Origin of the sequence: Sporosarcina pasteurii (assembly GCF_041295575.1) — a bacterium.
GTDB classification, from domain to species: domain Bacteria; phylum Bacillota; class Bacilli; order Bacillales_A; family Planococcaceae; genus Sporosarcina; species Sporosarcina pasteurii.
Genome location: NZ_CP160452.1, coordinates 1,038,089 through 1,095,759, shown reverse-complemented (window position 1 = coordinate 1,095,759; position 57,671 = coordinate 1,038,089). Strand labels below are relative to the sequence as shown.

General features: G+C 38.1%; 46 protein-coding genes, 2 other RNA genes and 1 pseudogene (2 of these 49 running past the window's edge). 1 reads left to right on the top strand and 48 read right to left on the bottom strand.

All coding sequences use genetic code 11. From position 1 onward, the window contains the following. The 6 genes from AB1H92_RS04985 to AB1H92_RS04960 all read right to left on the bottom strand — a co-directional run. On the bottom strand, positions 1–878 hold the 5' portion of the coding sequence (locus AB1H92_RS04985) for a BCCT family transporter (protein ID WP_115361878.1). It extends 736 nt beyond the left edge of the window; the window shows 878 of its 1,614 coding nt (coding positions 1–878); its start codon is at positions 876–878; its stop codon lies off the left edge, out of view. A gap of 556 nt (positions 879–1,434) precedes the next feature. After that, positions 1,435–6,618, bottom strand: a complete 5,184-nt coding sequence (gene dptH / locus AB1H92_RS04980; protein WP_166739478.1) for a DNA phosphorothioation-dependent restriction protein DptH — start codon at positions 6,616–6,618, stop codon at positions 1,435–1,437. Then, on the bottom strand, positions 6,599–7,969 hold the full coding sequence (dptG, locus tag AB1H92_RS04975; RefSeq protein WP_115361882.1) for a DNA phosphorothioation-dependent restriction protein DptG: 1,371 nt from the start codon (positions 7,967–7,969) through the stop codon (positions 6,599–6,601). Before dptG ends, dptH begins: the two co-directional genes overlap by 20 nt. Beyond that, complete coding sequence (gene dptF / locus AB1H92_RS04970) at positions 7,966–10,173, bottom strand: DNA phosphorothioation-dependent restriction protein DptF (RefSeq protein ID WP_166739477.1); 2,208 nt, start codon at positions 10,171–10,173, stop codon at positions 7,966–7,968. The genes dptG and dptF overlap by 4 nt, the downstream gene beginning before the upstream one ends. Positions 10,174–11,042: 869 nt before the next feature. Then, positions 11,043–12,962: a hypothetical protein gene (locus AB1H92_RS04965; RefSeq protein ID WP_115361885.1), complete on the bottom strand. Its 1,920-nt coding sequence runs from the start codon at positions 12,960–12,962 to the stop codon at positions 11,043–11,045. A gap of 594 nt (positions 12,963–13,556) precedes the next feature. Next, a complete protein-coding gene (locus tag AB1H92_RS04960) occupies positions 13,557–16,280 on the bottom strand; it encodes a TrlF family AAA-like ATPase (RefSeq protein ID WP_115361889.1) in 2,724 nt (907 codons plus the stop codon). 422 nt (positions 16,281–16,702) lie between these two features. On the opposite strand from AB1H92_RS04960, the gene AB1H92_RS04950 reads away from it, so the two are divergent. Then, on the top strand, positions 16,703–17,467 hold the full coding sequence (locus AB1H92_RS04950; protein WP_115361891.1) for a site-specific integrase: 765 nt from the start codon (positions 16,703–16,705) through the stop codon (positions 17,465–17,467). Here the strand turns inward: AB1H92_RS04950 and AB1H92_RS04945 are convergent. The 42 genes and pseudogenes from AB1H92_RS04945 to AB1H92_RS04740 all read right to left on the bottom strand — a co-directional run. Further along, complete coding sequence (locus AB1H92_RS04945; RefSeq protein ID WP_115361893.1) at positions 17,464–17,937, bottom strand: IS3 family transposase; 474 nt, start codon at positions 17,935–17,937, stop codon at positions 17,464–17,466. The genes AB1H92_RS04950 and AB1H92_RS04945 overlap by 4 nt on opposite strands. A 250-nt stretch (positions 17,938–18,187) precedes the next feature. Beyond that, positions 18,188–20,119: pseudogene (locus AB1H92_RS04940) on the bottom strand (DNA/RNA helicase domain-containing protein). Positions 20,120–20,400: 281 nt separating this feature from the next. Continuing rightward, positions 20,401–20,586: a hypothetical protein gene (locus AB1H92_RS04935; RefSeq protein WP_208407981.1), complete on the bottom strand. Its 186-nt coding sequence runs from the start codon at positions 20,584–20,586 to the stop codon at positions 20,401–20,403. A gap of 297 nt (positions 20,587–20,883) precedes the next feature. Further along, positions 20,884–21,080, bottom strand: a non-coding RNA gene (gene ssrS / locus AB1H92_RS04930) — 6S RNA. 513 nt (positions 21,081–21,593) lie between these two features. Continuing rightward, positions 21,594–22,079, bottom strand: coding sequence for a hypothetical protein (locus tag AB1H92_RS04925; protein WP_115361895.1), 486 nt, complete (start codon positions 22,077–22,079; stop codon positions 21,594–21,596). After that, positions 22,067–23,353 carry a replicative DNA helicase gene (locus tag AB1H92_RS04920; RefSeq protein ID WP_115361897.1) on the bottom strand — a complete coding sequence of 429 codons (1,287 nt, stop codon included), beginning with the start codon at positions 23,351–23,353 and terminating at the stop codon, positions 22,067–22,069. The genes AB1H92_RS04925 and AB1H92_RS04920 overlap by 13 nt, the downstream gene beginning before the upstream one ends. Further along, positions 23,354–24,142, bottom strand: coding sequence for a conserved phage C-terminal domain-containing protein (locus tag AB1H92_RS04915; protein ID WP_115361899.1), 789 nt, complete (start codon positions 24,140–24,142; stop codon positions 23,354–23,356). Between the two features lie 629 nt (positions 24,143–24,771). After that, positions 24,772–25,110 (bottom strand): hypothetical protein, encoded by a 339-nt coding sequence (locus AB1H92_RS04910; RefSeq protein WP_134268481.1) that lies wholly within the window; start codon positions 25,108–25,110, stop codon positions 24,772–24,774. Positions 25,111–25,478: 368 nt separating this feature from the next. Next, entirely contained in the window at positions 25,479–28,328 is a 2,850-nt protein-coding gene (locus AB1H92_RS04905) for a DUF2254 family protein (RefSeq protein ID WP_115361903.1), read from the bottom strand. A 56-nt stretch (positions 28,329–28,384) separates the two neighbouring features. Continuing rightward, a complete protein-coding gene (locus tag AB1H92_RS04900; RefSeq protein ID WP_115361905.1) occupies positions 28,385–28,804 on the bottom strand; it encodes a hypothetical protein in 420 nt (139 codons plus the stop codon). Between the two features lie 181 nt (positions 28,805–28,985). After that, positions 28,986–29,552, bottom strand: a complete 567-nt coding sequence (locus tag AB1H92_RS04895; RefSeq protein WP_115361907.1) for a M15 family metallopeptidase — start codon at positions 29,550–29,552, stop codon at positions 28,986–28,988. A 184-nt stretch (positions 29,553–29,736) separates the two neighbouring features. Beyond that, positions 29,737–30,321, bottom strand: coding sequence for a hypothetical protein (locus tag AB1H92_RS04890; protein WP_115361909.1), 585 nt, complete (start codon positions 30,319–30,321; stop codon positions 29,737–29,739). A 149-nt stretch (positions 30,322–30,470) separates the two neighbouring features. Beyond that, a complete protein-coding gene (locus tag AB1H92_RS04885; protein WP_115361911.1) occupies positions 30,471–31,001 on the bottom strand; it encodes a hypothetical protein in 531 nt (176 codons plus the stop codon). Positions 31,002–31,285: 284 nt separating this feature from the next. Further along, a complete protein-coding gene (locus tag AB1H92_RS04880; RefSeq protein ID WP_134268480.1) occupies positions 31,286–31,612 on the bottom strand; it encodes a hypothetical protein in 327 nt (108 codons plus the stop codon). A gap of 23 nt (positions 31,613–31,635) precedes the next feature. Continuing rightward, positions 31,636–32,187, bottom strand: coding sequence for a GNAT family N-acetyltransferase (locus AB1H92_RS04875; RefSeq protein ID WP_115361915.1), 552 nt, complete (start codon positions 32,185–32,187; stop codon positions 31,636–31,638). Positions 32,188–32,738: 551 nt separating this feature from the next. Then, positions 32,739–34,043, bottom strand: a complete 1,305-nt coding sequence (locus tag AB1H92_RS04870; protein ID WP_115361917.1) for an MFS transporter — start codon at positions 34,041–34,043, stop codon at positions 32,739–32,741. A gap of 86 nt (positions 34,044–34,129) precedes the next feature. After that, positions 34,130–35,371, bottom strand: coding sequence for an HAD-IIA family hydrolase (locus AB1H92_RS04865; protein ID WP_115361920.1), 1,242 nt, complete (start codon positions 35,369–35,371; stop codon positions 34,130–34,132). Between the two features lie 200 nt (positions 35,372–35,571). Beyond that, positions 35,572–36,018, bottom strand: a complete 447-nt coding sequence (locus AB1H92_RS04860) for a hypothetical protein (RefSeq protein ID WP_115361921.1) — start codon at positions 36,016–36,018, stop codon at positions 35,572–35,574. Between the two features lie 3 nt (positions 36,019–36,021). Next, on the bottom strand, positions 36,022–36,219 hold the full coding sequence (locus AB1H92_RS04855; protein WP_115361923.1) for a helix-turn-helix transcriptional regulator: 198 nt from the start codon (positions 36,217–36,219) through the stop codon (positions 36,022–36,024). Positions 36,220–36,451: 232 nt separating this feature from the next. Next, entirely contained in the window at positions 36,452–37,888 is a 1,437-nt protein-coding gene (locus AB1H92_RS04850) for a DEAD/DEAH box helicase (protein WP_115361926.1), read from the bottom strand. 237 nt (positions 37,889–38,125) lie between these two features. After that, positions 38,126–38,914, bottom strand: coding sequence for an ectoine/hydroxyectoine ABC transporter ATP-binding protein EhuA (gene ehuA / locus AB1H92_RS04845; RefSeq protein WP_115361928.1), 789 nt, complete (start codon positions 38,912–38,914; stop codon positions 38,126–38,128). Positions 38,915–38,929: 15 nt separating this feature from the next. Beyond that, positions 38,930–39,619, bottom strand: coding sequence for an ectoine/hydroxyectoine ABC transporter permease subunit EhuD (ehuD, locus tag AB1H92_RS04840; RefSeq protein ID WP_115361930.1), 690 nt, complete (start codon positions 39,617–39,619; stop codon positions 38,930–38,932). Beyond that, complete coding sequence (locus AB1H92_RS04835) at positions 39,616–40,278, bottom strand: amino acid ABC transporter permease (protein WP_115361931.1); 663 nt, start codon at positions 40,276–40,278, stop codon at positions 39,616–39,618. The genes ehuD and AB1H92_RS04835 overlap by 4 nt, the downstream gene beginning before the upstream one ends. A gap of 73 nt (positions 40,279–40,351) precedes the next feature. Then, complete coding sequence (ehuB, locus tag AB1H92_RS04830) at positions 40,352–41,233, bottom strand: ectoine/hydroxyectoine ABC transporter substrate-binding protein EhuB (protein ID WP_115361933.1); 882 nt, start codon at positions 41,231–41,233, stop codon at positions 40,352–40,354. 653 nt (positions 41,234–41,886) lie between these two features. Beyond that, positions 41,887–42,082, bottom strand: a non-coding RNA gene (gene ssrS / locus AB1H92_RS04825) — 6S RNA. Between the two features lie 136 nt (positions 42,083–42,218). Beyond that, positions 42,219–43,874, bottom strand: coding sequence for a DASS family sodium-coupled anion symporter (locus tag AB1H92_RS04820; RefSeq protein ID WP_166739591.1), 1,656 nt, complete (start codon positions 43,872–43,874; stop codon positions 42,219–42,221). Between the two features lie 147 nt (positions 43,875–44,021). Then, on the bottom strand, positions 44,022–44,738 hold the full coding sequence (locus tag AB1H92_RS04815) for a response regulator (RefSeq protein WP_115361937.1): 717 nt from the start codon (positions 44,736–44,738) through the stop codon (positions 44,022–44,024). After that, a complete protein-coding gene (dcuS, locus tag AB1H92_RS04810) occupies positions 44,731–46,320 on the bottom strand; it encodes a DcuS/MalK family sensor histidine kinase (RefSeq protein WP_115361939.1) in 1,590 nt (529 codons plus the stop codon). Before dcuS ends, AB1H92_RS04815 begins: the two co-directional genes overlap by 8 nt. A gap of 192 nt (positions 46,321–46,512) precedes the next feature. Then, the gene (locus tag AB1H92_RS04805) at positions 46,513–47,163 is read right to left on the bottom strand and encodes a hypothetical protein (protein ID WP_166739476.1); all 651 of its coding nucleotides are present in this window, start codon (positions 47,161–47,163) and stop codon (positions 46,513–46,515) included. Between the two features lie 186 nt (positions 47,164–47,349). Continuing rightward, positions 47,350–48,540, bottom strand: a complete 1,191-nt coding sequence (locus AB1H92_RS04800) for an ABC transporter substrate-binding protein (RefSeq protein ID WP_115361943.1) — start codon at positions 48,538–48,540, stop codon at positions 47,350–47,352. 62 nt (positions 48,541–48,602) lie between these two features. Then, positions 48,603–49,310, bottom strand: coding sequence for an ABC transporter ATP-binding protein (locus AB1H92_RS04795; protein ID WP_115361945.1), 708 nt, complete (start codon positions 49,308–49,310; stop codon positions 48,603–48,605). Beyond that, positions 49,303–50,070, bottom strand: a complete 768-nt coding sequence (locus AB1H92_RS04790; RefSeq protein WP_115361947.1) for an ABC transporter ATP-binding protein — start codon at positions 50,068–50,070, stop codon at positions 49,303–49,305. The genes AB1H92_RS04795 and AB1H92_RS04790 overlap by 8 nt, the downstream gene beginning before the upstream one ends. After that, the gene (locus tag AB1H92_RS04785) at positions 50,070–51,098 is read right to left on the bottom strand and encodes a branched-chain amino acid ABC transporter permease (RefSeq protein WP_115361949.1); all 1,029 of its coding nucleotides are present in this window, start codon (positions 51,096–51,098) and stop codon (positions 50,070–50,072) included. The genes AB1H92_RS04790 and AB1H92_RS04785 overlap by 1 nt, the downstream gene beginning before the upstream one ends. Beyond that, positions 51,098–51,961 (bottom strand): branched-chain amino acid ABC transporter permease, encoded by an 864-nt coding sequence (locus tag AB1H92_RS04780; protein WP_115361951.1) that lies wholly within the window; start codon positions 51,959–51,961, stop codon positions 51,098–51,100. Before AB1H92_RS04780 ends, AB1H92_RS04785 begins: the two co-directional genes overlap by 1 nt. Positions 51,962–52,005: 44 nt before the next feature. Further along, positions 52,006–53,208, bottom strand: coding sequence for a thiolase family protein (locus AB1H92_RS04775; RefSeq protein ID WP_115361953.1), 1,203 nt, complete (start codon positions 53,206–53,208; stop codon positions 52,006–52,008). Positions 53,209–53,223: 15 nt separating this feature from the next. Then, a complete protein-coding gene (locus AB1H92_RS04770; RefSeq protein ID WP_115361955.1) occupies positions 53,224–54,372 on the bottom strand; it encodes an acyl-CoA dehydrogenase family protein in 1,149 nt (382 codons plus the stop codon). Continuing rightward, on the bottom strand, positions 54,369–54,782 hold the full coding sequence (locus AB1H92_RS04765; protein WP_115361957.1) for a thioesterase family protein: 414 nt from the start codon (positions 54,780–54,782) through the stop codon (positions 54,369–54,371). Before AB1H92_RS04765 ends, AB1H92_RS04770 begins: the two co-directional genes overlap by 4 nt. An 18-nt stretch (positions 54,783–54,800) precedes the next feature. After that, positions 54,801–55,973, bottom strand: coding sequence for a thiolase family protein (locus AB1H92_RS04760; protein WP_115361959.1), 1,173 nt, complete (start codon positions 55,971–55,973; stop codon positions 54,801–54,803). A 33-nt stretch (positions 55,974–56,006) separates the two neighbouring features. Then, the gene (locus AB1H92_RS04755; RefSeq protein WP_115361961.1) at positions 56,007–56,408 is read right to left on the bottom strand and encodes a MaoC/PaaZ C-terminal domain-containing protein; all 402 of its coding nucleotides are present in this window, start codon (positions 56,406–56,408) and stop codon (positions 56,007–56,009) included. After that, positions 56,405–56,854 carry a MaoC family dehydratase N-terminal domain-containing protein gene (locus AB1H92_RS04750; RefSeq protein WP_115361963.1) on the bottom strand — a complete coding sequence of 150 codons (450 nt, stop codon included), beginning with the start codon at positions 56,852–56,854 and terminating at the stop codon, positions 56,405–56,407. The genes AB1H92_RS04755 and AB1H92_RS04750 overlap by 4 nt, the downstream gene beginning before the upstream one ends. A 15-nt stretch (positions 56,855–56,869) precedes the next feature. Continuing rightward, positions 56,870–57,634, bottom strand: a complete 765-nt coding sequence (gene fabG, locus AB1H92_RS04745) for a 3-oxoacyl-ACP reductase FabG (protein ID WP_115361965.1) — start codon at positions 57,632–57,634, stop codon at positions 56,870–56,872. Positions 57,635–57,662: 28 nt separating this feature from the next. Further along, positions 57,663–57,671, bottom strand: partial view of an acyl-CoA dehydrogenase family protein gene (locus tag AB1H92_RS04740; RefSeq protein ID WP_115361967.1) — the end only. The gene runs 1,170 nt beyond the window's last position; only the last 9 of its 1,179 coding nucleotides appear in the window; the start codon falls outside the window, past its right edge; the stop codon is at positions 57,663–57,665.

The following is a 57,671-nucleotide window of genomic DNA, read 5'->3' as shown; positions in this document are numbered from 1 at the left end:
AAAGAATCTATAATGAACATGCCCGGACCAAAAATTAACAAAAATACCGCAATAACTACAATCATATTCACGTTTAGCTTACTTAACCACTGAATCCCTTTATTAATCCCAGTTAAGGTCGACACTAAAACAACCGCTGTCAGACCAACAATAATGAGGACCTGTGTGCTGAATACGTCGGGTATTCCAAATACCGAGCTGACTCCATAGCTCACTTGTAAACCAAGAAAACCGATTGGACCAATTGTTCCTGCCGCTGCACCAATAATACAAAATACATCCGCAGCCGTTCCCCACTTGCTTGTTAAAATCTTTTTTCCTAATATTGGATACAACAATGTTCTAGGCTTTAATGGCATTCCTTTATGATTATGTGCGTAAATTAATATTATTGCACTAATGGCCCCATACACAGACCATGCTGTAAACCCCCATGACATATAACTTTGTGCAAGTGCAGGGCCAATCGCCTCCTTCGTTCCAGCAAGGATACCCTTATGCATTGGCGGAACTTCCAAAAAATAGTACATTGGCTCTGCCGCAGCCCAGAATACACCACCTGCTCCGAGGCCAGTTGTAATGATGACCGCGACCCATTTAAAATAACTTATTTCATGCTTATTCGTATTTCCAAGCCGAACTTTCCCATATTTCGAAACGGCTAACACAGCACCTACTGCAAAAGTTGCAATCATTAATAGTTGCCAGTACGCACCGAAATAACGGATTGACAAGTCAAAACCGATATTGACGTATTTGCTTACCATATCGACATGTAAAAACGATAAAAGCACAAACGCTACGAGTGCCCCACCACTCAAAAGAAATACTGGCCAGTCTACTTTCTCCCTAATATGACGCCAATAATTTTTGGTCATCTTATTCCCCCTAATGGTTAGTCTTTGAACCACTACCAGAAACAATTTCATACTAAACGAAAACAGCCAATTTTCTGTATCAACTTAGCCCACTTAGCGGATCACCCCCTGACAATTGTAAACGCTTTCATTACAATGTTTTTATTAATACTAATCTTGCATGTACCATACAAGTTTTTTTCAGATTATACTGTCTCTTTATATTTGTCAATACTTTTTTCGTTTTGCACTTTAGCTTTTAGTAATTTTTATAGGTGAAAATCCCGAAGAGGATTGGGACGCAGTTCAACATATAAAGGAAATCTTTCAGAAAGTAATCGAAAAAAATCATTCCAAGCTAAATCATAAACATTTATAAAATCATCGTCAAACACAATAATCAAAAAACATCCCCCAATCGAAAAAACGATTCGGGGATGTTCTATTAGGATATTTGGTGACATTTTTTTAATGTAAAGTACCTGTGCTCAAACCCATCGTGGTAATTTAAACATTCACGTCTGTTCAAATAACCTTGAATGTCTTTAACATAGGTACTCTTTAAGGATACACTTCTTTAATTTCTTTGGTTCATAGGAGGTACGCTTACCACATAAACTTGTGATTGACTTAAAGTGCCGTCCTCCTCCATAAATTGGCCAGTTATTAAACATTGACCTTTGACTAATTTACGCAAAGCCTCTTGATAGTCTCCACCTAAATTGCGAGAGATACTGGAAACTTCACTTTCCGCAGGGTTGAAAAAGACTTTCGTTGCCGCACCTTGCAATGTTGATAATTCTTCAGATGAGAAGTTTGTGAAAGTCTGTGTAGCAAACCATGCGGACCAACCAAACTTTCTACCCTCACGTAAAATTAAATTTGCTGGAGTACCTTCACCGAATGCTAAGTTTTGTGCTTCATCTAAAACAATTGCCATAGGGTTTTCTTCAGTTTTACTCAAACGAAAATACCATAAGTCCCATAATATGAACTCCGTTAATATTTTCTTTATTTCTATTTGTGAATATCCATCTAATTGAACAATTGTTACTTGACCATCATCTTGGAAGTAATCGTCCCATTTATGTTCCGTCGAATAATTAAATGGATCTAAATGAATAAATTGAATGAGCCGTGATAATAATGAACCTACAACCGATTTGGATGCTCCTTCTAAGCTATACAATTCTTCTTCAAGCAAGCTCATCGTCATTTGGCTTCCATGATTTTCAATCCCACTTTTAATCGCACGATATAACACCATTTCTTGTTGAGGTCCCAATCTATAAACAGAAGCAAATACTTCCATTACGCGCCCAGCTGTCTCAACAATCGGTTCAAGTTCTTCTTTTCCTGAAACAATACGTGTTCTTCTTGCAAATGGATTGATTGGAATCTTGTCTCGGTACACACTATGCTCTACCAACCTATCTCCTAAATGTGCCACAAAGTCTTCTTCAAGTTGAGTCTTTGTATAGCTACTAGAATAATCGATTACTAGTGAAGGCTGATTTGCTGAACTTAACCCCATTAGGAGTGACTGTATAAAGTATGTCTTTCCTTGTCCGCTACGTCCACCGATTAAGAGATGGCGATTTGGTAATTCTTTATGACCAAATTCCCAGTGTCGCGCCAAATCATATTGTGTATATCCAATTAACGGTCGTGAAAAATTATCTTTACCTTTTTCTACTAGGGGTTGTGTAGTAGCTGTTTTTTCTTTCACTTGCTGAGTCTTAACATCTTCTTCCCTTTTGTCTATGTCTTGTTCATTCATGACAGAAGGTTTTGCTTGCTCAAATGATTCTTTTACTGGTTGTTCCGGTGAATATTCTTCACGTTTCTTAGTATTTTCTACTTCCAGCTCAATTTTCATATCGAACTTCATAACTTCATCCATCGACTTCGCTAACCATTCATAGCCCATTTGCTCTGGATAAGCAAGAACTAACACATTATCTATACGTGAACTATTCTCGCTAACTTCTTCTTTTTTAAATGAGAATATAGCACCTTCACCAAACGAAGGTAAACCATTAATAGCAACTGTAAAATCGCCATTTAATAATCGATGCGAAATCTGTTCCGTTATCCAAACTTGGTCAATCCAAAACTGTTGTTGTTCCATTTTTTGAGCGACCGTAATCATTCGCTGAGCGAAAAAGTGTCGCATAAATTTTGCATCAAATGTAGATTCATTTAATACTTCTTTCAGACGATGATTCAGTTCTTTTACTTGGCTAATCCCTTTATCAATGACACCTGATTGATTATGCCCGATTTTCACTTCAATCGGGTAAAGATATAGAATCAATTGATCTTGTTCATCCACTTTAAAGCCCATCATTAGTAAGTCGTCACTACAGTTTCCACTCCGACCAATTGTCTTCCCAGAGAATAGCCCATCTTTTTTATTTAATTGAATCGCATTAGAAACCCGTACAATTTCTTCCATAGAGATAGGAATCCAAGTAACCTCTGGTGCTTTTTCTTTAAAATACTTGAGCGAGAGCTTGACTGCAGACAAAACACTCATCTTTTCGCGCTGATCATGAGACTTATTTTGAATAGCACGTAGTAACCATTCACCATTAAACACATTAAATGCTTTGATTGTTTCTTCTATTTCCTTTTGTGTTGTTTTGATTTCGCGACTTTCTAAAAACTGCTTAATGACTTGCACGTACTGAGTTGATTTGTTTGTGACTGTAATCGCATCATACGCATGAGATGAGCTAAGTTGATCACTATAATGAACTATGATTAAATCATCGCGTCTTTCTGTGAAATAAAGTAAATCTACTTCAGGATTAATAAAGGTAACCCAATTTGTTTGTTTATATAAATCTTCCAGCAACTGCTCATTTAAGGCATGTACACGTGTTGATAATGCAATATCTTTATTGTAAGGATTTAAGCCGTTCGTCATCATATTTGCAACATATTCGTTCCATTTTAGGATACTTTTTTCAAGTAAGTTTTCTTTATTTACTCGATGTCCGCCTGTTCCAAATCCAATTCGATATCCACCTTCTTCTGTTAATTGCGAAGTAGGAGAAGTTAATAGACCATTTAAAGCTAGACTATCTGGTAAATCTTGTGTTTTTTGTTGTACGACTTCTGACTTTCCATCCATCTTATAAAATGATAAATGTGCATATTTAATCTGATCTTCTATTGAATGAACGGAATAACGAATTAGACGTTGTAACTGATAAAATACATCCCGAGGTATGTCATACTTATTGTTAAACGATAGTCCTTGGAAATAATGTTCAACTTCCTCATAGTTTTCCATTTGCTGGAATATCTCAAAATGACTTACATGATATCCCCTCGTATATGCTGAAATTTCAATTGGTCGGAGAGCGTGTAATTCTTTTCCTTTCTTAACTTCTTTCAAATACATATTGAGAAGTCCCTTAACAATCTCACGATCATCCGGAATATTTACAATGCTGATTCGTAACGGAGTATTACCACTTATTGTAAATAAGTAAGGGTAGTATTCATAGAACTGCTCAATTTTCTCTTGTACAAGTTGTGCTAAGTATAAATTAGACTCCCCAACATTCACTTCATCGCTAGGACGATAGATTGTCCATTCAGACATACGATCATGTACTACTGGTTTATACGTGATCCCTTCTTCGACAATCAGTGGTGCAAAATGTGAGTTTTGCATACGTTCAATTGTATTTCTATCAATATCTTCTCCGTTGATTGTCTTTTGTAGCTCTAGTTGATAAGCGACATTTAGCGGTGCATAACTTGTAAATATTAGTTCATCGTTAATATCAATACGACCTAACTTCATTAAATTACGCACTTCATCTTGTAAAATAGAGTCTACTTCAATATTTTCTATTTCTGTTAAAAATGCTTCTACATACATCTCTGCTTTCTCTCGTAAAGCTTCATCATAGAAAGTAAAAGAATGAATTGTACCTTGTTCTTCGACAGCTTCTAAATAAGCATGATAAGCTTCTTTTACGCTATCTGGTATCGCTAAGGTAATCGCTTCTAAATTTGAATCTTCATATTTACCATACGCCCACTTTTTCTTAGCCCAACGCTCTTCCAGCTTAAAATACTTACGCTCATTTAAATGTGTAGTGTATAGATAGTCTTGAATGATCGCTTTACTATCGTCCTCTATTAGTTCTATGGATTGTTGCTTTTCAAACTTCTCTACCCAAATTTGATGAGCTGTCTTCGGAAGGATACGTAGGGCTTCGTCTTTAACGACGATCGGCACTGTAAATGACGGTGTTTGAATAAAACATTTCACCGAATGATCATCGGTACTTGCGCTCGGTTCAATTTCCAATTTAAGTGTTTCGTCTAAGTCACTTACGATTACTTGTTCATTTTCTTTGATTGCAACTTCTCTTTCTGTTCCGGTACCTAGTTGGAAATGTTGGTGGTCTATTTGAAGTTCAATTGCATAATTTGCCCTCTGTCCGGTTTGAATTTTATAGTGATGACGGATGGATTCAAACGGTTCAGATGTTGACTTCAAGACCAGCAAGTTAAACGTATAGGGTGTTTTTCCTTCATGCCTATAAACGCTCCGATAAAAGTCCGCCCCTTCTTCCACTTTCGCAGTTATCACAAGATTCTTACCGGATGTATTCGTATAAGATTGAGCACGTGATAAAATATGTTCTTTTTTCAAACGTTGACTAAATGGGATACGGACCTCTATTTCTTGTGCTTCCTCTTCTGGAGATACAAAAGCGATAAGATGCCATGTTCGTAACCCTGCTGCTGTCGTTGCGTTCGGACGCTTCCACAACTCAATATGCTTATTCACACACTTAATATCATCATTTATTAATTCGATTTTCGTTGTATTTTTAATGTCTTCTTCCCAATTTAAAATTTTCGTTAAATCGGTCTCATACCACTTATCTTTATCGGGATTACTCTTAGGTTCCAGGTCTCTTCTTCCTGCACCAAAACGAGCTTCGAGTTCTTCACGCGCACTTCCTTGTTCACGTGTTTGTTCTATATCGTGATGGAGTTCCGTGTTTTTATTGAGCCTATGTTGAATTTCTTTCTCTTTCTGATTCCATGCTCTCGATTTTACTGGGAGCGTTTCTTGCTCACTTAATAGCTGACGTAATTCATCGTCAGGAAAGTAATGTAATTCACGATAATCTTCTGTCGTTATCTCTTCTTTATTCGCGATATTTAACACTTCTTCAAAATCTAGAAACGTCGTGTTCTCAAGTGCATATTCGCGTTCCCTGCTCTCTAAAAAGTGCTTGATAATTCTACGGCTCATTGGATTTTTCACTTGCAACTCAATCATTTTTTCTAAGCTACCTATAAACTGTTCAACATGTAAAGGCATACCCTCGTGAGTTAAGTTAATACTTCCATCCTTAATGGAATCTTGTAAGTTAGAAGTTAATAAAATAAGTGAAGCATTTTTCCATTCACCTTGTTGTAAACTCATTGCGTTACGTAACGTAACGAGAAATGAGCTTGTGATCGATTCATTTACGATAGCGATTACAAACTTATACCCTTGATAAGTTAAAGCGATTGTTTCATAACGTTCGTTCCCTTTTTCATGTTGGTAAAAGAATGCTGATGATGCTTCTTCAATTTTTAAAGCTTCATACAAAATTTCAGATGTTTCAATTGACGGCAATTGTAAATAATAACGCCCTATTTTTTGATTGCTAGATTGCTTCTTAAAGAAAACAACCAATTGTTCAGCAATATATTCATAAAATTGGTTTGACATATTGAGCATCTCCACTATCACTCTTCTTTTCGATATAATTTAATCCGTCTAATAACTCGACAAAAACTTCACGAGTTTTATGATCCAAGTATACACCACGGATTTCCAGTTCATCCCACAGTCTATTTAACTCTAAACGACTCTCTCCAACAGATATTGCAACAAGCAAGAGTACTTGGCTTTGGTTCAAACTATTTAACTTACCAAGCGATCCCCCGTGCTTATAGAAATATTTATTGAATAATTCATCTAGCCCTTTAGGATATCGACTGTTAATTTCATTAGAGATATTCGGTTTAATTTGTTCATACATCTCTTGAAATAAGCCTGAAAGCGTCGAAGATTCCTCATAATTACGTGACACTTCACGTAAAGGGATATAAACTTCTTTCATCCACTTATTTACAGATTCAATATATTGACCTTCTGCTTCTTCATCTTTTAAATGCTGTGCAATATCATGATAAAGAAGATTACGCTCATCTGAAAAACTGACTTCACTAACGATATTTAGTAGGTGTTCGTGGGCGAAGAAATTAGCCATCTCTGTTTGAACTCGACGATATCCCCACTTATAGCCATCTCTCCAACGTGCCGCTTTTTCTTCTTGATAGAAGAAATATAAATCAATCCAATTCTCCTCATTGAATTGTTCGAATCGGCTTACTTGTAAGACTAATTGTGTGATTACAATGTATGTATAATGCACAAATAACAAGTCAATATACTGCATGCAAAAACTTGGATGTTTTAACAACAGTAAAAAGTCTTCTCTAAATTGCTCTACGATACGTGGTAAGTGATTACCATATAGTTTATCTACACCTTTTGTCGGTTGTTCCGTTTCAGTAGAAAGTAAATTCAGCAAAATATTTTGTGGTTCTAATTCATTTAGTTTTTCTATAAATTCTTCAGCATAGGGAGCTAAAAACGTATCATGTACAAAATGAGCCAAATCGAGCTCCCCTTTTCTAGCCCTTTCTTCTGAAGATAATGGGATGAATTTTAATTGAGATAAATCCTGAATATGTCCACTAGAAATATTTTGCAATTCTTTCTCTAAGTAATTTTCAAACCTTCGTTCTGTTGTTTCTTCTCTAAATTGGATGCTTTGTAATACATCTTCTGTCCGAGTAGCATGTCCTTCAATCTCAATTTCTTCGCCAAATAACTTACGCATTGCACCTGCAACTACTGGCATAAAACCATTTTCAAATTCTGTACGATCATTTCTTGTTGGAAAAGGGAGTAAATGTACTCTTCCTCGACGCCCATTACTATATTTCTTCTGTTCTAGGTCTACTCCCATTAATCGATTTACGCGGTCGCTTTGGATAGTATAGCTTGTCATTTTACTGTCTCCACCTCATACGTTTTTCCTCCGCGAGCAAAACGCGGTTTCTTAATCCGCATTATATGATTTGTTTCGCGATGTACAATAATTAAATCATTCGTTTGGTCAGAATTACGAATCAAGTCCTTATAAAACTCCATAAATTGAATCGCTTCATTGTAGTCTTGCTGACCAGGTCTAAGTCCCTCAGCAACATGAATGATAAGTTCAAATAAAGTATAGTCTAATGATATTAATACAGGGGTACCTTCTACGTTATACCCTACTGTTAGTTCTGGCATAAACCTGTTGAGCGTTTCTTTATTATGAAACTGTCCATACTGGTCGCCTATATCTTGCTCTCCTTTAAAGGGTACTGCCACAGAATACTCATTTTTGGATATCGGTTGTATATATAAATAACCGTCGATTGGTGACCCAATCCAACTTTCAACGACTTGATCTAGGTAGTCGAAAAATTCTCCAATTACCCCACCCTCACCAATATAGTAATGATAGAGGTATTTTAAAAACTGATGGTAACGTTCGTTTAAATGACCGTGATTCAATAAATAGTAATGTCGGAGAAATAATTTTAAATAGCTTTCGTCCATATAATCTTCTGATTCCCAAAGCTTTAAATAGGATTCATCATCCGTTAAATATTGCTTGATCATCGCGATAGGTTCTGAAGTTAACATATACTCACTTAACCGTTCATCAAATCGCTCATCTCTTCGCTTTATCGGATCTAACTCATGCAACGCATGCAATAAGTCCGAACGATCAGGTCTTTCAAACAATAAATACGGCAACAGTTGCTCAGGTTGAACTGCATGCTTATTATCTAACGGCACTAACACGTCGTAAAGTAGATTGTACAATGCACGTGTTGATAAAAAGAGCTTTTTCTTTACCATTGCTTCAACTAATACTTTCACAAGCGCATGGCGCATTTCCTCATCTTTTAATAAGTGGTAGTTTATATGAGCAGCTGTTCGTTCACCCGCATTCCACTCTTTTTCCCATAAACGATAAAAAGGATTCTCATTGGATGGTCTTGAAACTCTTTCAACTATGTCATTGAAAAAACTAGAATGTATTCCTTCAACTGATAGCTCATAAGGTTGTACCCCAGCAAAGTTTAGTAAAGTAGCATGATCATGTTCTTCATAATAATAGTCTTGTTGTGTTGTAAATACTTCAGATTTCTCAATGACCCTAAGGACTTTTTCGAATTCTCCTGTATGTTCGTGTTTCATATAGAAATTGTGAAGTACACCAAGGTTAATTGCGATGACTGTAGTTTTAGGCACTAACGCTCCTTCTTCAAATGGAGCGAGTACTCTTTCAAGCGTTTCTAGCTCATCCTCTGAGTAGTTATAAGACTCGGTTGAGTCATTATGAATAAAACACGTTTCATTATTTAATAATTGCGGGAATGCTTCTTGGACATAGGAAATTAAATGACTTTTCCCATCCCCGACACTACCGCACAACATAACTAGATTCGCTACTGATGATCTTTTGGCAGTTTCTAATGCTGCAATAAACTGCTTCTGTATTGGCCGTTCAACATGCATATAATGTTGAAAATTTGTAAAGACATCTGCGTGTACGACAGACTCAATTGAAGAAGTCTGAAGTACTGTTAATTGTTCAATAAATGTTTTTGGCGACTGTAAACTTGATGATTCTTCAACTAGAACAGTAGTTTCCAATGAAGCAACGGTTTCTTTCTCCACTTCCTGCTTAAGTCGAATACTTTCTTCGGGTTCTTTTTTTTCCACTGATTCTCTTTGACTCTGCGATGTCTCCAGTTCAAATACTGCTTGTAAAAAACGTTCGTACGTTTCAACAAATTCTTCCTTACGTTGTTTTGTTAAAGGGAGTGTGAATATATCTTCAAAAAAACCATTTAATTTTAATGCATCACTTAACTCCTCTTTAGAACAATGATACATCTTATGTATATTTAACCATGTATGGTATAGATTATTATGTTGGAAGGAAGAGTCTGATATCCGTGGCTTTTGGTTTAACATCGCTAAATTCCTCATGCGATATTTAGATATTGCTAAAAATGCTCCTTGCAATTGAACCACTACATCCATTGTTAATAAATCCGTTTCTCCTGAATCTATCCACTCAGATACGCCTGATTCTTCACCTGCATCCAGTTCAAGAAAATCTAATAATGGATGCCAAACTTTCTTATTCATATTCGTTCTCCTCATTTATCAGTATTAAGCGCTATTTTCGATAGCACTAACCATTTTTAGATAGCTGTATCTCTATGATTCCAATAAGAGACGGTTGCTCCTCAGCTTTTATGTACTTATCTTCTTTTTCCTGTCTGTACCTCATTAAGGAGTCAAATAGGACTACTAAACAATTATTTTGCTTCAAACATAATTCTTGAAAACAGGCGCTTCCCTGTCTATTTATATACTATAAACACATATTTCATATGAATTTAATGATAGCAGCTTACCTAGCTTTTAACTTTTAGCCGCTACACCAACAATCAACCCAATCTGAAGTTTAGGAAGCTGTAGTCTAATGATAACATTTTATAAGTTACACATGTTTTCTTCGTATCATATCACATGATCCAAAAGGTGTTCCTCCAATACGTGATATAGTCCCACTTTAACATATTAACGACTATTTTTCTTTGCAGCCCCTCTAAGATTTAGTCCCAAATCTATTACAAATATTGGTGGATAAGTCACAAAGATAACTATATATAATGAAAAAATTTGCAAAGAATGGTACTCGTAATCTCCCGTCCTATATGTTCTGATATTTTGCATCTTTTAACTTGACTACTTTTCCGTCTTTTAATAACGTTCGATTTTAGAATTTGGAGTCGTAAAGCACAAAAAGGATTGGGCATCCCCAATCCTTTTGTTTAACCACTTTTAATTAAGAAGAACGCAAATGAGATAATATATAGATATATATGTTTTGTGGTCAAAATGTGATTAAAATAACTTACGCTGGTCCACCCAAAACCTTCCGAAAATCGTATAAAAAACAAAAAAATAAAATGCAAAACTTACAAAAACACTTATATCAGTAGTTAATACTAGAAACACTCTTTACACCATTTCCCAATTTGAACTATAGTCCTTGAACGTTCAAAAGTATGTCCAATTTTACATTGCCATTTCAAATTTGAAGTTGAAGAGACATACGTGTCTGATATTAATTTACCTCCTCTCTCTTCTGCTAATGACAAACACTTCTCAAAACCCTTACGACGGATATTCTCCAGCTTTATTTTTTGCTGACATTTAGGGCACCATTGACCTGCTTTTATTTTCTCTTGGTTCTTTTTAAACACATGTCCTTCTTTACATTTCCAAGTAAGGTGAGAACGTGAATTAATATATTCCTCGGAAAGACATTCTCCTCCATGTTCCCTTGCGATCTGCCGCATTTCTTCAATGGTATGTATAGTGATTTTCCTTTTCATCAACTCATACCCACACTTTTTGCACCATTGCCCCTTTTTGACTTCGATTGGAACTTTCCAAAATTTATGTCCCTCTTTGCATCTCCACAGCAATTTAACATTTGACGCAATATAGGTATCTGATAATAATTCTCCACCTTGTTCCATAGCACATATCTTTAATTCCTCAAGTTGTGGAGATATATTATAGAAATCTTTCATTTTCCGTTTCACATACGGAACAGAAACCTCCGTATCTATATTTAACCCTTTTATTTTCTCAAAAATAAAGTCAATTTTTTCTTCATCTGTTTCTAACCAATAAGGAACTTCAATCAAGTTAAGGCCTTGCTCCTTACATAGCTTTCTCTTTTCTTCATCTCTTGCCTTTTGAGCTAAAAAGCCCTCCTTTTCACGATGAAAAAGCTTTATAAAGTAGTAATGCTGCTCTCCTTCGTATTCAAATGCCAACCGAAGCTTCTTGTTATAACCGTCCAATTCCAGACCTGTACCTAACTCTTCTCTTGTTTTTGGAAATGGGGCACTAAAAATGTTCTCAAATATGAAACGGGTTTTTCTTTCATTCAATCCAAGGCCGCATGTAGAGCACCATTGTCCTCTTTGAAGATAACCATAAGCTTTTTCAAAGTAATGACCGTTGGCACATTTCCATTTCAACGGATGACTGGTTGATATAAACCTTTCAGAAAGACATTCACCATTATATTTTTTGGCTAACAACTTCATATCGACTATGGAGTATACCCTTCGGCTTTCGGCTACCTTTTCATAACCACATACTTTACACCAATGTCCATCTTTCACATGCCCAAATTTCATCGAGAATTGATGTCCTTTTTCACATTCCCACATCAGTTGTTCATTGTAATTCTTGTATTCTTTCGAGATAACCCTGCCGCCTTTTTCATCAGCTACTCTCATAATATCCTCAATACTGTACATTCTTCTTTTTTCTCCACGAACTTCTTCGTAGCATTCTGGACACCCACTACCCCTTTGTATAAGGTCTAACGTTTTATTGAATACGTGTCCTTTTATACATCGCCACTGCATTTTCTCTTTAACGCCTTGATATTCTGAAGGTATCCATTGTACATTAAACTTTTTCGCTATTTCCAAAATATATTCTTTGGTTTTTTTGTTGTTACCTGCACATTCACTACACCAATGTCCCTTTTTCACCGTTTCATAACTAGCATCCCATACATGACCCTTTTCACATTTCCATGTGAGTTTATAATTCGTGTTAGTGAATCCCTCGGATATACATTCACCATTACGAGTGTTAGCAAATTGCATCATATCCTTAATGGAGTATTTTCTTCTTTCTTTCGCTAACTCCTCCTTTCTACATTCCCAACACCAACTATTTTTATATTTAATCTTTTCGAAGGTCTTTTCAAAATAATGTTCATTAGCACATACCCATTTGAGCTTCGTTTTCATATTCCGATATTCGTCAGATAAGCACCAGCCACCTCTCTCCTCCGCATATTTCTTTATATCTTCAATTGTATACGTTGTCGCCATTATATATAAACTCATCACCTTACATCTAATTTACTTTATATCTTGACCAACCAGTTATATTTTTAAACAATCCTATTTTATTGCACAAGAGATCTATTGATCTATTCAATAATTTTCATCTCTTGCACCTGTTAATTTAATATGAAAACAAACAATAACACGCTAAACATAAAGAAGACTCCCAACAAAATGGTCGGGAGTTACTAGGAATATATTCTTTATGTTCTTAAAAAACCTCGATAAATCTTTAACAAATTACCTAATCCTTTGTTTGTCTTTAAGTATAGGACGAATCACTTTTATCATAAAATTTTATTCAAGAAATATATTAACTAATAGGAAAGGAGAATAAGATATGTATATTCATCTTAATAAACAAGTAATTCAAGAATTATCCAAGAATAATATTGTTCACTTCATCTCCCTATGGGATACAACTGAAAATGTACTCAACTTTTACTCAAAACAACCCAATTTGTATACAAGTTACAAAGAGGAGGATTGCCCGGTTCTTCCACAACATACGCCTGTTAAGGTGTTCGTAGTCAATGATATCGATGCGTTGAAGGAGGATTGTTCTATACAGCCCTCAAACTATTCTAGTGCTTTGAAAATTCTATAATACCTGTTGTTAAGTGCTTCGCTTCCCCCTTCCATCACATCACAAACTGCTTTACGAATAGCTACTTCCTGCAATGCACCTGCAGCTTTCACTCGAATTTGTCCTCTTGCAAAATTCAAGTGAATAATCATTTCTGCCGAACCATTAACAGGTATATTAGGATTATGCGTAACCACAATTATTTGTTGCTTATTTTTTAAATTTCGAAGTCCTTTAACAATCAAATCAGTTATCCTTCTAGTATCTAAATCATCTTCAGGCTGATCAATGATGAGCGGAGTATCATCGATTGATAATAAAAGAGATAACATGGCTGCGGTTCGTTGCCCAGCGGATCCCACGTCGATATTTTCTTCTCTACTATTTATTAATAGTTTTAACGTAACTAAGTCCTCAGGGAACCAAATTAATAACCTATCAATATCCTCCGGATTATTAGCATAAACATTTTTTATATGATCCTTAAACCTCTTGGTATAATTCCCTTCATCAAGACTAGCGGGATTGGCTAGTTCTTTCACAATACGATCCCTAGAGCTCCATACATCATCTTCAAATTGATAAAGAGAATAAATGACACCACTTTGTAATCTATCATTATCGTCTCTTTCGCAAATATCACGTGCAAAGGTGTTCCCTTCCCTTCTCAAAGCCTCCCTTAATGACTCCTCGGCATGATGGGAGTTTCCCAATTCGGACAAGGTAATTTTGAGATCGTCATTTTTGTTATTCCACATATGGATTATGTCCATTCGATGTTGCCTTAATTGTTTTTCATGGTCTAGGATTTTCTCCCAGATCTCGATTGCTTTTACCTTTTCACTTCGTAGTTCCGAATTCATTGATATAAAAGTTTTCTGTTCATTTAGAAGGTCTTGTTTTTGTTGCAATAATCTTTCATAAGAATGAGGATCTGATTCTCCTGCTTCAACTAATTTTTCAACCAGGCCTCTATAACGGTTTACCTTATCGGCTTTTTGTTCATTCCAAGGAAGATCGCCTATCGCTATTGTAAATGATTCTTTAAATTCCTCTAGTTTTTGGTTTAATGTTTGATATTCATTCACTATATTATTCCAACTACTAAACGAAGTAGATAGAACTGTCATGGATTCTACATCTATAAATTGTTTAGCTTCATCCGATAACTCTAGTTTCCCCAGTACAGTTAACGCACTCTGGACTGAATTGATTTGGCTATCGACCTTCTCAGTAATCGAAAGGAGTGTAGAATCAACAAGTTTTGTGTTTTGGAAGTCACTTAAAACGTCACTATGTCCCATTTCTTCAAACAACTTTATTTTTGCATTTATATCATTTATCTGTAGCTCAATGTCCTTTTGACGACCTAGCTTATTAGTTATATCTCTAATTTTCCTTCGTACCTCTAACCATTCAGATTCATATTGTAATTTATCTTGTTTCCACTTGTCTTTATCGAATTGATTATCAATTAGTTGTAGTAGTAGGCCCGGATCTTTTGTCAACTCGTATAGTTGCTTTTGACTATATAGACGAATGGGAAAACGCTTTGATATCCCCGATGTAACCCCAGAACTTACCCAGTTTCCAAATTCATCTTTTTCAAGTTCGGAAATATTATTATTATTCCATATAAGTGCAATATCCCTACCGTCCTTTACGAGTTCTAATCTAATTTCGGTATTAGCAAGTAGCATTCCGGTTTGTCCCCTACCAGTCACTACTTTTTTAAATTCAGCGAATTGTGATTGCAGTGTTTCAGGAAGCTCATCCTCCTTATTTAACACTATTCTCAAAAACTCTAAAATACTTGACTTTCCAGAACCACGTCCCCCAATGATGGTAGAGAACCAGGGGCTGAAATTGATTTGGAGTGGAATAGGCTCCCTTCCTGCTTTAGAGGAATTTTTAATTTCTAGGCTTTTTATATAATATCTCAGTTTCAGGTCGTTAGGATTGGGTGTAGTTATTCCAGAATGAATGACTCCATCTTCCCCATCATGTAATGCTAATTTCAGAGCATCTAAATTGGGTTGCTCCATTTTTACCCAAGTAAAATCTTTACCAATTTGATCTGGTCTGTGGCTATCCGAGCCTGCAACTTCTGTAAGGTTCAATTTGGATTCACGATATATTTGTGGCTTAGAGTAGTTTAAATCACATACCTGTATAGCCAGTAAACCTTCACAACTTAAATACTGTTTCAAAGTTATTCCCGACGATTCTTCGAATATACCTGCTTCCATATCTACATGGGCTGGAATAGCAATCCCATTGTTCTCTATTATTATTTGAACGACTTTGGAAAATGTACTCTCGGTAGTATTGTTAGTTTCACCAAATACACCATTGTATCTTGCTAAATGAAGAACCTTAGTAATATGTTCACTTGTAGTCCCTTTATCAAATATAGCGAGTAGGTGAATGCCACCATGTACACTTATCTCTACCCCGGGAAAGAGATGTAAAGGCCTGTATCCTTCAGCTTCCTCTTGAGCCATCGCCTGAAGAGTTTGATTTAATATATCAATCCATGTTCCCGAATTATGATCTGTAACAGCTACACAATCGATTTCCTTCTCCATGTGGTACAATAACCATTCTTTTGGTGTCATTTTTTTTAAGTCATCTTGATTCATCCCTTTCCCGTAGTCATGTGAGGCAGGTGTATGAGCATGAAAATCAAATTTCCACCACTTTGCTCCGTTCAACATAATAATCCCCCTTTTTTTATATGTAATCTATTATCATTCTACATTTAATAAACAAATATTACTATATATGGTGTTACTTTCCACCCCTTATACTTCTCATTTATAAATTAAGAAGGTTCTTTTGTTTCATTTAAACTAGAATAGTGATTAAAACCCATAAACGATACTTCCAGAAATGCTAGAAGTAAGTTGCAATTATGATCGCCTACATAATTAATAGAAATTTTTTGTAGAATTGCGAAGCATGGCCACGGTTCCCAAGCGGTTCCCAAGCGATTCCCTACGCAAAAAAGCACAATAAAAGGGCTCAAAAATGAGCCCCTTCTTCTATTCCACTCCAGCCTCGACCAATTTATTAATTGTCTCACTGTACGACATTAATGAAGCACAAGTTGCCGCCGCTAAGCTTGAACAAGAATTAGCTGAGCGGAATATCAATTAAGAACGACAGCCTGACTTTTCAAGACGTTTACGCCCAATGGTTTTCTAATCATTCAAAAACAATTAAATTAAGCACTAAGAAAGCCATTGAATCAAAATTCAATAAGCACAAATTGCCCCGCTTCGGCAAATTGAAAATAAAGGAGATCACTAGGCCCTATTGCCAAAAGATGATCAATAAAATCGCCCAAATGATCAAATCAGTTAATGACATTAAAATACAGGCTAATCAAGTTTTCAAATATGCTTTGAAAATGGATATTATCGATAGGAATCCATTGGAACATGTAACTATACCAAGACAACAAAACGAAACAATTATTAATGAGGAAAATGAGGCGGATGGACGCAATTATTGGAAAAAGGAAGAGATACGAGAATTCCTTACCATCACAAAACGGGAATTAGATTTTCGTGATCATATACTTTTTCACCTCTTAATTTATACTGGTGCACGTAAAGGAGAAGTCTTAGCTCTCACATGGGACGATATTGACTTTGAAACTGGCTCTATTCGGTTAAATAAAACCTTGTTTCATCATGAGGGTGAATTTATCTTCCAAACATCCAAGACAAGGGAATCAAGGCGGTTAATCAGTTTGGATACCAAGACCCTAGCTCTGCTTAACAAATGGCGTGTAAGACAAAATGTGGGATGCTGGATTTCCAATGCGGTTAGCTTATCCAAATGTGGTCAATTCCCCATAAAATGGACAGTTAAACAATTGTATCTAAATGGCAGCTAAATAAGACAATGGTGTCTGAAGGATCGATATACACTAACAATCTGTTTCATGTCAGCCAAACCTCTGGCTTGCATTGCTGTACGTATCGTTTTCTCGATAAAATCCATGTTCGGACTGTAGCTTATCACAATCGAAATTATCTCTCGGTTATGAAGATCCATAATTGCCGATATAAAGAGTTTCACGTTATTCACAACCAACTCTGATATATCAGTTACCCACTTTTGACTGGCTAAACTAGCGTCAAAATGTCGCTCCAAAAAGTTAGGGTAAACGTATCCAGCACCTTGCTCTTTCTCAATTTTTGTTCGTTTAGCAATACGGATTACCGACTTGATGTTTAGTTCTTTCATCAATCGTGCGACTCTCTTGTGGTTAATCACGTGACCTGAAACCTTTAGTTTACCAGCAATTCGCTTGGCACCATAGGTTCCACCACTTTTATCATATAGGCCCTGGATAACAGCGATATCCCTCTCATCACACTAATAGAAATCCAAGCATACAGCAGCGCTCCAGATTCATACAATTGTAGTGTATTGTCAGAATAGTGTTTTCGTCTATCTATTTAACATAATTGGTCGCGACACTCAATACCCAGGCACGTGACAATTAACTTCAGGATAGATGGGAATTGCTTGCCAATATATAAAATGGACAGTCTAAAAACTTGCAGTGCCTTCTTCAAAAGCTACTTGTCCAGACTAATTTGTGTAGAATTTAATAACCATATCCTTCACCTTCGTCTATCAAATACAACATTTCCTGTCTTTTTTTCCGATAAAAGGTAACCTTCTCAAGTCTCTCTTTAAAGTACTGTTGCAAAGCTGGGTCAGTACAATATAAAAAACATCCTTTTTGCCCCCGAGTCATTAGTGTCCTATAGGTGTTTCGTATAATGGGGTCTGCCAAAGATTCGGCTTTCTCAGGGTCTTCTTTTGCCATTTTCTTTATTCCTCTTAATGATTGATCTGTTCTGGCTCGTTTCGTGTAATCAGTGACAATCTGTCCATTTTCAAACCGCAAATCATCTCCAATAATGACTCCAACATAATCGAATTCTAACCCTTGTGCGGTATGAATACATCCCGCTTCCCTAACTGAGGAATCTTCAATCGCCCATGTATTTTCGATATTCCAACTAATACCGAAGTCATGTTCTGGAATAGTAATATCATGATGATTCACATCTTGCCGATTTTTCGTAGGCCAGTCCCAACAATACCCTGCCATAATACGAGACTTATTATTTTTCAAATTTAATTTTTCAATTTCAGAAAGCATTTCATTTGGATCATCGTAAAGTCGAATATCATAATCCATGCCTAGCTCATGCATATTTGCAGTATTTCTAATTTGCAGTACATCATCTAACCAAGCTATGTATCCATCCGAACCATCACAGCGAAATTGGGATGTAAGTTCATAGGAAACGATTTCAGCATTAAACTCATCTGCATAATGCCTAATTAAGTCAACGCTACCAATATCGTTTAAAGTTACTTTTTGATTCTCATCGATAAAGAAAATCGTAAAATTTGCACCTTTTATTAATTCTTTAACTTGATTTTCGCCTTAATTCCGAAATAGGCCAGATTTTTCATTTAAACGATGCGCTTCATCAATTATTAATACATCAAACTCATTTTCCTCCACCTCGGTAAAGCTACCCGACCCCTTAAAAAGATTGTCTATATGAGATTTCTTGAAATCTCCCCTTAATTTCGTAGAATAAATATTTCGAGGTGCAGAATTTCTCGTTACATACATCGTAACAAGTCCCTGGTCGATTAGATTAACCAATAAGTTAATTGCTAACACGGACTTGCCTGTTCCTGGACCGCCTTCTACAATCATAACTTGTTTTTTATTCTTATTAATAGCATCTAGCGCAAGATGAAAAGCTTCTTCATAGAATACTTTTTGATCATCTATCATAATAAATTCTTCATTACCTTTTAGCATGTTATTCAAAGCATCTTGCAACGATTTTGAAGGTCGAATTCTTCCATTTTCAATCTGGTAAATTAATTCGTTCTCATCGCCTTTTCGAATATACTTCTTTATGAATGAGCGTAGCTTTTGAATTTCACCTTTCGTGAAAACAGGTGCTTTTTCAAGATGATCTTTATAATGTGAATCCGTCAAAGGATCTTCTTTAACTTTTCTATAATTGTGTAAATATGCACAAGGCTTCAACTTAATTTCTTGCTCTTGTACATTTTCATTAAAATCCTCAATTAATGCAGCATATGACCATGCCTGATAAGAAGGATGCGTAGTTTTACGTATTCCTTTACCTAAATAGGTTTTCACTAGCCCTTCTCTTGATGAAACCTTTTCGACACTCTCCCACTGTTTCAACTCTACAATAACAACGTGATCTTGATTTCCATCGTTACCAGCAACCAAAAAATCTACACGTTTGGATGTATTGGGAATATTAAATTCAATTGCAACTGACGCATCATTGGGTATATCCTCATCTTGCATTACGTTTGACATCCTTTGCAAAGAATTTTCCCATGAACGGATTTCAGCTTTAGATGTACGTCCTATTTTCTCTTGATATGAATCATAAAGCCGGTCAACGAGAATCTCGTTAACTACATCCCCAATAAATTCTTCTTTTGTAGATTCATATATAATCATTAGATACACCAACTTTTGCTTTATAATTTTCTACTGGACTTATATTTCCCCATCAATGGATAAAGTATGATACTATGGACTCATTTTACCACAGTAATGGTTATTAATCTTGGCCCTTCCTAAGATTAAACAACAATTCTAATAAGTTAGCCAAAATAAAACGCATAAAAAAATAAAATGCTGCAATCCCCTATACAATTCAAGTTTTTGGGGTAACTGCAGCATATATGAATGAAAAACACATACAGATGTAGATCTTTAAACCTTCACCAACCATTCCTTTAAATACTAATCTTCTGCACAGTCGGCACATCACTCATCGCCGGATAAATAATCGTCGCCGTCTTATTCCCAACTCCACTTATCGCATAAATCGCCAATTGATATAGCATGTCGCTTGGTAAGTTCCGCTCCCACAAGTCACAGTATTTTGCATCTAATAGTTTGACGACTTTACCGCCTTTCATTAACGCGAAATCAGGTCTTGGTGTAGGTAATCTTCGTCGTTTTGGATTAAAGTTTGGGGCGTAAGTAAACAATTGATGTAACAGTCGATTTCGTTTTTTAAAAAAGTTTTTTTAATAACAAATAAAAGTCCAGTGCATTACGGGTAATCACTGAATAAGAGGCAGGCAAAGTTGAATTTTTGGGGATCTATTTTTCTCAGAGTCTGTTCATTTAATTCGAATAAAAAAACATCCTCTAGTCGAAATTTCCGAGTAGTAGGACGCTTATACATGTTTAATTAAATTGTTAATGAGTATGTAGGAGCCGCCTTTGCCGTACGTCGTTAGAAAGTTTTAAACCACCACTCCTCAAAGTGGGTGTTCGCAGAAACTTTCCTGTCTGTCCTCGTTGTTTATAAAAAGAACGAGGCTTGCCATTCCAGTTTCGATGATAAAACTCCCTTTTACAGCTTAAAGGTTAAAACTTAATGTTGGTACGAACAATGCAGCTTGTATTAGTATTTTATAATATAGAAGCGTCACTTTCAACGGCAATACTTTCCTACAATGCCAGTTCTATTATTAGGACTATATATAGAAGGATCTCGTTTATTCTAGAGCCAGGTCTGTTTGACACTTCATTTAAATTGAAAATGTATCTATACAAGATACATTTTCAATATATTCTTTGCATTATTTCGCGATAAAACATCTAAAAAAATTATAGAAACATCCCAGCAATCATCGCACTAAATAATCAGCCAAGGTCGCAGATAAAATCGCTCCTAGTGTTGGTTGCCTAAGTCAACTTCAATCGTCCATGATGCCGATACACGGTTAATTTATGACAATTCAATGTTAAGAATAAATCGTATCACGAAAGCCAATGAAATAAGGTTGGTTTATGACAATTTAACCTTTTGAAGAAATCGATTAAAGGAAGCCAATCGTATTCGGATATGTTCGGTATTCTCCTGATAGGTTATTCAACTTTGCGATATTGTCTGACTAGCTTCTTGCATAGGCACCTATTGTAAATCATCCCGCACCACTCCCCCCCGATACAACCACCGCTCCCCCGCTCGTGCATGCCCCAAATAATACGGATACGATACCACTTGCTTGCGCTGAAAATATAAAATTTGTGAATCACCAGTTTCATTAAAATGAAAGATCTTCGTCATTAAATGAGAAGCATTCGTTAAGCGTTTCGGTACTTCTCGAAACATTTCCTGATGGAGTGAATGAGCTTCCAAGGCGTTTTCACAGTAGTAAAATGCATAGATGTCTGGATGATGGGTTTCGATAATATATAGTTTAATTTTCCCGATTTGTAGAAAATTCCGCTCCACTATATCCCCAATGACTTTTTCGTCATAGTCAATCGTATCTAATCTTTCCGAAGGGTCGTTTAGAGTTACTAACCCTTTTGAAATTGCCCAGAAAACCCGGTGTGCGAGGCCAATTAATTCCACTTCAATCGCTAAATCGAGCACTTCTTTTACTGTCGCCATTTTACGCCATCCTTTCCGCATGCCAATTCATATTTCATGCCTGTTTCTTTTACATATCGCACGGTCACCGTTCCAGTCGGTCCGTTACGGTGTTTTGCAATATTAATTTCTAATAGATTCGGTTTTTCTGTGTCTTTGTCGTAGTAGTCATCTCGGTATAAAAACCCAATGACATCGGCATCTTGTTCTATATTTCCGGAGTCGCGTAAGTCGCTCATCATCGGCCTTTTATTATCTCGTGTTTCAACACCACGGTTTAGCTGTGAAAGACAAACAACGGGACAGTCAAATTCTTTTGCCATTTGCTTCAAGTCACTGCTAATTTGTCCGACGATTTCAGTCCGGTTGCCATATGGGAGATCACCTTGGATAATTTGTAAGTAATCTATGAAAATAATAGGTTTCAATTGTGGTTCAGTATTAATGATTTTTCTTGCTGCCGCTTTCATTTGTGATACTTTCAGCCCGGCCCGTTCATCGATATGGATATTGGCTTTGTCCAATCGAGCGAGTACCGGCATCCAGGTCGACTTTTGCTCCTTGGAGAAATGTTGATAGGGATCGCGCATACGAAGCCGGTTATACCCACCTGTCGTGGCGATAAGTCTGTCGATCATTGACTTCTTACTCATTTCTAGTGAAAAGATAATGGGCTTATAACCGTTTAACCCGGCATGCAGTGCGAAATGATTTAATGTGTCTGTCTTTCCCATCGAAGGTCTTGCGGCAATGATAATGAGTTCTGCTGGTTGGAATCCGTCGAGTATTTTATCTAAGTCACATAACCCCGTTGTCACACCTGGCACATGTTCCATCGGTTCGTAAGGCCTTTCAGCCATGCGCACTAAATCCGTTTTAATACTCGTTTCGAGACCTGCACTTCCTTCTTGTTCTAGATCCTCAAAAGCTTTTTGGATTGTCCCGATTTCCCAGTCTTCTTCTCTCGCCTGTACAAGGATTTTGTTTTTCTCACGATTTTTCCACGATTCTAGCATCACTTCAACATAGCTATCAAATTTCGTTGGATTCGTAAAACTTGTGAGATCTGCCAAGTAATTCGCACCACCAAGGGCTGAAGGCTCCATTATTGTTAGGATTGTTACATAGTCAACTGGACGTCGATTCGCGATTAATTCTTGCATGCACTGAAAAATGTGTTTGTGAATTTGACTGACGAAGAAATCCACCTTGATCCCACTGTCAGTAATTAAATAGTTCTCGTTCAACATTGTGCCTAATACGCTTTTCTCAATTTGTTCACTACGCTTCGTCATTTACACTTCCCCCTTACTGAAATCTAGTTCAAATGGTTGTGCTACAGTGTGTACCGGTGGATTTCTTTTTTCAGTTGCCCCTCTGTACTCCTCCAAGTAATTCTCAAAATTTGTTGCATTGAACAATGTGGACGGGCGTAAATATTTATTCCAATGCGCATTGTGCAGCCATTCTTTTACTTTGTAGTCAATGACATTTTTGAAATCATCAAGTTCGTACCCTTCACGTAACCGGGCATTTACGTATCGCTCTGTCGCTTTCGAAGAAGCTTTAAAATGCTTACCGGTTTTTTCATTCAAATAATTAATAATCGACACGACGTCGGGATGCTTCCCGACAGTATCTTTTTTAATTCTTTTATTCTCTTTGGTTATAGGTAGGTCCAACTTGGCCTCACTAGACGAGTCACATTGACCTTTCTTAAGGGTGCATTGTGGACCATGCGTTTGGTCATTTTGGTCTGCCAAAAGTTCAATTTTCGAATAGTCAATCCGATACCATTTCGTCCTATCATTCACCATGCGATTATACGAGGATGTCGAAATGATGTACCCTTCATTTTCTAGCTTGCGGATAATTCTTTTGATCGTGGTGGTCGACCAAAATGGAAATTCTTCTACATGCCATTCATCGTAAGTTTTATAATGCCAAATATGCCCATCCCGCACTTTCTTCGAGATGAGCAATCTAAAATGTAATTGTTGTAAAAATATCGCCTCATTTAACCCAATTTTGATTGACAATGATGGTAGCACCTGTAGTGGTGATTCATTCAATAATAATTTCATAGTGATCCCCTTCCTTTTTCAAAAACTTTTCTATCAAGCGTTTCTCGCCATGCATGACGTTTTTTTGCATAGACGAATCGTGCTTGTCATCTTTTATATAGACGGTTCATTTGAAAAAGGATACATTTTGGGGAAAATAAAAAAATCCGCCTCCAAAATGAATTAAATAATTTTGGGGACGGATACAGTTTTTTTTGAATTGTGTGAGTGATTAGTACTTTTATACGATAGGTTTAGAAGCGGTCGCGATTGTGGAATAAACTTCACTTTCATCTTCAACTAAAAAAGGACGCTAGATGAAGCAGAATAAGAAATGTTTAAAGTTAATTTTTATAACATTCCCCAAAACAAATTAATATGAGCTGTAAGGAAGAAGAGAGGAATTCCTACTGCTAGCACCTTCATGATTTGTCTTGGCGTTTCATATAAAACTAAAATCGTGGCAATCCATAGTAACAACTCCAAGTTATTAATAATATCAAGATACCAAAATCCAAAGGCAAAAGTCTATCTTGAAATCAACACGAATAAGATAGATGATATGAAAATAGCAACGTTATTTTTTCCTTTTGCATACCAAGATACAAAAGCTAGAAATGGCGATATTATCGTCATCGTTACCCAAATCATCATATATGATTTAGGAAAAAACCAGCCATCTCTACAGTGTAAATATAATAACTCCCAACAATTCCTATAAAAAACAAGAATACATTTATGGCGGACCTAAATGGGGAATTACTATACATAGCTATTAACATTGCAAGGAAAATCCAAATTCCCATATTGGAAAAGAAGTTTCTTAAATCTAACACTTCAAGAAAATACGGCAATAAATTACTGGCAGTCTCATTGAGTGCCTTGGGAGTGATACCTAAAATTAACCCTGCTATAAATATTAGGGTCGTATTGGCAATTTTTCTTGAAAGAGAGCTTTTACCTGGTGTTCTAATTTTATCTAAAAACATCCTCACTTATTCCCTCCTTCCAAAACCTATCTGACCATTAAAAGGTACCCGGTTCTAAAACAATTCTAATCGTGTTGAATCTTGGCACATAGTGAAAGATACCTGTGCAAAAAACTATTCAGACTATACGCTACAATTGTATACGTCTATGAAATGAAGTTGATTGTAACAATGTTAACAGACATTCCTTTCTAATACTTATACAGAACATTGAATTGTCATAATTGCACCGTGCACAGGTACTTATCAATTAGCATTAAAAAATCCTTTTCCCAGTGGATCTTAGGTAAAGGATTTCTTATTGCTTAATTTATTCAATCAATATCTTCGTAATGCGTGATTCAGTCTCAAGTTGATTAGTTATTATCCTAAGATAAATAATCACCTATATAACTATAATAACCATCTATTCCTTCATATGGATAATAATTATAATCAGTTTCAATCCTTACTAATACTTTTTGTTGAAGATAATTTTTGTGATGATTTCCACTTTTTCCAGCCGAATAATTTCCTTTCTTTTTTCTTTTCCTTATAATTGAATTCACAGTCGATTTGTCAAGGGATATTACTGATACATTTAATTTAGCTTTTTCTATAACTCCCTGAATCCAAGTGCCGATATTAGTACTATTTATTATGATAATATAATTACCAAGCTTCTCTGGTAACCATAAAATAGGACAGCCATTATACTGACCGTGTTCATAAACAGTTCTCGTGGAATTATAATAAAAAGTAAATTTATCGTTACCTTCAAATTCTCTATGCGTCATAGTTCCCCAAGGTACTAGAATAAGCTTAGGTATGTTTCCATCAATCTTCATTTTACTTATCATTTTGTCAATCGTTCCAGCTAGAGAATTATTAAAAGCAAAACCTTTACAATTTATCTGAATAGATTCAAATATACTTTTTTCTAATAATGGATAAAATTCTCGTAATACATTATCTACTCCTATAAAGGGGTGCTTTTTAATGAAAAGCGATTTATTCATAAATAAAGTTCTTGAGAATTTTTTCTGGTAATTTTTATTTTCAGTTTGGATGTACATTCCGAATCTCTCAAATAAATCTCTAGGAAACCTATAAATTACTTCATTTAATTTGTTATTAAAATCTATTACTGCTTCCTGTGATATTTGTGATTTAATAATTAAGTTTGCTTCTTGTTTCTCATATAATTCATTGACAGTATCATGAAACCGAATAAGCTCATTTATTAATATTTCTTTTTCCTGTTTGAACATTGGCTTTAAGTAATCACTCTCGACCATATCTTTTGCAAATTTCTCAACGTCTTTTAGCCTATAGATTAAGGGTTTGAATTGTGAGTCATCATTACTTGGTTGTCGACCGTTTTCAGTTATTAGACTTAATAAAGCATAAGAACGTGTCGGTAAATTCAAAGGATCACTTGAATATGTTCTTACTCCTAATTTAATTATATCATCAGCAGTTTCTTTTTCATTAGTTTCCCATTCATCCCAGAACTCTCTCCCACCATTATTGGAAACAACTTGATTTATATCCTGAAATAAAGTCCACTTATTATAATTACCTTTGACTAAAATTTGTAATAGTTGATTAAAATCTTCAATCGAAAGCTTCTTATTCTCTAATCGAAATACCAACCAAAACAGCCAACCATATTGAATATATTTAATATCAAAGTCTACTTTTTGTCTTTCATCAATTATATATTTTAATTCAAATAATGAATCAATAACACTTACATATAATTTTATATTGTTCATTGTAGATATATGGTAGAAAATATTATTGTAATATGATAATAACTCTTTATTAAAGTCAGCTAGATCCCCAGAAAAATCTTTATCAAACCATACAAGTTCATACGTAATCCGCAGACTTCTTTCCAATATGTACTTTGCCTGTTGTTGTTGATTTTTAGCATATAGAAACCAATATTGATAAAATTTTAATCCTTGCTTAAACATAGGGAGATTTCTTTCGCGAAAACTTTCTATTAATAAATTTGATAATAGCGAACTAACCTCTGAATTTAAGTCATTAGAATTTTGATAAGCAATTGACCTAATGTGTTTATACATATGTCTGATAACCGAATCCAGAGGGCTAATTTGAAATGGTATATTCTCGATATTAATATTTGCCTTTTTCTGAAATTCGAAAAACATATTGATAGCATTGATATATATGCTTAAACCGTGCCTAATACTAGCGATTGTTTGTTCTCTTATAGCACTAGAAAGTATAGCGTCAATGGAATCTAATGAGTTATCGAGTTGATTATCGGTAATAAATAACCTTTTATTCGAAATAGTAAGGCACTTATACAATCTTGATTTAATACCGGCATCTACAGTTTCTGAAACTGAAAAGAGTTTATCTCCCTTCATCACCTTATTCTTAAAAGAAATATGTAGTTCAATAAACTCATTATGTTCAAACTGTTGTAATATTTTTTCTAGCATATCGAAATTAACATCAATTATGTATCCACTTTTTTTTGAACTAATTACCTTTAATTTATTGTCCTTATTTATTCCTATTTCCGTCTTGATTTTTTTTGAATGATTGGTTTTAAATATAAGTAATGCTGCATTAATTACTTGCTCTATTGCATAATTCCTTGTGGCATTATTTATATTCTCCTCTAATGACTTTTCGTATAACTGACTGGTCCACTGTGAATCGTAAACATTTAAAATTGTTTTATACCACCTAATGAGTAGATATATAGTTACTACAGAATTAAATATAGAGACATTTAATAATCCAGAAGAAATATCGGAATAAATAGGATTCGTTGCATAAGCAGCAGTTACTCCCCAACTAATAACCCCAAGAAGTGCCCAATATAAAGTTGGGTATAACAAACTTTTTTTAGCAAATTCATTAAGAATAATAACTCTCTGGGAAGCATTAACCCCAGTGACTTGAACTAAAAATATTATTAATGTAATCGAAATAGCTAAAATTGATGAATGAACCGTCCAACCAGTATTCACAAATGATTGCCAATAACTAGGATTAACTGTAAAGAAGTGCAAATCAAAATATAATTGAACAAATATAATAATTGCTGATATTACTAGAAAAGATAATAGTGTTGAGTATAGACCTAGCGTAGGACTACTTAAACGGGTAATAGTTTTTTCTTTGGGCTCTAATTTACTTTTTTTCGGAAGATATAAATTTAATGTTTGTTGTAACGTCTCTTTTATTTCCATTTTTTATCACCAACTTTATAATATCAAATTAAGGTACTACAGAATACAAAAGAGCACTAATCATAGTGCTCTAACTTGTATTTATAATCATTTAGTAATTCGTCCATTATACAATCATTATTTAATGAAAAGAGTTCATTTTTCGACCTTTCTCCAGCTTCCTCCCTAATTAATTTATCGACTTCATCATGTCCAATTCGCTGGTATTCCTTATCTCCAACACCAGTAATTTTTATTATTTCTAATGCAACCTTCCAACCATTCTCTACCTCAATTTCTTGTTCCAATCTTTCCAATGCTATCGGAATTATGGACCTCATTTTTTCAATTGACGAACCGAATATATCCTTTCTCCTTATCAGATCCTTGTTTAGTTTAGACTTACCAAAGGATAGGTTGAAATCCCAATTACTGCTATCCTTTACCTTCTCAGGTGAGCGGTTAAGGAAGTCTTCCTTTATATCCTCTTGTGACAAACACTGATCTTCTTCCGCTATTTCCTTTTCTTCTACATGGTGCCAATTAGCTTAAGATATCCGAGCCTCTAAGATTAAAAAAACGACCAAAAATTCATATTTTAGAATTTTAAAGTCGACTATTTTTGGTATGGCTATTAATATTCTTTAAAAACCGAACGTTTTTCAGTTCCCTTTGTTATTAGCTCTGAGGTATTTTGGGACGTTTTCCTTCTTGAAGATTGTTAATGGTTAAGCCAAAATCCATCTGAAGATGAGGATAATCTTTAAAGCCGCGCCAGTCTCCTCCCCATTGAAAGCCCAGCTCCTTTGCAATTTCTGCTACCTCAAACCAGTCTGATTGACCATTTCCGTTCCCATCATATTCAATATCCCAAATCACATTACCATTCTCAAGCTGAAGAGCAAAATCGACTGCAAGGCCAAAGTTATGATAGGATTCGCCCCCCTCCGCATGAGTAACTACTTTTCCGGGAGTTCTTCTGCCCTTATCATAAAGCTTGTCCTGCTCTTCAAACGAACGGTAATCATCTGTAATCAGGATTGTAATCTCTTTTTCTGCTGCTTTTTCTTTTAAAATCTCCACCTTCTCAGCTACAATGGGGTGCAGTTCAGTTGGTAGAGTCTCTACATTTACTTCGTATTCAACTTGGCCCGATGATCCAAGATTGCCCTTTATGAATAAGAAAGATTGAAATGCGACAAATGCAAAAAGGGATAACAGCAATAAATTCAGTAGTTTCTTCATAAGTTGTTATCCGCTCCCTCTTAACGATTTTCGACAAAATCTCTATGATTAATTTAACATGAAAAGGACAAAAAATAAACTTTTAAAAAACATTTTGAAGCTTTTTCTTAGCATCGGGTGCTTGTGCAAGGTTGAATTATGACAATACACTGTTCCGAATAAAAAACTGAACAACAAAATCTCCTTACTTTTCGACGGTCCAAAGAACTTTTAATAATAGCGCTCTTTCATAGCTAGCAAGATTTTCAGGCAATTGACCATTTTCTCCTCGTAATGTTGGGATTACATCTTTCGTTGTCCCAGCCCATCCTGCTAGGTAAAGTGGCTGTTCTTTTTCTAACGTTACTTTATTGTCAATCAGCGCACCGTACACACTCGCCGTCATCCCCGTCTCATAAGTCGAGCTTCCTAATGAACCTCCCGGCGTACCTACTTCAAGCGTAAACTGCTGTTTTTCTTCCCCATTTTTCGTCTCAAACATGCCAAAGGAAATAAGTTCGTTTTTAAAACTAGCATCCAGCATACCGTACATCTTCAGCAGTTCTTCTTTCAACTTACCATCCTCATACACTACAACGGAGAATTGTAAATCGGCATCGTCTAAGTGCCCATTGATTTCGAAATAATCAATGGAGAATACACCCGTTCGTTGAATGAGCTGTCGCTCTTTCTCGCTCAATTTGTACGGCTCAATCGTTAACTTTTTCCCACCCGGCGAACACGCTGCCAATGTAACAAGCGCTAACATTACCATCATTAGTTTTTTCAATCTATTCAACTCCTGCCCCATCTTCCTTATTATACTACGGAGTTTTCCGAAAAGTGATACGCACTCATTTCTCTGATTGCAAACACTTTTTACAATTCTTTCGAACGCAAGCCCAGCACATAGGCACCCATTCTATTTCAAAATATGTATTAATAAGCCAAACTGATTACAAAATAAATACCAAGTAACTCCAAAATTGTAAGGTCATTCGTCTTCACGACAGCCTTTAACGACAGTGGAATTTTTTTCTCCACTCTAATCGTTGCACAGACTTCATCGTTTACACTAATTTTACAAGTGCGATTAAATAGATCTTTTCTAAAAACATATTCATTATTATTTTTGTGATAGACCATATGTGGATTCGTACTAATCTTCGTTTTATCTTCTAACAAAAACTGGCTTTCCGTAGCAGTATCTTCTAAAAATATATCCCATTTTAATTTCAAGAGATTTGATTTAAAAGACTGCTCTCTAATCTTTAATTGATGACCATTATTTTCACCATCAATATTTATCGTTTCCAAAAAGGAAATTGTTATAGGCAAGTAATGAAGGAGTTTATCCCAAAAACTTTTATACGTTCTCTTGATAAAACCGACGCGCACACTATTTGTATCAATAATTTCAATTTGTTTCCCCGAATAATTCCACATAGGTAAAACCGTAAAATACTCCATGACATTCACCTTTTTCTAGGTACTTGATTCAATTAAATGGCCAGATTATTGTCAGCTTATCATTTAATAATTTGGACGCTTTTCATAGGGGTGAAGCCTTCCAATGATGGACTCAGCTTTCTCATCTTGAACGCTCTTGATTACACCTTCCGATATTTCATTATTTGTTAACCACCTAGACTGATTTCCTTCTAAAATAAAACCTAAATAATACTACTATGCGTACAATTCGATGGTACATTTAAGATGTCATCAATAAAATATCTTCTACTTCCCTTTACCTGTTACAGCCTCCAATCATCAATATATTCAGAAACCAATTTATTTACGATATCTAATGATTGCATGGAAGGTATCCAGCTTATAACTAATGATATCGGGCCGTTTTGTTGAATGGCCGTTCTAACCTTGTCTTCTAACTGTGAATGGTTGTTGTAATCCAAACTCAAACTATTGATTAAAGTAGGGTCAGCCGCTTTCTTCACTAAATGGTGGTGTCTTTGTTTACTTCTTCCTATTACAGAAACCCGATAGCCTATTTCCGTTAGCCAAAGAGAAACAGCTGACAGCATACCTGTGCCACCTATGACGAGTGCATGCTTTTGAGTCAATGTAAACACCTCGTAACTAATTTTTATTTCCTTCCTATTCCTTTTTCACACATTTTAAGTAATGAATACACATATGTATCGTGTGCTTTCCCGTTTTGATACATATAGTCTTTCAAAACGCCTTCTCTTTGAAAACCTATTTTAGTTAACAACCTATTTGATGGTTCATTTTCAATAAATACTACAGCACCTATTCGCGTTAAACCCATTTCCTCAAAACCATGAGAAATAACCTTTAATACTGCTTCTGTTATATATCCTTTTCTCCACTCATTTGGATGGATTTCATAACCGATCTCAGCTCGCTTATGCTTAGGTAACCAAGCATTGAAGCCTATTGTTCCAATGATACCTTTAGTTCCTTTTCGCTCAATTCCCCATCGTACACCTCTCTTTTCACGATAGTTTTTCGAGAAAAAGTCTACGAACTCTTCTGCTTGTTCAATATTCTCTAATGTTTCTTGTCCATAGAAACGTGTGACGTCGTTATGAGAAAAACAAGCAAATATTCCCTTTGCATCTTCCTTCTTAATTTCTCGTAATAGTAGCCTCTCAGTTTCTAAAATCGGGAACACTTTATCCCATCCTTTTTTGTTTTTAATTGCGAGTTTATAAAGTCCGCAATGATTGCGGAACTACTAGGCATGAATAGGTGATGACATTACTACTAATTACGGTCCTTTTCTCTGATTGATTTTATAACTTTCGTTATTCCGCCAAAGACGATTAGACAAACGATCATTGTGATAATAATGACTGGATTTATGTATTTTACAAGAAGCACAAGGAGAATAAACAGCAGGAATATTAATAGATAAAAAATAGACTTTTTCAACTGTACACCTCCAGTTTTCTAATGCAATCTGGGCGATTTCATAGTCACCTTAATTCCCAATACTTATCTCTAATACGAATTATTCCGGAAAATGTTTCAAAAGACTTCAAAAATAGTGCACACACAAAAAAATGCCTGCTACTTAAACAGTTAAATGTAAGTAGCGGGCACGTACTAATTATTTATTTAATTAAAACCTTTAGGAATCCAACTCAACTCAAATCAAGTCAAGTCCAAAACAATCGGCTTGAGATAAACAAGCAACGGGATAACGGAACCCGCGACACTAATTTATTTAAAATTTCGTGCCCATAGTACAGCAGGAATGAGCACGAGTGAAAGAATCCCCCCGCCTATAGACAGAATCTCAAAGCTACCAGCAGCAACTATGACTCCGGACAATGCACCACCTATCGCCCCCGACAAAGCGATGAAGACATCGACAGATCCCTGCGTTTTGGCGCGTGTGGAAAGAACGGTCGAATCAACAATGAGCGCTGTTCCACTAATCAATCCAAAGTTCCAGCCAATTCCAAGTAAGATAAGCGCGATTGCAATGAATAGTAAAGAGTCACCAGGCGCGAATGCAGCCAAAAGACCAGTGATACATAATGTGATTCCCGCAACAACGGCCATCGTCATCCTTCCGAGTTTATCGACTAATATCCCTGTCAGCGGTGATGGAAGATACATTCCTGCAATGTGAAGACCGATCACCATGCCGATTTGTTGCATCGTGAAACCATATTCGCCCATGTGAACTGGCGTCATCGTCATGATTGCCACCATAACGATCTGTGAAATCACCATAACCGTTGCCCCAAGATAGACACCGCGCTTATTGGCAGTACCTTCGTCGGCAGTAGCCTCTTCAGTAGACATGCTGTGATTGTCTGTAGCACGTGCAGCAGCAACTGCTTTCGATACTACTAATGGGTCAGGGCGTAAAAAAATAAGCGGAACTAAACCAGCTAAGATATAAGCAACAGCAGCAAGAATAAATGGACCTGCTAGAGATGGAATACCAATCGATACAGCAAAATCTCCCATCACATCTACCAAGTTCGGACCAGCAACAGCCCCAAATGTAGTTGCCACCATGGCCAAACTGACGGCAGTGCCTCGCTGTTTCGCCGTGGCCAAATCTGTTCCAGCATAGCGCGCCTGCAGGTTTGTAGCCGTACCTGAGCCATAAATCAATAACGAAACAAACAATAGCAGTATGCTTTGGGTCATCGTTGCAAGAATGACACCGATTGCACCAATACCTCCTGTAATGAATCCGACAGCTAATCCCAATCGTCGGCTGTACCGTTGCGATAATCGGCCAATTACCATGGCTGCGCCGGCAGAACCGAGTGTGAACAATGCAATGGGCAGTCCGGCAAAACTATCCGTTCCCAATATATCAATAGCGATTAATGCGCCTACTGTAATACCGGCTGCCAGTCCTGCACCTCCCAAAACTTGTGCAAAAATGACAGTCCACAAAGTCCGGCGGTAAAGTTGTTGTTGTTTTTGTGGGGAATTTATATATTTTTTCACCGAGGCAGAATTAGTTTGCACGGCGTTTACGTCACTTTCAAACTTTGACAAATAAATGAATCCACCTTCCTGTTAAATAGTAAAAGGTACCTGTACGAAAAATTTATTTAGCTTCCAAAAGTCAGTGTTCACGTTTTTTAACGGATATAAGAAATTTGTTCTTTATCTAATGCATCTTTAAGCCATCTTGGATGCATACGTGAGAGATTTTCCGGTAAATGATTCAGATCAAAATAATTCACATCTACTATTTCTTCATTTTCCTTAATTAGAGTTCCTCCCACAACTTCACATTCGAAATAAGTTGTAATAAAGTGACTTACTTTCCCGTTTGGATACGAAAACACTTGGGAAACAGGATCAGAATAAACTCCGATTAACTGATTAACTATAACTTTTAAACCCGTTTTTTCACTAATTTCTCTGATGATTGCCTCTTCTACAGTTTCTCCCGGTTCTACACGGCCCGAAGGAATACCCCATAAGCCGTCTTCTGCACGCTTCATTAGGAGAACGCGCTGAGTCTTATCAAATATAATGCCTGCTACTCCCGCTTTAATATGATCAGGCCAAGAAAAGGCAGGAGAAATCCATTTTTTAATTTTAATAGTATTATCAAATAAACCTTTTAAATTCGGTATTGTAGCATCTGGATTACGAAAATCCCTAGCAGATGGAAATTTATTTGTCTTTTGATCTGATATTAAAATGGATGGTATTCCTGCTTGATGTGCCCCTAAAACATCTGTGTACGGATTGTCGCCCACCATTACGATTCTAGAGGACGGGGCGAAAGATTCAATGGCTTTATTAAACATATAAGGGTATGGTTTTCCTACAATAACAGGTCTCTTCCCTGTTGCTACTCGAACCGCCTCTACCATAGTTCCACTAGCAGGTAAGGGACCTTCTGGAGCCGGATATGTTCGATCATCATTTGTCGCAACAAATTTTGCGCCTTTATAAATTAATCTTGTTGCATGTTCGATGTCTCGAAAAGAAACATCACTGTCATACCCGACAACAACAGCTTCAACATCGTTTTGATCGTCAATGTTAATACCTACCTGTTGACATTCCCATTTTAAATTTTCATCACCTAAAACAAATGCGGTTCTAATCTTTTCATTCTGTAAATATTGAGCAGTGGCCCAACTTGATGTAATTACTTCTTCGCTGCTTGCTTCTATTCCAAGACTATTTAACCTTTTTGCCGTTTTTTCACGTGTTGTAATTGGATTATTTGTTAAAAACCGAATATCTTTCTTATCTTGCCGCAGACGTTTGAGCGATTCTACTGCACCTGGAAGTGGTTCAGGTCCTATATAAATCACTCCATCTAAATCAAACAAAAATACATCAAATTCATCAACTAGCATAATATTCTCTCCTTTAAATAGCGACAGCACCAAGCCCCTGGAAAACTATTTAGAATATCTAGGTTTTTTATCGTGTTTATTTTCTTCAATAGGTTCTCTAACAAAGGCGATTACTAAATGACCAATTGTTCTACCTATCAACAAAACAATCCATAAGTTCCAGTCAAACTCTCCCCTCATGCATCGCGCATAAGTACTCATTACGATTCTTCATTCGCAAAAACTCTCCTGTTTTTCATACTGCGCATAAGCAAAGCAACTGTCGTACTTCCGGCATATATTGTGAGCAATAGACTTCCGACTTGATTTGTCAGTTGTCCATCCTCGACGAGTTCTAAGATTCCACTCATTATACTCGAAATAACTGCTGCGCCACTGAGAATGGTAGCCATTCCCATCATCACAATAAAAACAATTGGATGATCTTTCTGTCGTAAGTAAGCATTCTTTGCAATGGACATGATCGTAAAATACATACCAGGTATAAGAACCGTTATCATCATTTCAAGCAAAGGATCAGCCCAATTCCCATAAATAAATTTTACATAGCCATTAATCATAATGACTACAAACGTAATAAATAGCGTCTGAAAAGCAATGCGATGTCTGTTGGCAAGCTGAAATTCATCGTAATCTTTATTTTTCATTCTTCATTCCTCCCAAAACAAATCATTCAATGTAACGCCTAACGTCTTACAAATCGCAATGCAAAGATTCAATGAAGGGTTATAGTCACCGTTCTCAATCGCATTCATTGTTTGACGCGTTACACCCACCGCATCAGCCAACTTCGCCTGCGACAAATCTTTCGCCGCGCGCGCAGATTTTAAGCGTAAATTCTTTGACATCACATCTCCTCCAATACTTTCAATGTATGATATACATTAACAAGTGTCAATTATACATGACAAATAGGTGTGTATTTTTGACAGTAGATCAAAATAAAAGAACAGCTTTTAATTACAGCTGTTCTTCAATTTCCAGTTGGATAATTATTTACTGTAGTCAGTTTAAAAGGTCTGCATTAATCTCGGTTCTACTATGCATGACTAAGTGGTGACACTGATGAGTATTTCCCAATCATTTCCTAGCCTTATGCACCTTCAACTGTTTCCCTTTTACCGTTTTCTCCTGCATTGCATCCAAAACAAGTTGCCCTTTGCCATTTAGTATATCAATATACGTCTCGGTATCTTGGATTTTGATAATACCGATGTCTTCACCGGAAATCCCAGGGATACTTGTAATTGTACCGACAAAGTCGAATGCGCGGAGTTTTTTCCTTTTGCCGCCGTTAAAATACAACTTTAAAATATCCTTGTTCACCCGTTCACTTTTGCTCTTTTTCAATTGCGGACGTTTTTCCAACTTTTCGGTGAATGCGTCCATCGCTGCTTTAACCGCTTGCGGTGTCGGTGCTTCCCGGCGCTCGATTTCAAAACCGATGTATGCTTCGATTTCCGCTAGCACGTGATCTTCGCGGGGTGTGACGAATGAAATAGCCGTCCCGTTTCTGCCTGCGCGTCCAGTTCTGCCGACACGGTGCACGTAACTTTCATTTTCAAGCGGAATATCGTAATTAATCACATGGGTTATATGATCGATGTCGATGCCCCGTGCCGCTACGTCCGTAGCAACGAGATAGCGGAACCCACCGCTTTTGAAGTCATCCATCACAGCAAACCGATCTTCCTGGGTCATCCCGCCGTGTAGTTGGTCGCATGGATAATGGTGCTTTTCCAGTTGTTCGGTCACTTCATCAACCCGATCTTTCGTCCGGCAGAAAATGATACAGCTGTCGGGGTTTTCAACGACGGTTACATCGCGTAATAAATCGGGCTTTTGTTGCTCTTTCACAACGATTACAGAATGGTCAATCTGGTCCGTTAACGTGACAGTTGACGCAATCTCGATACTCTCTGGTGCTTTCATATATTGACGGCACAATCTGTCGATATCTTCTGGAAGCGTCGCAGAAAACAGCATCGTTGTTCTCTCTTTTGGAAGTGCCTTCATAATTGCTTCAACTTGATCAATGAACCCCATATTGAGCATTTCATCTGCTTCATCCAGAACGAAAAAGTCGATTTCAGAAAGCACGAGCGTTCCGCGTTCGATATGATCCAATACACGCCCTGGGGTCCCAACTACGATGTGGCATTTTTGCCGTAGCTCTTCTTGTTGATAGCGAAATGGATGTTTTCCGTATACGGCCGCCGCCTTAATCCGCTTGAAACGACCGATATTCGTCACGTCTTCCTTCACCTGATCCGCAAGTTCCCGCGTCGGTGTCAAAATCAGCGCTTGCGGTTTGTTCTCTTCCCACGCCACCTTTTCACAAATTGGAATGGCAAAAGCCGCCGTCTTCCCGCTTCCTGTTTGCGATTTAACAATCAAATCAGTCCGCTCGAGCGCGGTTGGAATCACCTTCGCTTGAACTTCTGTCGGTTCCGTATAGCCAAGCTGATCCAGCGCTCTCCTAATTTCTTTACTTAAACGATAATCTCGAAATGTCATGTATTTTAACCTCTCATTCTTTGTCCATTATCGCATGAAATTGATGGAAATAACCACCTTATCGTAAAAGGAATTCGTTATTATGTATATTCTACGCTGTTGTCGCATGGTGATACCTCTTTTCTTTTCCTCTCACTACGATCATGAATATTAGGACTTATATGGAAGAAACTTATTTCCCCAAAAACAAAACAGCCTTAATTTAATAAAAAACATCAAATCAAGGCTGTCATTTTTTTAAGATTGATTCCCATTACTGGACGTAAAGCGACTGAGGAAATCCTGTAAACGTTCACTCTCTGGATTTTCAATAATTTCCGATGGCGGACCATCTGCTTCAATGACTCCATCGTTTAAAAAGAGGACACGGTCTGCGATATCGAGCGCAAAGTCCATTTCATGTGTCACGAGGACCATCGCCATTTCCCCTTCTTTCGCAATGTCCCGGATCACTTCCAACACTTCACCGACTAATTCGGGGTCCAATGCAGATGTCACTTCGTCAAACAGCATAATTTTCGGCTTCATAACTAAAGCTCTTGCCATCGCCACGCGTTGTTTTTGACCGCCTGATAATTGGTTCGGATAAAGGTCTACTTTATCCCCAAGCCCCACTTTTTCCAACATCTCAAGTGAACGCTTTTTTGCTGTTTCTTTCCTTTCTTTCTTCACATGAATCGGCGCAGTCATACAATTTTCCAAGATTGTCATATGAGGAAATAAATTAAAGTGCTGAAATACCATCCCGATATCCCCACGAACTTCCCTCAAGTATTTCTCATTTGCTGGAACAAGCCCGTTTTTACTTTCCATATGCCATAAGTTTTTGCCATTGACTTCAATTGTGCCTGAAGTTGGGTCTTCCAACGTCATTAATAAACGAATGATGGTTGTTTTACCTGATCCACTTGGCCCAATGAGCGCAACTTTCTCTGAAGGCCCAATGTCTAGGTCGATTCCTTTTAATACTTCGACTTCGCCAAAAGATTTGTGTACATCGCGATACTTTGCAATTGGTGCTCCCATATAAACTCAAACTCCTTATGATTCGGTCACATATTTTTTATCAAAACGTCGATTAAATTTAATTTCCAATTTCTTAATAAGTAAAGCCGATGGATAACTTAATAATAAGAAGAACAGCGCCACGACTGTTAATGGCTCTACATATTTGTAATACTGCGCGCCATAATCATTTGCTAAATGCAGCATGGCAACAACGCCAATAGTCGAAGCTAACGGAACTTCTTTGAACATGATTATTAAATAGTTTCCGAGCATTGGAATTGTCGGTGGAATGGCTTGCGGTAAAATCACCTTTAACCATTTTTGACTTGTTGATAAATTAAGTGCTGTCGCCGCTTCCCATTGTCCTTTTTCAACGGATTCAATTCCGGACCGGTACACTTCAGATAAATACGTACTAAAATGAATACCAAGCCCTAAAATTGCGGCTGCGAAAGGATTCAGTGAAACGCCGACAACGGGCACCATTGGCCATGCATAGTAAATAAAAAATAATTGTACAAGTGGAGGTGTTGACCTGATGAATTCTGCAATCCATCTGACAGTCCATCTAAACACTTTTGAAGGAACTTGGTCCATAAGCAACCAGAAGAATCCGAAGATGACAGCAAAGAGGTAACAAGCGATTGTCAAACCAAGTGTTATCCACATGCCCTTAAATATAATAGGAATCACATCAAAAAATACTTCCCAACTCCAAATCACCCTTGAGCAACTCCTTTCTTAGACACAACTTCCATCTTGCGTGTAAATGCGATTAACGGGAGTGCCAAGATGAAATAGAATACGAGAACAACCAAATAGACAGCAGGCGCCTCAGACAAATGCGTGCTCCGGTAAATATTACCGTAATATAAAATGTCCGTTAAGCCTATCAGTGACACTAATGAGGTTGCTTTTAAAATTTGAATTAAGTAGTTTCCGTATTCCGGAAGCATCATACGGACAGCTTGCGGTAAAATAACGATACGCATCCGTTGGAATTTTGACATATTCAGTGCAATCGATGCTTCTGTTTGCCCTGGTGCTACTGCGGCGATTGATCCCCGCACGATTTCGGACATATAGGCACCATAGTTTAAAGAGATTGCAAGAATTCCTGCCCAAATGTCACTGCCCAAATGGATATTAAACAAACCAGGCAACGCATAAGAAAACCAAAATAACTGAACGATTAAGGAGGTGCCGCGGAATACTTCTACGTAAAACCCAGTAAATTTATTGATGAGCAAATTGCTAGACGACCTGGAAAGACCAGCAATCAGCGCAATCAATGTTGAAAATAGAATTGAAAAAACTAACACAATCAGTGTAACTTTTATCCCCTTCAGTAAAACGAGTGAAATTTCATTTATCGTGCTCATAAACACATCCCCATTTTCCCTTATCAATGCAAGAAAGGGTCAGACCTAAACTGGCATGACCCTTTAAAAGCAATTAGTATTTTTCACCACTACAAATACTTGCAGTTGTTAGGTCATTGTCCACTACATTCATTTCTGCACTAAAACCAGAAGGCTCAATTAGTTCTGCAATTTTACCTGCTTCCTTCAATTTAGCTAATTCTTCGTTATACGCTTTTCTCAGGTCTTCATTATCTGTACGGAATGCAGCAGCACCGTAACTTGGAACCCCCTCGATTTCCGGTTGTTCGAAGCCTTCGACAAATTCAAGTTTGTCAGCGTTTGCCGATTCTAAAGCCATTTTAATGGTCATCTCAGTACCAGTTGTCGCATGGGCTCTCCCCGATTCAACAGCGGAGAACGATGCTGGTATATCTGGAACTCTAACAATTTGACGATCTTCCACTCCTTCACGAAGTAAAAAATCTATTTCTGTTGCACCACTCATGACTGCAACTTTAATATCTGGATTAGCAGCAATATCTTTATAACTAAAAAGATTTTCCGGATTGCCAGCGCTTACAATTAACCCTTCCCCGTACTGAATTTCAGGTTCTCCAAAAGCCACATTTTCGCAACGATCTGGTGTAATCGCCATTCCAGCAGTAACTAGATCGAATTTTCCGGCATTTAAACCGGGAATAAGGTTCCCAAATTCAGATAGTTGACCTTCCACTTCTTCAATCCCTAAATTTCCTAATACTTCCTTTGCAATTTCAACAGCTGCACCTTTTAATTCCCCATCTTCTTCATATGCATACGGTTTTTCATTTGCAAAACCGACTGTGACTTTTCCTTTTTCTTGAAGCTCTTCTAAGACATTCTTTTCCCCTGACGCATTTCCATCACCATTGCCACACGCTGCTACGAATAACAGTAGCGTGAACATCATAATTCCCAAAGAAATCTTCTTCATGTTTCTCCCCCTGTTTGTATTCGACACAAGCAATTTGTGTATGTTTAAAAACTTAACATAGCTATTTTTAAACTTCAAATCGTTTTCGTTTAAAAACAGACGTTTCTGAAAAAGTCAAGCTTCTTTAAACCTACGTAGCTAAGGCACTCATCACGATTATAAAAATAAATAAAAAACTTTTATTTTTATCTAGAAATACTGGAAATTCGGATTAAAAGCAAATCTTTTACTGGAAAATTAGATAAATTTACAACCCAATCACTTATCATGTTTATATCATTTATCAATAAAAAGAATGTTTATTTGTTAATTTAGCAACACACTTTATGCATACTGGAATTAAATGGGTTATATGTCTATCAATTCTATTTCCAGTTAATTAATTCCATATATAGAATAAATAGGATTATGTCTAATCAATGAATTTTATTATGATTGAAGGTATTCCACTATAAATTTGTTACATACCTACATGATTCCTTCATTAATGCATCAAAGTAAAGCGCTAGTGATTAGAAGATTTCTCTTCGATCACTAGCGCTTTAATGTTTTTACAAAATAATAATTGGACTAAAATAAAAAACATCCTACGATCAAAGTCTGATACGAAAGATGTTTACGTCTATGATTGCTTTATTAAATTTCTCACTTATGTAGAAGCCGCCTTTGCCGTAAGTCATTAGAAAGTTTTAAACCACCACTCCTCAAAGTGGGTGTTCGCAGAAACCTTCCTGTCTGTCCTCGTTGTTCGCGAAAAGAACGAGGCTTGCCATTTCAGTTTCAATTTAAAACTCCCTTTTACAGCATAAAGGTTAAAACTTAATCGTATTACGAACAATGCAGCTTGGATTTAGTATTTTACAGGACAAGTCTCCCTGTTTCAACGGTAATATATTCCTACGTGGAAACATGCTTCTACTCCTCATCAGTTTGACTAAAAAAATGCCCATCACCCTAATCAATTCAGGTGATGGGCACAGTCATTTTATTTAATAAAATGAGCAGGTACACTATTTAAGTCAATTCCCCAAACAACTGGCATTAAATACGCAATGACCAATATAATTAAGCATAAAGCAAAGAAATTCACAAGGAACCCAACCCGTACCATTTCCACAATTCTTATTTTCCCAGTACCAAAGATAATCGCATTTGGTGGTGTGCCGACCGGTAACATGAATGCACAGTTTGCGGCCATTGCGGCAGGAATCATTAACGCAAATGGATGAATGTTTAAAGCTAGGGCAAGTGCCGCTAGCACTGGTAAAATCATCGTTGCGGTTGCTGTATTTGATGTAATTTCGGTTAATCCAAGAACGAGTAACGTCGAAAGTGTAATAATTAACAGCATATTAAAGCCGTCTAATAATGTTAATTGTCCACCAATCCATTCGGATAACCCCGTTTGACGGAACCCTGCTGCGATTGCTAGTCCACCGCCGAACAGTAACAGAATGCCCCATGGAATTTCTTTCGAGTCTTTCCACTCGAGAATGCGACTGCCATGTTTCTTAGATGTCGGAATCGCGAATAAGAGTGCTGTTGCGAGAATGGCGATTTGCCCATCTTTTAAATCAGGTAAAAGGTCAAGCCAGATAAACTCTCTTGTAATCCACATAAAAGCCGCAAAGATGAATACGCCAGCGACGACTTTTTCCTCGTGGATGACTTTTCCGAGCGCTTTACGTTCTTCCTGAATGACTTCTTGTCCGCCAGGAAGTCCTTTAATGTTCATTCTAAAAACAAATCTGCCTAAATAAATCCAAGTTGTGATAATTAGTAAAAGAACAATCGGTATTGCAATTAACATCCAGTTTGCGAAAGAAATTTCCACATCGAAAAGTTCTTTTACTTGTGCGGCAAGAATAATATTGGGCGGTGTCCCGATCAGTGTTCCGAGTCCCCCAATTGTTCCTGCGTACCCGATTCCGAAAATCAATGCTTTCTCGAACTTCGGAATCTCTTTCTCTTCAGGTCTTCCTTTTAGCGCTTCGGCAACTTGCGCAGTAATCGCAAGGCCCATCGGAATCATCATCATAACGGCTGCCGTATTGGATACCCACATCGATAAAAAAGCGGTCGCCGTCATGAAGCCAAGTAAAATGCGCTGTGTACTCGTTCCAATGAAGGAAATGATCGCCAACGCCATACGCTTATGTAAATTCCATTTTTCCATTGCCGTTGCGATAAAGAAACCGCCTAGGAATAGGTAGATAATATCGTTCCCGTAAGCTGCCGTAACTGTTCCACTCTCAAGTGCCCCCGTAGCTGGTAACAAGAAGATTGGCAGTAGCGAGGTAACTGGAATCGGAATCGCTTCCGTAATCCACCACGTTGCAACCCATAACGTCACCGCAAGCACTGCTTTTGCTTCTGTTGATAAACCTTCTGGTGAGAAGAACATAAACGTTAATAAAAATAAGAGCGGTCCAAGGAGCAGTCCTACTATTTGTGCAGTCGAATAAGATTTCTTATTGTATGGATTATCCGGTTCTTGTGGCGGTTCATTCTTCTCCGTCCCTTTTAACTTGTCATCATTCTTTTTTACTTTATCTACTTCTTTTGTATATGAAAAAAAGTTAAGTAATTTTTTAGTCTGGTTATGCGAGTGCCAAAGCCCTTGCCAGACAGTTGAAACCATTGTCTTCAAAATATAACCCCCTTATGTAAGCGTTTGCTTAGATATTAACAATAATGACATATGTGGTGAAAGCATAGATTGTGTAAGTAAGTAAAACCTTTTGTAAATAAAAAAAGCAAGACGCAATGATGAAATTGCGTCTTGTTTTTAATTTAACAAGGACTTTAAAATCGAGACTTTACCAGGTTGTAAGTAAAATCGATGTAACGGCCGGCCTGTTTCTTGATAAATCACTTCAACTTGTAAGAGGTTCATTTCTGCTAAATGGTTTATGTACTTCCTCACAGAAACGCGCGATATGCCTGTCTCCATCGCTAAATCAGCAGCTGAAAATGAGGTTGGTTCTCGCTTTAAAATCTGGTTGACGATCACCGACAATGTTCTAGTCGTCAATCCTTTAGGCAATTCCAATGGACGTGCGAATGGTTCTTTACCTGATTTCAGAAAAAATGAATCGACTTCTTCCTGACTTACATTTGCAATGTCTTTCATCTTACTTCGCTGTTGTGCGTAATTCGTGAGCGCCTCTTGAAATCGTTCAAAACTGAATGGTTTGATTAAATAATCGACCGCTCCGTAATGCAGGGCTGTTTGAACAGATTGCTTATCATTTGCGGCCGTGATAATCATAACATCCACGGATATGTCTTCTCGCCGTAGGTCTTGCAACAGTTCAAGACCCGTTTTATCGCCCATATAGACATCTAATAAAATCAGGTCAACTTTCACAGATTGGCAAAATGCCCAGCCTTCTTCAGCATTTTCAGCAATTCCCGCCAATGAAAAGCCTGGAATGCTTTCCAAATAAATGGCGTTAAACTTCGCAACCATGGGATCATCTTCAATTATTAATACGTTAATCATGTATGTCCCCCTCGTACGGAATTTTCACGTTAAATTCTGTTCCTGTGTCTTTTGAAGTCGTTACTTTTATTGTACCACCTAATTCGTTTAATGCTTTATTGATTAAATAAAGTCCGTACCCGCGATTTTCTCCTTTTGTTGAAATACCTATTTGGGATGCTTCATTTTCATTTAAACCAGGGCCGTTGTCGCGAATATCAAAGTAGAAAAAGTTATTTTCATAATGAACGGTCATTTCTATATGCGCAAATGTCTGGTCCCGTACGGCTTCACTCGCATTATCAAAAAGGTTTCCGACAATCGTGATGATTTTATCCATATGTACGATATTTTTTAGTGCCGGAAGCGGACGCTCTCCCGTTAAGTCGATTTCAATATCAAACTTCCGTGCTTCACTTAATTTATTAACCAAAAAGCCTGACAGAACTGGGTCTTTAACTAACCTAGACACTGCCCCTACTTCCTGTTGATAGGCACTGGAAATATAGGTCGTATACGCTTGTAATTCCTCATACGATTTTGTATGAACCATTGCTGAAATGACGTGCAGTTTATTCATAAATTCATGGGTTTGCACGCGAAGGATTTCCGCGAAGCTTTTCGCACTCGATAGCTGCTCCACTAAAGAAGTGAGTTCCGTTTTATCCCGGAAAGTGGCGAGTGCGCCCACAATTTTACCGTTTAATACGACAGGTACGCGATTGACGACGATTTCGATGCCGTTTAAATTTTGTTGTTCATCCAGGGAAGTATTTCCAGTTTGAAGGACTTCTTTTAACGCTGACATTTGCGGAAATGCGTCTGCTTGTTGACCGATTAAGCTTTCAGTAATGCCAGCTTTTTGAAAGATCTGGTTTGCCGCTTGATTGGCGACAATAATTTCTCCTTCGTCATTCATCGCAAGAATGCCTTCTTTAACGGATTCAAGCATCGCATCCCGCTCACCTAATCGTTTTGCAATGTCTTTGGGTTCCAGACCATATAAAGTTTTCTTCACTTGTCTCGCCAATAAAAAAGCTCCGATGATCCCGACGAGTAATCCAACACCAATTGCTATGTAAATTGTTTTTAAGCTTTCAAAAACAGCCGCCTGAATATTTTCGGATAAAACACCCACTGACACAACGCCGACTAACTCATGTTCATGATAAATGGGCACAAATGCACGCAATGACTCGCCGAGCGTCCCGTGCGCGGTGGATGTGTAACTCTCACCCTCATAGGCACGATCTTCATCGCCACCAACGAAGTACTCCCCAATCCGCTCTCCCACTGGATGTGACAAGCGGATGTGTTCTTTGTTCAACACGACGATATACTCAACACCTGTTTCTTCTTGTACACTTTTCGTGAATGTTTGAATCTTATCTGGGGATTCCTTTCCAATTAATCCATCTTGAATCAGCTGTGTGTGACTAATTGTCTTCGCAAGATCCATCACTTTATTCGCATGGAACTCTTTTGAATTTGCAATGGCTTTATTGCCAATTAAATAAGCCGTCACCGCAATCGCAATGAGAACAACCGTACAAACTAAAACGGTTAACTTCGTTTGAAGGCTGACATTTTTATTTTTAGACATGTTTGTATAAGCTCCTATTCAATCAAGTAAAAATGAAAACCCGGGATTTCCTATTTTGGAAAACCCGAGATTGGTCAGAGGAAGCGACTGGATTAAGTAAAGAAAAAATCATGATTATCAGTCGGTAATTAGCAGACTTTTAAAAAGTGTCAGGTGCCCAAATGCAAGAGCTCCTGACACTTTCTTATTATTCTATTTCGTTGCCATTTCTGGAAATGTAATTGCTAATTGTCGATTGACGTTAATCACTTCCATCATTTCATGATCAAAGAGGTATGGCGTATCTTGGCTGTCTTGCGGATTGATTTCTTCATATATATTTTTCACCGACAATACCGGAAATGTAATCGGCATCGTTCGTCCTTGGTTTTTAATGGTCATATTGCCCATCAAAAATAACTCTTTACTAGACGCTGCAAAACTGAGATGACCTACCTTTTTATTGCCAGAAAGTATTTTGATCCCTTGTAAAAGTGAAATGATACAAATTAAAAAGTCATTCATAATTTCCACCGGTAATCTTTCAAGCCCTAACTCTTGAAACAACCTATTAAATCCATTTCGTATATCTTTAAATGAAAACAGATGCTCAATTTTTCTACGCACTTTTGTTTTCCCAAGATTATTAATGATTTCCTTACATTCATCTAAATACGCTTTCGCATAGCCCGTACTATTCTCTCTATGTACAATGAAATCTGTCAGATCTCGAATCACTTGTTGATCGCGGCTGTGCTCGCGAACCACCATCAAAAAACCGTACAAATCTTTTTCATCAAAACTTCTCTCCGAAAATTTTCCGTAATAATAGTCGACTAACTGTTTTTCTTTTTTGTCCATCATATTCTCCCCTACTTTTGCATGTAAAAATATCTTCTTTCAACTATATCATTTTTTATATGGTTAAACCTACTGAAAGGGCGCGTATAGAATCAATTACCCTAAGTATCTAGCATAGAAAATCATTCTATTAAAAAAATTAATCTCGTTGAAAAAGGAACCTAGGAGGCTCCTTTTCACAATCATTATTCATTGGGTACTAAATTGATGTAACTCCCCATCTTCAATATAAGCCATTCGCAGTCGCTGCTCAAATCCACCATTTTCATCGACACCTTTAATCACGTACACTTGTTTTGCTTCGGGAAGGTTTTTCGCACCTTCATCCAATGCAGCCATAATTTTTTTCGTATCATCAACAGTTCCAGCAGCTTTCATTGCCTCTGTCAAAATATAAAGAGACAAATAATGGAAACCGGCTTCAGACCCTGGATTTTTTCCGTGTTGTTCATGATATTTTTCTACAAATTCAGCCGTTCCTGGAAAATCCGAATCCACAAGCGGGGTGACAGCGACTACACCTTCCATCAAATCATAATTCCCGTCTAGAACTGCTGCCATTTGGTCTACTTTTGCCTGGTCCATCACGATGAATCCGCCTTCAAATCCGAGGTCGCGTGCTTGTTTTAAGACGAGTGCCGTTGGTTCAGACGCGCCTCCAATAAAGAGGACATCTGGATCTTTGCTTAATGCATTCGATAAAATCGTTTGAAAATCCGTGTCTTTACTAAAATCAATCGATTCATCAAATACAATTTCTCCCCCGTGTTCTTCCCAAACCGGTCGAAGCGCGTCTGCCCAATCTTTCCCGTACTGGGTAGCTGTAGGAAGAAATGCAATTCTCTTGCCGAATCTTTCTATTTCATACTTTGTAAAAGGTTCAATATAATTATCGTAACGCGGCGGAATGCGAACGTTAAGCGTATTTCCTTGTTCCGTTACGCCCGGCTCACTTGTATACCCCATGATGATAAAATCCTCTAACTCGTTAAAAACTTGCATGGCATAAATTCCGCCACTATGCGGGCTATAAATAATTTTTGCATCGTTCTCCTGAACTAATCGTTTCGCGTTTGCGGCTGTTTCATTCGGCGAGTACATATCATCAAGTGTTTCTAGCTTAATTTTGTACGTTTGCCCATCGACTTCAAAACCGCCTTCCGCATTTATATCTTCCGCTGCCATTTTAAGCCCATTTAACGTGTCCTCTCCGTAATAAGCTGCTGGACCACTTAACGGACCGGAATAACCGATAATTAACTCTTTAGAACCTCCAGAAACTCCGCTTTCCGCATTAGTTGAATCCTCATTACACGCCGTTAATGCAAACGTTAAAAGAAGTAGCACACTAATCAAAAGCCAACCCTTAAGCCTCTTCATCTATTTTTCCCCCTTTACAAACTTTTAATAACCGGTAGTTTAGAGCAAGTTCCCGCCTTTAGCTAAGCGCCAATATACGCCTTTCGGATTGCATCATTATTAAACAATGCTCGGCTCTCACCTTGCAGAACGATTGTGCCATTCTCAATGACATAGCCTCTGTCCGCAATTTTCAGTGCTGCATTCGCATTTTGTTCCGCAAGCAAAACGGTTGTCCCACTTTTATTAATTTCTTGGATAATCGAAAACATCTGTTCAACGATCAGTGGCGCAAGTCCAATGGAAGGCTCATCCATCATGATGAGTTTCGGTTTCGCCATTAACGCTCGCCCGATTGCGAGCATTTGCTGTTGTCCGCCGCTTAATGAACCAGCAGGATCCTCTTTTTTATCATATAGAATTGGAAATAGTTCATAAGCTTCCGCTAAAGATTGCTTCAGTTGCGCCTTCTTACTACGATGTACAAATCCACCCATCATCAGGTTTTCCTGTACAGACATATCTGCAAAAAGCTTTTTCCCTTCAGCACATTGGACAACTCCTGCTTTCACCATTTTATCCGGTGAAAATCCGCGAACGCTTTGACCAATAAAATGAATCTCTCCTGAACTCGGTTTATTTAAGCCGCTAATCGTATTAAAGATGGTACTTTTCCCTGCCCCGTTCGCACCGAGTAAAACGACTAACTCTCCTTCTGTCACATGGAGGTTAATCCGATTGAGCGCTTCGAACGGTCCAAATTTTACAGTCACATCCGTTAATTTAAGCACTGACTCCGCCTCCTAAATACGCTTCAATGACAACCGGATTGTTTTGTATTTCCTCAGGCGAGCCTTCTGCAATTTTCGAACCATGATTCAGTACCATAATGCTATCTGCAAGTCCCATAATCATTTGCATTTTATGTTCAATCGTGCAAACAGTAATGCCACTTTCAGCGATTTTTTTAATTAACATTGCTAAATCATCGGTTTCTTCTGGGTTAATGCCCGCAGCGGGTTCATCTAAAAATAAAACTAACGGATCTGTCGCCAGAGCAAGTGCAATGGCGACGCGTTTTTTAGCTTCTTGCGAGATGCCTGCGACTGGGCGTTCCGCGATCTCCTCAAGTCCAACAAACGCCAATGTTTCCATCGCTTTATCATAAGCTGCTCGTGCCTCACGCCGTTCTCTTTTCGTCCGGAAAATGGCATCATAAAGTTTTGACTGGGTCCGCAACCGATGACCGACAATAACATTATCCAGGACTGTTGCACGCTCGAATAAATGTGTTGTCTGGAATGTACGTGCAATTCCAAGTCTTGCGCAAAGATGGGCGGGCAATCTTGTGATATCTTTTCCTTCAAACAGAATTGATCCAGCACTCGGCGGATAAAAGCCGCTAATTAAATTGAAAAATGTTGATTTACCGGCACCATTAGGGCCAATAATTGCAGTGATTTTTCCTTTTTCAATTTCAAAATCAACTTCATTGACCGCTGTTAATCCCCCAAATTGTTTCGTCAAGCCTTTTAGTTCGATAAATGCCATTAAGATACCTCCCGGCTTTGAATTTTGGACGATTCTAAAGAATTCTTCTGCTCTTGCTTAGTGGCTCTTTTTTTTCTCGCTTCGTCAAATTTAATTTTCAACGAAAAATAAGCGCCAGCGAGTCCCGCCGGATAAAAGATGACAATCATGACCAATATCGGACCGAAGATTAACATGCGATACTCTTGGAAGCTTTGTAGAAATTGCGTCAACCAAACAAAGATCATCGTCCCGACAATCGGTCCAGTTAATGTTCCAAGACCACCAACGATGAGGTAAATCAGAAAGTTAAACACCATTTCCAAACCTGCAATTTCCGGGCCTATAAATCGCGTCAGTGAAGCATACAATCCGCCAGCAAGTCCTGCATAAGCTATGGAGACAACAAATGAGACAAGTTTATTTGTCCTTGTGTTAATGCCAAGTGTTTGTGCCAACTCTTCACTGTTGCGAATTGCAATATAGGTTCTTCCGGTGAGTGAATGAACAATCCGCACACCAATGAAAATCGAGATGACAAGAAAAAATAGTACTAAATAATACATCGAAGTCGCCGAAGTAAATTCGATTGGGCCAATTGCATCTGGAACAGGAATCCCGATTAAGCCGCGCACCCCGCCTGTTAAGCTATCCCATTTATCAATTAATAAATAAATGAGATACCCAACAATCAATGTGTAAATTGCAAAAAAATGTTCTCGCGTCCGTAGGGCAATCACCCCAAGTAGAAGACCTGCAACACATGTAATGACCATAGCAACTAACAGTGCAAGCCAAAAATTTAGTTCATACCTCGTCGTTAAAATCCCGACACTGTACGCACCTATCGCAAAAAAACCTGCATGTGCGAGGGATAATTGACCCGTAAATCCGGCTAATAAATTCATTCCATAAACGGCAATGATAAAAATAAAACAAGTTGTCATGATGTATAATACATAGCGGTTATCTGCAAAAACGAGTGGAAATGCAATCGCCAACAGGAGAATGAACATGATACCGGTGCGATTGTTGAACAACTTCCCCATTAATAAGCCTCCTTTGCAAACAACCCTTTAGGACGCGCCGTCATAATCAAAATTAATAGCAAAAATGCAATCATATCTTTGTAATCATTTGATAAGTATGTTGCGCCTAAACTTTCAGAGATGCCAAGAATGAGTCCACCTATAATGGCCCCTGGAATACTTCCCATTCCGCCGATAATGACGACAACAAATGCTTTTAAAATGACGAGATGCCCCATGCCAGGAAACACAAGATTAATGGGTGAAGCGAGTGATGCTGCAATTGCGGCAAGAACGCCGGATATTGCAAATGTCATCATGGCCACAATGTTTGTGTTAATGCCCACAAGGAATGCCCCGTCTCTATTTTGAGCCATCGCCATAATCGAAGCGCCAATCATCGTCTTTTTCAAGAATAGATAGAGCAAAACAACAACAATCACAGCAACTGCAATGACTAGTAATCTTTGAGGAGACGTTGAGATTCCTGCAATCTTCACTGCATCACCAAATGGCGTAATCATTCGATGGTAGTCGTTCCCCCATACGAGCGAAACGAATGCTTGGAAAAATAAAACTAAACCGATTGCCGCGATTTTATCGTGAATAGGTGGCGCATTTCTGAGTGGATTAAATACGAGTCGCTCCATCAAAACAGCAAGGAGTGCTACGACGATTATGGAGAGTAAAATCGCGATAAAGTAATGAACGCCTGCCGATTTCATAATCATTAACGTTACGTATCCACCAATTAAATAGAGAGAACCATGTGCAAAGTTTGGCACATGTAAAATCCCAAATACGAGCGTTAATCCGATACCGACAAGAAAATAAACACTGCCAAGGGTCAATCCGTTTAATAACTGTTGAAAAAGTAACTCCATCAAATTCCCCCCTTATTCAAGTAGGATTGGTGAAGATGTCATGCTCAATCATTTTGAAGATTTTCAATCAGTATCGCCATGCCTTGACCACCGCCGACACATAGGGACGCAATGCCGAATCGTTCATGTCTTCGTTTCAACTCATGCATCAAAGTCACAACAATTCTCGCTCCCGTTGCACCAACTGGATGTCCTAATGCAATAGCACCGCCATTTACATTTAATTTATGAGTATCGATGCCAAGCTCTTGTTGAACAGCAAGTGCTTGGGCCGCAAAGGCTTCGTTGATTTCAAACAGATCAATTTCTTCTAATGTTTTGTTCGTTCGCGCTAGCAACTTTTTTATTGCCGGAACTGGGCCAATGCCCATAATTTCTGGATCCACCCCGACCGTCACCCAGTCGATTACCGCCGCCATCGGATTCAAGTTGAGGTCTTTCGCTTTCCCCTCTGTCATGAGCAGAACTGCCGCCGCGCCATCATTTCTTCCACAAGTATTACCAGCTGTGACCGTTCCGTCTCTTTTGAATACCGTTTTTAACTGCTGAAGCTTTTCGAATGTCGTTTCAGGGCGTGGATGCTCGTCTTGATCGAAAAAATAAGACCCTTTTTTCGTTTTAATTTCAATTGGGACAATTTCATTATTAAATCTTCCATTCTCAATTGCTACGGCAGCACGTCTTTGACTTTCAATCGAAAATGCATCCTGCGCTTCCCTAGATACATCAAATTGCTCGGCGACATTTTCAGCTGTCATGCCCATTCCCAGTTCAGTGCCATACATTTCACTCGGCTGCTGTCCGGCTTCCGTATTCGAATCTACAAGCCTTGCCTTGTCCCCGCCAAATCTAGAATTACGTAAGTAAATGGGGGAGTTGCTCATACTCTCCGTACCACCTGCGATGACAACTTCCGCCTGGCGAGATTGAATTTGCTGAACGCCAGAAGCGATTGCCTGCATCCCGGAAGCACATAAGCGATTAATCGTGAATGCTGGCTTTTCTACTGGAATTTTCGCACGAAGCGCTGCGACTCGTGCAACGTTCGAAGACTCTGTCGTCTGCCTGACTTCGCCTAGAATCACTTCATCGACCACTTCCGGAGATACGTAGGATTTCTTCAACACTTCTTCGATCACATGAGCTGCTAAATTGCCCGAATTTAATTCCTTTAATGTTCCCCCATATCTTCCAATCGGCGTTCGCACACCTTGTACAATCACCACTCTTTCTACTCTTTCACCCAAAACAATCCCTCACTTTTACGTGTATTCTTTATTTAATTGACTTGCAATAATATTTTTCTGAATTTCGGACGTTCCTTCATAAATACGCGTAATGCGCGCATCCCGGTAAAAACGTTCAATCGGATAATCCGCGATATACCCAATGCCTCCGTGGATTTGCAGCGCTTTATCCGCAACTCGGTTATACACTTCAGAGCCAAACAACTTCACCATTGCCGCTTCTTTAATGACCTTTTCACCTTCATCAACCATGTTCGCTACGCGGTATGTCAACGCCCTAAGCGCTTCAATGTCGACCGCCATTTCCGCCAACATATGCCCCACTGCCTGATGCTCAATAATCGGAACGTTAAATTGTTCACGACTTTTCGCATAAGTCACGGAAAGGTCTAATAGTTTTTGTGCAGAACCTAGGTTTCTAGCGGCAAGTCCAGCCCGTCCATTGGCCAATATTTTTAGGGCATTGACGTATCCTTCCCCGACTTCCCCTAATACGTTTTCAACTGGGACTTCACAGTTTTCCAGTATAATTTCAGCGGAGTGTGAACCGCGTAGCCCCATTTTATTTTCGACTGCGCCGACGTGGAAACCTGGAAAATCTTTTTCAATAATAAAGGATGTAATGCCTTTCGCACCTTTTTCCGGATCTGTCACGGCCATTACTGTAAAAATATCGGCTTCTGTTGCATTTGTAATATAATGCTTGGTGCCATTTAAAATATATTTATCGCCCTGTCTTTTCGCTGTTGTTTTTAAATTAATCGCATGAGATCCAGCTTTCGGTTCTGTTAACGCAAATGCACCAATTCGTTTACCCGTTGCCATATCCGGTAAATACTTTTTCTTTTGCGCTTCATTGCCCAACTCCACAATGCCGACCGTTCCAATCCCTGTATGTGCGCCGATTAATGTTGTGTAGCCGTTATGGGTAGCGCCGATTTCTTCATACAACATACATTTTTCAACCATGTTAATGCCGAGACCACCGTATTCTTCAGGGATGCTTAAACCGAATAGGCCCATTTCTTTTGACATTTCAACAATACGTTCAGGAATATGGTTCTCCTCTTCAATTTGCATGGCAACGGTTTCTACTTCATTTTGAATAAAGTCTCGTACACTTCTTCTTAATAACTCGATATCTTCACTCACTGTAACCGTCATGAAGACAACTCCTTTGTGTCCATATGTTCTTCTAATTTTTCGCGCAGTTCATCCGGAATTACGATCGATTGTTGTGCTTCATAATCAAAGCACACAACGACTGCACTGCCTTTTGCGATGTGCTCCCCGGTTTCAGCATCATAAATGTTATGGGCCATCGTATAGCTTTTCGTCCCAACTTTTGACACTTTCGTTTTTACAGTTAGGGATTGCCCCGCGTACGCTTGTGCTAAATAATCGCACTCCGTACGCGCAACAATAAAGTTAATGGACCGTTCTTGCGGTCCAAAACCGATCAACTTAAAAAACTTTGTTCGTGCTTCTTCGAAATAAATAAAATAACTTGTGTTATTTACATGGCCGCCTGCATCGGTTTCGCAATATCTTACGTATATTTCGATATCTGTCACGATAGACCTCCTAAAAAATCATTGTTCGCGTTCAATAATTGTTGCGATGCCTTGCCCGCCGCCAATACAGGCCGTAATAAGTGCATACCTTCCGCCCGAACGCTGTAACTCATAAATTGCTTTTGTGGCTAAAATAGCCCCGGTTGCGCCAAGTGGATGTCCGTGAGCAATTGCACCGCCATTCACATTCACTTTTTCGAGATCCATATTCAGTTCACGGTTACAGGCAAGCACTTGGGCTGCAAATGCTTCGTTAATTTCAATTAAATCGATCTCATCTAATTGAAGGCCTGCCTTTTCTAATACTTTATTTGTAGCGGGAACCGGACCAATCCCCATAATGTTCGGATCTACCCCTGCGACTGCATGTGCACGAATAACAGCTAACGGTTTTACCCCTAATTGTTCCGCTTTTTCTCTGGACATTACAACAACTGCCGATGCAGCGTCATTTAAACCAGAGCTACTGCCCGCTGTCACTGTACCGCCTTCAAGAAAAACTGGACGTAATTTGGCTAAAGCTTCTATTGACGTTTCCGGGCGCGGATGTTCGTCTACTTTAAAAACAATCGGCTCACCTTTTCGAACCGGAATCGTAATCGGGACAATTTGTTCATCGAAACGTCCTTCTTCCATAGCCCTAGCCATTTTCTGCTGACTTTGAAGCGCAAATTCATCTTGTTCTTCTCGTCCGACCTCATATTTTTCCACCAAATTTTCAGCTGTAATCCCCATAGGCGGGTTGCCAATTTCATCAGGCGATAATTGCGATTTTGTAAAGCGAGGCGGCATAGAATTGTACGCTTTTTCTGGACGCTCCATTAAATAAGGTGCCCGGCTCATACTTTCAATGCCCCCTGCGACGAAAACATCACCATCTCCAGCCCAAATGGCTTGTGCAGCTAAATTAATCGAATTAATGCCAGAACCGCATTGTCGGTCTATTGTTAGACCTGGAATATTGATTGATAAGCCCGTCTCTAAAGCTGCCAATCTAGCAATATTGCCACCGCCGCTTAACACATTCCCCATAATGACATCGTCAACTTGATCAGCCGAAACATTTGCCCGGCTTAAAGCTTCTTTAATTACTTCCGCCCCGTAAACATGGGCAGGGACCGATGCAAGTGCACCGCCCTGTCTTGCAATCGCTGTCCTAACCGCTGAAACAATTACCGCATCTCTTCCCATTCTATTTCCGCCCTTCGTTTATTGATTTCTGGTTTATTCTTCTTGAAAAACAATATGGCCTTTCACAACTTCTTTTTCATGTTGATTCAGCGCAACGACATTAAATGTTAGCTCATTCTCATTTCTTTCCGCTAATGTTGCTTTTAACGTAATCACATCATCCAGAAAAACCATTCCTCTAAATCGAATCGAATAATCTTTAATAAACCCTTCTTCAACGTAAGGTGTGAAAAGTTTTGCTAAGTTGCCCATCGTCCACATACCGTGTGCGATAATCCCTGGCAGACCAGCGTTTGTTGCCTCTTCGTCAATTGTATGAATCGGATTAAAATCACCCGATGCACCCGCATATTTAATTAAATCAAGTCGGCTAACCGGATTTAATTGAACGTCAGTTAAGCTTTCGCCTACTTGCAGTGCCGTAATTGTACTCATACAAGCATCCCCTTTCGCACTTCTTCGTTAATAATAATGACGCGCTCTTCTGTAAAGATCAGTTCGTCATTGCGATCAAGGCCGTGACGTGTCAAGACGAGAAAGCCCATGTTGCCAAAGCTTCCAGTTTTTTCGTAGTAATCTTTCACTTCCGTGAAACAATATACGTCTTCGCCTACAAACAACGGACGCTTATAATGAAAAGATTGCTCGCCGTGAATGAGTCCTTTTGATGGTAATGTCAAGTCAGCCACTGCACCAAACTCAAACGTTACTGGGAATGTTGGCGGTGCAATATTCCGTTTAAATCTGGAGTTTTTCCCGGCCTCTTCGTCATAATAAATAGATGATATATCTCCAATCGCTTCTGCGAATTTCTTCACAGCGCCCCTTTCAATTGTGTTTTTTATCGTTTCAGAACGTTTTCCAATCACATCTTTTAGCATCTTTCTACCTCCTATTTAATCCTTAGGTCCGCCTGCAACATAAATCACTTGTCCGCTTACAAATGAAGACTTTTCATCCGCAAAGAATTGAATGGCATTGGCAATGTCGGCAGGCTTACCGCTTCGGCCGACTGGAATATTACTGACGCTCGCCTCTACTAATTGTTCAAATGAAATGCCGATCCGTTCAGCAGTCGCCTTCGTCATATCTGTTTCAATAAATCCTGGTGCGACCGCATTTGCTGTAATGCCGAATTTACCAAGTTCAATCGCCAGCGTTTTCGTTAATCCTTGCAGACCTGCCTTTGCAGTCGCATAATTGGATTGTCCGCGATTGCCCAACGCAGAAGTGGATGAAATATTAATAATGCGGCCATAATTATTTTTGGTCATGTACGCTTGCGCAGCACGCGATGCATAGAAAGCCCCTTTTAAATGGACATCCATTACGGTATCCCAATCCTCATCTGTCATTTTAAACAGTAAATTATCTCGAATAACGCCAGCGTTATTTACTAAAATATCAATCGAACCAAACTTTTCATGGATTTCTTCCATTGCAGATTCAACTTCATCTCGCTCTGTCACACTGGCGACTTTCGTGTAAACATCGTAGCCTAGTTCTTTTAAATAATTCTCCGCTTCGACGAGCGCCTCTTCATTGACATCAATTATGGCAACATTTGCACCTTCTCCAGCAAACTGTTCGACGATTGCTCTTCCAATTCCGCGACTTCCGCCTGTCACGATTGCCGTTCTATTTTTAAAACGATTCCCCATATGACATCCCTCTTTCTCTATAGTTTTCTTATACGTA

Bases quoted from the DNA above. Each gene is read 5' to 3' on its own strand.
- AB1H92_RS04915 (WP_115361899.1), bottom strand. From the start codon at position 24,142: ATGAAATTATTATTGAATGAATCACCACTACAGGTGCTACCATCATTG.
- AB1H92_RS04905 (WP_115361903.1), bottom strand. From the start codon at position 28,328: ATGGAAATAAAAGAGACGTTACAACAAACATTAAATTTATATCTTCCG.
- AB1H92_RS04780 (WP_115361951.1), bottom strand. From the start codon at position 51,961: ATGGAGTTACTTTTTCAACAGTTATTAAACGGATTGACCCTTGGCAGT.
- AB1H92_RS04920 (WP_115361897.1), bottom strand. From the start codon at position 23,353: ATGACGAAGCGTAGTGAACAAATTGAGAAAAGCGTATTAGGCACAATG.
- dptF (WP_166739477.1), bottom strand. From the start codon at position 10,173: ATGAATAAGAAAGTTTGGCATCCATTATTAGATTTTCTTGAACTGGAT.
- AB1H92_RS04805 (WP_166739476.1), bottom strand. From the start codon at position 47,163: ATGATGGACAAAAAAGAAAAACAGTTAGTCGACTATTATTACGGAAAA.
- AB1H92_RS04820 (WP_166739591.1), bottom strand. From the start codon at position 43,874: ATGGTTTCAACTGTCTGGCAAGGGCTTTGGCACTCGCATAACCAGACT.
- AB1H92_RS04770 (WP_115361955.1), bottom strand. From the start codon at position 54,372: ATGACGGTTACAGTGAGTGAAGATATCGAGTTATTAAGAAGAAGTGTA.
- AB1H92_RS04750 (WP_115361963.1), bottom strand. From the start codon at position 56,854: ATGCTAAAAGATGTGATTGGAAAACGTTCTGAAACGATAAAAAACACA.
- ehuB (WP_115361933.1), bottom strand. From the start codon at position 41,233: ATGAAGAAGATTTCTTTGGGAATTATGATGTTCACGCTACTGTTATTC.
- AB1H92_RS04855 (WP_115361923.1), bottom strand. From the start codon at position 36,219: ATGTCAAAGAATTTACGCTTAAAATCTGCGCGCGCGGCGAAAGATTTG.
- AB1H92_RS04760 (WP_115361959.1), bottom strand. From the start codon at position 55,973: ATGGGAAGAGATGCGGTAATTGTTTCAGCGGTTAGGACAGCGATTGCA.
- AB1H92_RS04800 (WP_115361943.1), bottom strand. From the start codon at position 48,540: ATGAAGAGGCTTAAGGGTTGGCTTTTGATTAGTGTGCTACTTCTTTTA.
- AB1H92_RS04935 (WP_208407981.1), bottom strand. From the start codon at position 20,586: ATGAAAGGCGGTAAAGTCGTCAAACTATTAGATGCAAAATACTGTGAC.
- AB1H92_RS04885 (WP_115361911.1), bottom strand. From the start codon at position 31,001: ATGGAGTATTTTACGGTTTTACCTATGTGGAATTATTCGGGGAAACAA.
- AB1H92_RS04835 (WP_115361931.1), bottom strand. From the start codon at position 40,278: ATGAGCACGATAAATGAAATTTCACTCGTTTTACTGAAGGGGATAAAA.
- dptH (WP_166739478.1), bottom strand. From the start codon at position 6,618: ATGTCAAACCAATTTTATGAATATATTGCTGAACAATTGGTTGTTTTC.
- dcuS (WP_115361939.1), bottom strand. From the start codon at position 46,320: ATGTCTAAAAATAAAAATGTCAGCCTTCAAACGAAGTTAACCGTTTTA.
- AB1H92_RS04965 (WP_115361885.1), bottom strand. From the start codon at position 12,962: ATGGCGACAACGTATACAATTGAAGATATAAAGAAATATGCGGAGGAG.
- AB1H92_RS04865 (WP_115361920.1), bottom strand. From the start codon at position 35,371: ATGCTAGTTGATGAATTTGATGTATTTTTGTTTGATTTAGATGGAGTG.
- AB1H92_RS04755 (WP_115361961.1), bottom strand. From the start codon at position 56,408: ATGAGTACAATTACGGCACTGCAAGTAGGCGAAAGCTTAACTGACGTT.
- ehuA (WP_115361928.1), bottom strand. From the start codon at position 38,914: ATGGGAGCACCAATTGCAAAGTATCGCGATGTACACAAATCTTTTGGC.
- AB1H92_RS04910 (WP_134268481.1), bottom strand. From the start codon at position 25,110: ATGTTTTTAGATAAAATTAGAACACCAGGTAAAAGCTCTCTTTCAAGA.
- AB1H92_RS04960 (WP_115361889.1), bottom strand. From the start codon at position 16,280: ATGTTGAACGGAGCAAAGTGGTGGAAATTTGATTTTCATGCTCATACA.
- AB1H92_RS04925 (WP_115361895.1), bottom strand. From the start codon at position 22,079: ATGGCGACAGTAAAAGAAGTGCTCGATTTAGCGATTGAAGTGGAATTA.
- AB1H92_RS04790 (WP_115361947.1), bottom strand. From the start codon at position 50,070: ATGGCATTTATCGAACTAAAAGGCTTGACGAAACAATTTGGGGGATTA.
- AB1H92_RS04895 (WP_115361907.1), bottom strand. From the start codon at position 29,552: ATGAAGAAACTACTGAATTTATTGCTGTTATCCCTTTTTGCATTTGTC.
- fabG (WP_115361965.1), bottom strand. From the start codon at position 57,634: ATGGGGAATCGTTTTAAAAATAGAACGGCAATCGTGACAGGCGGAAGT.
- AB1H92_RS04850 (WP_115361926.1), bottom strand. From the start codon at position 37,888: ATGACATTTCGAGATTATCGTTTAAGTAAAGAAATTAGGAGAGCGCTG.
- AB1H92_RS04860 (WP_115361921.1), bottom strand. From the start codon at position 36,018: ATGAAAAATAAAGATTACGATGAATTTCAGCTTGCCAACAGACATCGC.
- AB1H92_RS04785 (WP_115361949.1), bottom strand. From the start codon at position 51,098: ATGGGGAAGTTGTTCAACAATCGCACCGGTATCATGTTCATTCTCCTG.
- AB1H92_RS04815 (WP_115361937.1), bottom strand. From the start codon at position 44,738: ATGATTAACGTATTAATAATTGAAGATGATCCCATGGTTGCGAAGTTT.
- dptG (WP_115361882.1), bottom strand. From the start codon at position 7,969: ATGACAAGCTATACTATCCAAAGCGACCGCGTAAATCGATTAATGGGA.